Raw genomic sequence first — 56750 nt, 5'->3', positions numbered from 1 at the left:
AAAAGCCCCGGCAGGAAACGCTGTTCCAGCTCGCTGCGGCTGACGCGCCCGGCGTGGGTACTGACGTTGAGCGCCGCCACTACTTGCCCGGAGGCGTCGTACACCGGCACGGCGATCGAGCGCAGGCCCTGCTCCAGTTCCTGATCGACGATGCACCAGCCTTGTTGCCGCACTTCCTGCAGGCATTCGAGCAGCGCCTCGGGGGTGTGCAGGGTGCGGCTGGTCTTGGCTTGCAGGTCGGCGTGGTCGAGGTATTCACGCAGGGACGTGTCGTCCAGCGCCGCCAGCAGGATCCGCCCCATGGACGTGCAATAGGCCGGCAGGCGCCCACCGACCGACAGGTCGACGGAAATCAGGCGCTGGGTGGTCGCCGAACGGGCGATGTACAAAATGTCGTCACCTTCCAGGGTGGCCATGTTGCAGGCCTCATGCAACTGCTCGCTCATGCGGTCCAGGTACGGCTGGGCCGACACCGCCAGCGGAGTCGAGGACAGGTAGGCATGGCCGAGGGTCAGGACCTTGGGCAGCAGCGAGTAGGTGCGCCCGTCGGTGGTGGCGTAGCCGAGCTTGATCAGGGTGTGCAGGCAACGTCGCACGGCGGCGCGGGGAATTTCCGTGCGGTGGCTGATCTGGGCGATGGTCAGGTGCCGTTTGCGCTCCTGGAAGGCTTGCACCACCGCCAGGCCCCGGGCCAGGGACGTCATGAAGTCCGGATCGCCGGTCATGGCCTGGATCCGCTTGGCGGGCGACGCAACAATCGGCGGCGCCACCGAGGCGAAGGAGTTGCGCAGTTGATCGTTCATATCAGGTCCTTTTCCCACACGGATCGGCGACGGCTATTACAAGCGGGTCGGCACCATTCATACAAGCCACCGACAGCCGGGATTGGGCGATTATCGAACCGTCGCTCGATTATCGCAATTGCACGCTGATCATCAGGGCGACGACCCGCCCTTCCCTTACATGTTTTGAGCGCCGCTTGATCGTCGACTTAACGCACCCCATATAATCGACAAAGTTATTCGACTTAATGGCGCCAGAAAGACATCGCCTGTAACTGGATGCAAACAGTTGCAAGTAATTAAGGCAAACACACATCAAGATCCATTTTTAACTCTTTGCCGATAGTGTTCTGCCAATCGACCGCTATAATGCGGATCAGTGGCGAGCGGTTTGTCTGATTGTCCGACTCCGCCACCGGTAACCCGATGTTCAATTCCAATGTTCTATCGTGGTTACCCGCAGCAGCGCCTGACGCTCATTCGAAAATGCTCCGCCAGCGCGCTCGCTGAACAGGAAACTGATGCTACGTCAGCTGTTTACTCTGGTGCCGTGGCCGCCTGCAACATGGAAGTATCGAACGCCTTGCGTAAAACATTGTCTTCACCGGCACTGTTTTTTTGCCGAGCGCGGTCGATACATTGGATGCAGCGTGATTTACCAGAAACCAATCTCAACCCATACAGGTAGCACTGTGACGAAAGACGAACTGCGCGCCGAACTAGAGCGCCAGGAACAACGTTACAAGGAAGTTTACGGCGGGGAAGTCACCACTTACGCCGCTCAGCCCGAACCGGAACGCAAACCCTGGCGTAAACGCGCCACCGTTCAGGATCAGGCCTTTACCCAGGAACTGCAGAAGATGGAAAAGGAACTCAGGTCCGAAGAGCCATAAGCCTCTCGAACTGAATCCCTCCCGGGCCTGCGTCTGCAACCGCTAAAAGCGGGTTGCATTGATGTTGCCATTCGCGTCCGCTACGAGCGGGCGGCGGTCACCTCATCTATCTGATGAGAAAATGGCTCATGTCTGGCCCCCTTCTCAGATTTTTCATACAAGCTTTGACCTCGCCCGCAATGGCGCGCGGAACCCTTGCGCCTGGGCGCTTTGCTAGGAAATTCAGGCACTTGCGACCGTCGCCAGGCACCCTGCCGCCAAGGGGTTGCAACAAAATAAATCAATGAAGAATGTTACCGATGGGCAGCTAGTGCATCGATTACCTGTCTTTTCTGGCATAATCGCGCCCCCTTACGACCGGGTCATAAAACCTTCATGATCGATTTATTCACCGGACTGGATGCTTGGGTGCTTGTGAGCCTCTTGCTCGCCCTCACCTTTGTCCTCGCGTTCGAGTTCATCAACGGCTTTCATGACACCGCTAACGCGGTTGCCACCGTTATCTACACCAAAGCCATGCCGCCGCATCTGGCCGTGTTCTTTTCCGGTGTGTTCAACTTTCTCGGCGTGCTGCTGGGCGGGGTCGGCGTGGCGTATGCCATCGTCCACCTGTTGCCGGTAGAACTGCTGATCAATGTGAACACCGGGCACGGTCTGGCGATGGTGTTCTCGTTGCTGGCCGCGGCCATCGCCTGGAACCTGGGCACCTGGTACTTCGGTATCCCGGCCTCCAGCTCCCACACGCTGATCGGTTCGATCCTCGGGGTTGGCCTGGCCAACGCGCTGATCAACGAGATTCCGCTGGCCGACGGGGTGAACTGGCAGAAAGCGATTGATATCGGTGCCTCCCTGGTGTTCTCGCCCATGGCAGGCTTCCTGATCGCGGCCCTGATCCTGATCGGTCTCAAATGGTGGCGCCCGCTGTCGAAGATGCACAAGACGCCGGAACAGCGCCGCAAGATCGACGACAAGAAGCACCCGCCGTTCTGGAACCGCCTGGTCCTGGTGATTTCGGCCATGGCCGTGAGCTTCGTGCACGGCTCCAACGATGGCCAGAAGGGTATCGGCCTGATCATGCTGGTGCTGATCGGTATCGTCCCGGCGCAATTCGTCCTCGACCTGGGCAGCACCACTTACCAGATCGAACGTACCCGCGACGCCACCCTGCACTTGAGCCAGTTCTACAAGCGCAACGGCGACACCCTGGGTGAGTTCCTGGCCCTGGGCAAAAGCGTGGAAGGCGACCTGCCGGAGAAATTCCGCTGCAATCCGCAACAGACCGAGCCGACCATCAACGCCCTGCTCGACACCCTCAAGGGTGTAGCGGACTACCATTCGCTGCCATCGGAAAGCCGTATCGAGGTGCGCCGCTACCTGCTCTGCCTGGATGACACGGCGAAGAAAGTCAGCAAGCTGCCAGGCCTGGCCCCTCGCGAGAAGGCGGACCTGGACAAACTGCGCAAGGACCTGACCGCGACCACCGAATACGCACCGTTCTGGGTGATCCTGGCGGTGGCCCTGGCCCTGGGCCTGGGCACCATGGTCGGCTGGAAGCGCGTGGTACTGACCATCGGCGAGAAGATCGGCAAGCAAGGCATGACCTACTCCCAGGGCATGTCGGCGCAGATCACCACTGCCAGCCTGATCGGCATGGCCAACATCTTCAGCCTGCCGGTGTCCACCACCCATGTGCTGTCCTCGGGCGTGGCCGGCACCATGGTCGCCAACAAGGCCGGCCTGCAGAGCGGCACGGTACGCACCATCCTGCTGGCCTGGGTCCTGACCCTGCCAGCCACCGTGGCCCTGTCCGCCGGCCTGTTCTGGCTGGCGTCGAAGGCACTGGGCAGCTGATAGATGCGGCAATGAAAAAGGCGCGTTCCGAGAGGTTCGCGCCTTTTTTGTTTCTACCGTGCTACACCGCCCCCCCTGTAGGAGCGAGCTTGCTCGCGATTGCGATTAATCAGTGACATATAGGCTGACTGACACACTGCCATCGCGAGCAAGCTCGCTCCTACAGGGGCGGTGTTTGCCAATTTCCTGCGGGCAAAAAAAAGGGCAACCGAAGTTGCCCAAAATGCCTTGCGTGCTCATTACATCCAGAAAGAACTACGGTTTTTTCCGCTTGTGTGCGTCTTTCCAGATAAAAAATCCAAACCCTGCAAAAAACAGAACCATGAGGCTGACGGTCAGCACCCCGGCGAACACCACGTTGTCGAAAAACATGACTGGCCTCCTGCGCTTGCCTTGTTGCGATGGGTCTAAGTTAACCAATCAGGCAGGAGAGGAAATTGACCGGGATCAATATCGCCCGAGGTTGGGCGCAAAGGAGGGAGGAAACTGATCTACATCAATAAATACGGAGGGATTAACGCTTTTTTGGCTTGTTCTTCGGCTTCTTTTTAGGGGGCTTGCCCAGCGGCATCGCCTGCTCGAATGCCTGGCGCACTTCATTCAGGCGTTTGTCATTGAGATCATGCACGCGCTTGGCACGCTCGGCGTTCAGGTCGATCAACTTGTCGTCTTGGCTCATGGCGTTGGGGCATCGCGTGAAGAGGAATGATGCCAATCATGCGGTCTGGCGCGGTCGCTGACCAGCGATCTGTTAGGCGATCTCGATACCGAATGCGAATTGAACGGGCTAGACCTGGATATCGACCCACATGCCCTGGCGTGGTTCGTCGTCGATCAGCGGCTTGACCGGCACGGTGTTGTCGGCGTTGAGGTCGGTGCCGGGAATCGCCAGGTGATCTTCAGGGAACTCATCGGCTTCCTGGCGACGGCGATGCTGCTCCTGCTTGCGGCGTTGTTCCTCGCGCAGTTGATAAGCCGCTTCCTCGGGGTCGCGTTGTTGCAGGTCGATGGTGCTTTCGTTGGAGCTTTCCTGCACCGGCACAACGGGCGGGATATCCGGTCGCTGGCGGATGGGGTCGTGCTGTGACGTGACCGGCACGGCACTCAAGGGAAGCATGGGTGGCAGCATGATTTTATTGTCTCCTGTCATCAGGTTTTCGGCTGCGGGGATGGCGACTTGAGCCATCGGTCGCAAACTGTGACCCGTTTGGCAGTCACAAGTGCCCCGGCCTGAGCGCGCGTCGGGCATTGAACTAAGGTAAGACAGTGAGTTTTTCCGAGACTCCTTTGGCCCCCAAGCCCTCATTCCGTTAAGATAGCCCGCTTTTTCAAGGTGGGAGTCAGGCAGCATGGCGCAGCAGTATCAACCGGGGCAACGCTGGATCAGTGACAGCGAAGCCGAGCTGGGTTTAGGCACCGTTCTGGCACAGGACGGCCGCTTGTTGACCGTGCTCTACCCGGCCACTGGCGAGACTCGCCAGTACGCGCTAAGGAATGCGCCCCTCACCCGCGTGCGATTTTCGCCGGGCGACTCCATCACCCACTTCGAGGGCTGGAAACTGACCGTCCAGGAAGTCGACGACGTCGACGGCCTGCTGGTCTACCACGGCCTCAACGCGCAGAACGAAGCGGTCACCCTGCCGGAAACCCAGCTGTCGAACTTCATCCAGTTCCGCCTGGCCAGCGACCGCCTGTTCGCCGGGCAGATCGACCCGCTGGCCTGGTTTGCCCTGCGCTACAACACCCTGGAACACACCAGCCGTCAGTTGCAGTCCTCGCTCTGGGGCCTGGGTGGCGTGCGTGCACAACCGATCGCCCACCAGTTGCACATCGCCCGTGAAGTCGCCGACCGTATCGCGCCACGGGTTCTGCTGGCCGACGAAGTGGGCCTGGGCAAGACCATCGAAGCCGGCCTGGTGATCCATCGCCAACTGCTCTCGGGTCGTGCCAGCCGCGTGCTGATCCTGGTTCCGGAAAACCTGCAGCACCAGTGGCTGGTGGAAATGCGCCGCCGCTTCAACCTGCAGGTCGCGCTGTTCGACGAAGAGCGTTTCATCGAAAGCGATGCCACCAACCCGTTCGAAGACACCCAACTGGCGCTGGTGGCTCTGGAGTGGCTGGTGGACGACGAAAAGGCCCAGGACGCGCTGTTCGCCGCCGGCTGGGACCTGCTGGTGGTCGACGAAGCCCACCACCTGGTGTGGCACGAAGACCAGGTCAGCCCCGAATACTCGCTGGTCGAACAACTGGCCGAGGTCATTCCCGGCGTGCTGCTGCTGACCGCCACCCCGGAGCAACTGGGCCAGGACAGCCACTTCGCCCGCCTGCGCCTGCTCGACCCGAACCGTTTCCATGACCTGCACGCCTTCCGCGCCGAGAGCGACAACTATCGCCCGGTGGCCGAAGCCGTTCAGGAGCTGCTGGACAAAGGTCGCCTGTCGCCGCAAGCGCACCAGACCATCCACGGTTTCCTCGGCAACGAAGGTGAAGCCCTGCTGACCGCGGTCAACGATGGCGACACCGAAGCCAGCGCCCGTCTGGTACGCGAACTGCTGGACCGCCACGGCACCGGCCGCGTGCTGTTCCGCAACACCCGCGCCGCCGTGCAGGGTTTCCCGGAGCGCCAACTGCACCAGTACCCGCTGCCGTCCCCGGACGAATACCTCGAACTGCCGCTGGGCGATCACGCCGAGCTGTACCCGGAAGTCAGCTTCCAGGCCCAGCCCGACGCCAACGAAGAAGAGCGCTGGTGGAAATTCGACCCACGCGTCGAATGGCTGATCGACACCCTGAAGATGCTCAAGCGCACCAAGGTGCTGGTGATCTGCGCCCACGCCGAAACCGCGATGGACCTCGAAGACGCCCTGCGCGTACGCTCGGGCATTCCGGCCACGGTGTTCCACGAGGGCATGAACATCCTCGAGCGTGACCGCGCCGCCGCCTACTTCGCCGACGAAGAGTTCGGCGCGCAGGTGCTGATCTGCTCGGAAATCGGCAGTGAAGGCCGCAACTTCCAGTTCTCGCATCACCTGGTGCTGTTCGACCTGCCGTCGCACCCGGACCTGCTGGAACAGCGGATCGGCCGTCTGGACCGGATCGGCCAGAAACACACGATCCAGCTGCACGTGCCTTACCTGGAAACCAGCCCGCAAGAGCGCCTGTTCCAGTGGTACCACGAAGCCCTGAATGCGTTCCTCAACACCTGCCCGACCGGCAACGCCTTGCAGCACCAGTTCGGCCCGCGCCTGCTGCCGCTGCTGGAGAACGCCGACGACGGCGAGTGGCAAAGCCTGATCGACGAGGCCCGCAGCGAGCGCGAGCGCCTGGAAGCCGAGCTGCACACCGGCCGCGACCGCCTGCTGGAACTCAATTCCGGTGGTGCTGGCGAGGGTGAAGCGCTGGTGGAAGCGATTCTCGAGCAGGACGATCAATTCGCGCTGCCGATCTACATGGAAACCCTGTTCGATGCGTTCGGCATCGACAGCGAAGACCATTCGGAAAATGCGCTGATCCTCAAGCCCAGCGAAAAAATGCTCGACGCCAGCTTCCCGTTGGGCGACGACGAAGGCGTGACCATCACCTACGACCGCAACCAGGCGCTGTCGCGCGAAGACATGCAGTTCATCACCTGGGAGCACCCGATGGTGCAAGGCGGCATGGACTTGGTGCTGTCCGGCTCCATGGGCAACACCGCCGTGGCGCTGATCAAGAACAAGGCGCTCAAACCCGGCACCGTATTGCTCGAACTGCTCTACGTCAGCGAAGTGGTCGCCCCGCGCTCGCTGCAACTGGGCCGCTACCTGCCACCCGCCGCCCTGCGCTGCCTGCTCGATACCAACGGCAACGACCTGTCGGCACGGGTGTCGTTCGAAACCCTCAACGACCAACTCGAAAGCGTGCCACGCGCCAGCGCCAACAAATTCATCCAGGCCCAGCGCGACCAGCTGACGCCACGGATCAACGCCGGCGAAGAGAAAATCCTGCCACGCCACACCGACCGCGTGGCCGAAGCAAAACGCCGCCTGGCCGCCGACACCGACGAAGAACTGGCACGCCTGACCGCCTTGCAAGCGGTCAACCCGACCGTACGCGACAGCGAACTGGTGGCCCTGCGCAACCAACGCGAACAAGGCCTGGCCATGCTCGACAAAGCGGCGCTGCGACTCGAAGCAATCCGGGTACTGGTAGCGGGCTAACTCCCCTCCCCCACAAAAATGCCCGCAGCGATGCGGGCATTTTTGTTTGTGGGAGCAAGCCTTCTCGCGACAATCGACAACAATAACGCAGGCCGCCCGACACCCCGCGCTGCCCGAACCTCCATCGCGAGCAGGCTCGCTCCCACAAAGACCCACACCGTACCTGTAGGAGCGAGCACGCTCGCGATGGTCGTCAACGATAACGCAGGCCGCCTGATCCCCCTCGCCGCCCGAACCTCCATCGCGGGCAAGCCCGCTCCCACAAAGCCCTACACCGTACCTGTAGGAGCGAGCTTGCTCGCGATGGTCGTCAACGATGACGCTGGCCGCCTGACACCCCGCGGCGCCTGGGCTTAAATCGCGAGCAGGCTCGCTCCCACAGAAACAGAAACCGAACCTCGATCCCACAGTCGCCGCAGATTGCCCCGTCGGAAGGCCGAGTGGAGGTTCTGCGCAGTGGGCAACCCGGCATGGATGCCGGGTTAGCCGCCCTCGGCCAAGGATGGCCGATGGCGGCGGGCCCACGGAGCAGGACCGGAGCGAGGGAACCCGGAGCGTCAGCGAAGGGCCGTACGTCAGGGGCCAGGCGTTTTGGTGACTTTGCGCCGGGCCGCGTAGGCCCCAAAGTCACCCGCCGTAAGGGCGGAACCCAAAGCGGCCACACCCGCAGAAACGGATATGTACACCGTAAGGCCGCCATCGCGGGCAAGCCCGCTCCTACAGAGCCCACCCGCCGTAAGGGCGGAACCTTAAGCCGCCGCACCCGCAGAAACGGATATGTACACCGGAAGGCCGCCATCGCGGGCAAGCCCGCTCCTACAGACTCACCCGCCGTAAAGGCGGAACCTTAAACCGCCGCACCCGCAGAAATGGATATGTACACCGTAAGACCGCCATCGCGAGCAAGCTCGCTCCTACAGGAGGTTTATGCCGTGACACCTTCGATCTCGGGCTTGGCCACCCCTTCCAACCCCTCTTTCATCCGCTTGGCATCACGCACAAAACACCGCGACGCCAGGAACAGAAATACCATGGTCAGAAACAACGCCACCGGAATCAGATACATCGCATCATGCAACCCAACGGCCTTGAACGCTTCGGTCATCTGCTCCGCCCCCGCCGCCAGCATGGCACTGTGGGCAAAGTGATCGGACAGCCCGCCCACCACCACCGGCCCCAGACCACCACCGAGCAGATACAACCCGGCAAAGAACAGCGCCATGGCGGTCGCGCGCAGGCGCGGTTCGACCACGTCCTGGATGGCCGTGTACACGCAGGTGTAGAAGTTATACGCAAACAGCCAGCCCACACTGAACACCGCCACGAACACGCCAATCTCGATACGCCCGGCATACAATGCCCAGGCGGTGCACAGCGTCGAAATGATCAGGCTGAACGCAGCGAACAGCAGTCGCCCATTCGCCACCCGCTGATGAATCTTATCCGCCACCCAACCGCCCAGGGTCAGGCCGATCAACCCGGTCACGCCGACGATCACGCCGGTGGCCACGGCAGCCTCGTGCAGCGGCATCAGGAAATAACGCTGCAACATGGGCACCAGGAAGGAGTTGCACGCGTAGGTCGCGAAGTTGAAGCACAGGCCCGCCATGACCAGCCACAGGAACGTCGGCACCGCCAGTACCCGCCGAATCGGCCGGTCTACACGTTCCTGGGAGACCTGCACGCTCTCCGCCGCGCCGCGCTTGGGCTCCTTGATGTAGAACATGAACACCGCAAGGATCAGCCCCGGCACCGCGGCAATGAAAAACGGCGCCCGCCAGCTGTCGAACGCCTTGACCATCCAGCCGATGGTGAAGAACGCCAGCAACAACCCCAGCGGCAAGCCGAGCATGAAAATGCCCATGGCCCGCGCGCGACGGTGGGCGGGAAACAGGTCGCCGATCAGCGAGTTGGCGGCCGGTGCATAACTGGCTTCACCAATACCGATACCCATGCGCACCAGCAGAAAGGTCCAGAAACTGCCGACCATGCCGTTCACCGCCGTCAGCCCGCTCCACGCCGCCAGGCCCCAGCCCATCAGTTTGGCGCGCGAACCAGTGTCCGCCATCCGCCCCAGGGGCAGGCCGGCAATGGCATAGACGATGGTGAACGCGGTGCCGATGATCCCCAATTGGAAATCGCTGAGGCTCCATTCCATGCGGATCGGCTCGATGATGATGGCCGGGATGGTGCGGTCGAAGAAGTTGAACAGGTTCGCAAGGAACAGCAGGAACAGAATGCGCCAGGCATTCGCCGCTTGGGTCGAGTTCTGCATGGGTCCGTCTCTTTTATTGTTATTGGGGCGTCATTTCCCCCGGAATCTGCAATCTAGACAGGCCGGCCACAACTGTCTGTAATTATTCGTAAGGCTGATACCAGCCCATGGCAAGTCAACGCTCATCACTGGCCCCCGCACGCCGGCGAGGCTCAATGTTCACGGGGCCCATGGGCCAGCCCTGACCGCACGTCCAGCCGTTGAAAAATACCTGCGCGCCCCCCTTTCCAAGCCGCTGGCAAAGCCTAGAATAGCGAGCTGGCCCACCCCTGCGGCCTCCCCCACTCCTCCTTAGATAAATACCCATGTCCGAAGCCAGTCCGTGCCTGAATTGCGGTGCCTGCTGTTCACACTTTCGCGTGTCCTTTTTCTGGGGTGAATGCGCTTCATCCGGGGGAACGGTGCCCGATGAACTCGTCGAGCAAATCACTCCCAGTCGGGTCGCCATGCTGGGCACCAACTGCAAGAGCCCACGCTGCATCAGCCTGGAGGGGGACGTGGGCAGCGAAGTGAAATGTACGATTTACGAGCAGCGTTCGAGCCCCTGCCGGGAGTTCGAGGCCTCCTGGGTCGATGGCCAGGCCAACTCCGATTGCGACGCGGCCCGCGCGGCATTCGGCCTGCAACCCCTCGAGGCGCCAGCCCATCTGTTCGAGCAGCAAATCGCCTGAGTATCAGTACGAATCGCTATTAGGCTCATTCCAAAATCATTGACACTAATGTGCCACCACCCCTCGCCGGTTTTGCGCGCCTTCCTATACTCCCTTGAGTTCACCGGTGTTCTTGCACCGGCCAGGGAAACAACATGGGGCACGCTATGGAATGGCTTGGGTTGCACTTTGTCACTGAGCTGACGGCGGACAGCCAGGTCGTTCTCAATTGCACCCATGATCCCTTTCTGGTGCTGCTTGCCTATATCGTCGCCTGCGTGGGCGGCTTTGCCACGCTGGACATGGCCGAACGCATCGGCCATTCGGAAAAGCCAGCCTCGCAACGACTCTGGCGCTGGGTCGGCGCCGCTTGCCTGGCGGGCGGCATCTGGGCCATGCATTTCATCGGCATGCTGGCGTTCCAGGCGCCCCTTGAAATCGACTACGTCCTGCCGATCACGCTTGCCTCGCTGTTGATCGCCCTGTTCGCCTCGTGGCTGGCGATGCACACCCTGAGCCATCCTCACCTGAGCATTCGGCAATATGCCCAGGCCTCGGTCATCATCGGCCTGGGCATCGCCAGCATGCATTACGTGGGCATGTCGGCGATGCGCTCGAACGCTGTGGCCTATTACCAACCGCTGCTGTTCGGGCTGTCCGTGGTGATCGCCATCGGCGCCAGCTTCGCCGCACTGTTGCTGTCCAGCCGCCTGCGCGAGGGCACCGGCGCCGGTCATCAACTGATCAAACTCAGCGCCAGCCTGGTCCTGGGCGCGGGCATCATCAGCATGCACTTCACCGGCATGGCCGCTTTCACCCTGGTGCTCCCCAGCGGCAGCCCGATGACACTGGCCGCCGACAACAGCCACCAACAACTGGGCATCACTGTTGCCGTGATCACCCTGCTGATCATTGGCAGCAGCATCAGTGCCGCCCTGGCGGACAAGAAGTTGCAGCACAAGGAACGCGATCTGCAACGGGTCAACACCCTGCTCAGCCAACTGGACGAGGCGCGCCTGTCGCTGCAACACGCAGCGAACTACGACGCCCTGACCGGCCTGATCAACCGCCGGGGCTTCAACCAGATCTTCGCCGAAAAACTGCTGCAGAAATCCACCGAAGGCGGGATGCTCGCGGTGATGTTCCTCGACCTCGACCATTTCAAGCGCATCAACGACAGCCTTGGCCATGATGCCGGCGACGAACTGCTCACCGTCATGGCCCGGCAGATCAAGGGCTCGGTGCGCAGCCAGGAAGATGTAGTGGCGCGCTTTGGCGGCGACGAGTTCTGCCTGCTCATTAGCCTGCGTGACCGCGACGAAGCCAAGCTCATGGCCCAGCGCATGATGCTGAAAATGAAAGAGCCGATCGAGCTGGCCGGACGGCGCATGGTCATGACCACCAGCATCGGCATCAGCCTGTTCCCTGAAGACGGCACCACCTGCGAGGAGCTGCTGAAACACGCCGACCTGGCGCTGTACCAATCCAAGGGAGGCGGCCGCAACGGGCTGAATTTCTTCAATCCACACCTGAAAACCCGTGCCTCGCTGGATTTGCAGCTCGAGGAGGAGTTGCGCCATGCGCTGCGGGAAAACGCCGGGCTGATGCTGCATTACCAACCGATCTACGATCTGAAGAGCCGTCAGGTGACCAAACTGGAAGCGCTGATTCGCTGGCAACACCCGGTCCATGGCCTGCTGACACCGGATCGCTTCATCGCCATCGCCGAAGCCAACGGCCTGATCGCCGAACTGGACAACTGGGTCTTGCGCAAAGCCTGCGAAGACCTCGCGGAACTGTCGCGCCAGGGCAACGAAACGCTGCACATCGCCGTCAACTGCTCGCCACTCAATCTCGCCCGCGAAGACCTGGCTGACGAAATCGAACACGCCCTGAGGGTGGCCGGTGTCGCCCCGCATCGGCTGGAACTGGAGGTGACCGAAAACGCGCTGATGAACAATATTGCCGAGTCGCTGGTGTTGCTACGCCAGATTCGCGCCCTCGGCGTTTCTCTGTCGATCGACGACTTCGGCACCGGCTATTCGTCCCTGGCGTACCTGCGGCGCCTGCCACTGAATACGCTGAAGATAGATCGCTCGTTCATCCAGGACATTCCCAAGGCCAGCCAGGACATGGAAATCGTCCAGGCAATCATCGTCATGGCCCACACCCTGCACTTGCAGGTGGTCACCGAAGGCGTCGAAACCCCCGAGCAATATGCCTTCCTGGAACGCAACGGCTGCGATCTGGTGCAGGGTTATCTGCTCAGCCGCCCGGTGCCCCTGACGCAATTGGGCCCGGTACTGGAGGACATCAACCAGCGCCAGCACACCAGCGCTTTCAGTCCGCTGACGCTGGCTCACGGTACATTTGCACCAGCGTCGACGGATCCTCTTCCAAAAAGCCCTGGCTCCCATGCAGGCGCATCAGTTGTGCGGCCAATCCGCTGATTGGCGTGGCCGAGCCCTGTTCGCGGGAGAACTTCACAGCGGTGTCCAGGTCCTTGAGCAGCGTACGCACATGCCACTTGACCGGTTCGAAGCGGCTCTCGGCCATCTGCGGAGCCAGGATCTGCAAGGGCCTGGAGTCGGCAAAACCACCGGCCAGCGCCTCGGCGATCAGCCCGGCCTGCACCCCCGAGCGCTCGGCCAGCGCGATCACTTCGGCGATGACCAAAGCGTTGCAGGCGACAATCATCTGATTGCACGCCTTGGTCACCTGCCCGGCCCCCACCTCGCCCATGTGGGTGACACGCTGGCCAAGGCTCTGCAACACCGGCCGGACCCGCTCCAGATCCGCCGCCGCGCCGCCCACCATGATCGCCAGGCTGCCAGCCTCGGCGCCAACCACACCACCGGACACCGGCGCGTCCAGCCAGCTCATGCCGGCCTGACTGGCCAACTGCGCTGACATTTCCCGCGTGGCGGTAGGTTCCAGGCTGGAAAAATCCACCAGCAACTGGCCAGGTTTGCCACCCTCGGCAATGCCACCCTGGCCAAACACCACGTCACGCACCACCGTCGTATCCGCCAGGCACAGCATCAGCACATCGGCGTGTTCGCACAGCTCGGCGGCTGTGGCAACGTGTCGCGCGCCAGCTTCGACCAGCGGCGTACACTTCGCCGGGTTGCGGTTCCACACGGTCAGCGGGTACCCCGCGGCCAACAGGCGCCGACACATGGGCAGGCCCATCAGGCCAATCCCGGCAAAACCCAACGATGGTAGGGTTGACATCATTTAGCCTTCTTTTCGATTAAAGATCGCCGAATAGTGGCCGATCCATCATGACTAGGAAAGGATTTCCCCCGAGCGACGCTCAGGCCAATGCCCTGACGCTTGGGCCCATTACGCGCCGAACAAAGACGCGAGAACCCAACCGTGACGGTCCGGCGCAACCCGCCGTCCCGACCAGCCCAGGTACATGGCGCACAATGACTTCCAAAAATAACCCGGCCCCCGCGATTTCCGACCTGACGCTCAGCCCCGCGGCAAACAGCCCCGCACCGTCGAAGCCATTGACGCCGTCGCGCCCGCTGGCGACCCAGCAATACCTGTATTTCACCGAGACCAACACCGACCGCATCCTCGACAACCTCGACGGCCTGCGCGACCTGGTGTTCCCGCGCCCACCGCACCTGGAAGGCGACAGCGAACAGCACAGCTCCCAGGAATTCCCGTCGGTGTGCCTGATCGGTCTCGGCCGCTGCGGTTCGAACATTGCGCTGGATGTCGCAGAGCTGGTGTACAACGCCCGCAAGTTCTACCTCAACGAATTCAACAACGAAGATCGCCTGTCGCCGGACAAACGCTACGCCGAAAAAGGCTACAGCCCGGCCCAGTGGATTCGCTCCAGCCTGCGCCTGATTCCGAACAAGGCCACCAAGCCTGTGTTCCTGGTCGAGCCGCTGGTCATGCTCGGTGACCTCGACAAGGACATCGCCGGTCGCATCCGCTTCTCGCGCAAGGGCGAAAAGAGCGGTTTCCTGCGCGACTACAGCAAAATGAAAATCATGGACCTGTCGGAAGTCCACGCCGGTGGCGCCGGTAACGCGCCGATCCTCGGCCAGTACCTGGCCAAGATCATCCTGAACAAGGACACCCAGCGTTTCTCCAGCTCCGACTGGAAAATGATTCACTCGTACCTGATCGACAGCTGCGGCATCAAGGCCAACCAGTCGCGCCTGTACTTCTCGATCTTCAGTGCCGGTGGCGGTACCGGTTCCGGCATGGCGTCGGAATTCGGCCTGGCCCAGCAGCACTCGTACATGAACAAGACGTTCGACACCAAGCCGATGGACGAACACGACGGCAAGAGCGGTCATTCGTTCGTGTTCGAGCCGATCTTCACCAGCGGCATCTGCGTGCTGCCGAACATTTCCGATCACCGCAGCGAAATGTCCGAAGCCCTGCACATCAACGCCGGCCGCTTGCTGTGTAAGTACCTGTCGGAAGAGTGGGACTTCTCCTACAACTTCGCCAACGAAGACAGCAGCGAAGCCAGCGTCATGGGCCGCATTCGCCCCTGGAACGCCATGATGCTGATCTCCAACGACATCATGCGTTACGCCGAAGAAAACGATGACGGCAACATTCAGAACATCGACGTCAACGCGATGGAGAAGCATGCGAACCAGTACATCTCGCAGCAGATCTTCAACATTCTGACAGCGCAGGCGGTGACCACCGACTACGACCAGAACTATTTCCGTCGCGCCGGCATCGACATCGGCGAAACCATCCGCCTGGACGCCAACGACCTGTTCATGAGTCTGGCCGGCCCGGTGGCGATTGCCTACGCCGAGTCCGTGGTACCGGAAACGCCGCCGCCGAGCAGCGACAAGTTCAAGGTGTTCGAGAAAGAGCCGCAGCGCCTGAACATCGACGACCTGTTCTTCCGCTCCATCGACCTGCCGCACTTCAACAAGGTGACCCAGGCCATCGAAGGCATCAGCCTGCTGCCGATCGAATCCAAGCGCTATCGCGCTTCGCTGGAACAGTACAAGAACTCCGGCTATGACGCGGCCGCGCTGCACGACCTGCACTTCTTCAAGAACTGCTCGTCGGTGGTGTCGATCGTGTCCCTGCCCAAGGACTACAAGCTGTCCTACATGGACCTGAACCGGCTGAAGACCCACCTCAACAGCCTGTTCCCGAACACCACGCTCAAGCGCTACGCGCTGGTGATCGGTGCGTCGGCCAACCTGTCGTTGACCACGCTGATCGCCAAGAGCCCGTGCCTGTCGGACGACTTCCTGACGTTGATCGTCGCGTTCATCAAGCGCTGCTTCGCGAAGAACCCGTACCGCTTCGACGAAACGCTGGATAACTCGATCCTGGACTTCATCATCCAGGAGGAATTCAACGAAGGGATGATCGACGACCTGCTCAACGAGTTCGAAAACCCGGCGAAGATCCTCGACACCAACTGGTACGCGATCAAGCCGATGTACGAGAAGAAATACCGCGAGCTGATCAACGACAAGGAGAAGTTCGTCTCGATCAACGACATTCGCCTGTCACGTGATTGCGTGAAGAAGGCGATCAAGTACCTGCGCGAGATCTACCGTCACCGCATTGGCAAGACCAAGGTTATTTCGTTGAATAACCATACGGGGAAGACCGCTTACTAAGCCCCCATCGCGAGCAGGCTCGCTCCCACAGTTGATCGCATGTTTTCTGGAGGAATGCGATCAAAGGTGGGAGCGAGCCTGCTCGCGATTGCGGTCTTCAAATCGACGCAAATCAACATCCAGAAACAATTAAGCAGCCCGCAATCAGCCCCCTCAACTGTGCCCGTTACGTTTACGTCACCGTGAAGCTGTGGCCTTTCTCTACGGCAACATGCCATCACGCTACTCGGCTACACACTTTCCGCTGAAAACATCACGCACCATTGCGGTGCGCGAATTCATTTCGCCGCCCTTTCCTGGATCATGATCCACGGCGAAACCACCACCGCCCACAGCTCCGGATCGCGCTCGAAAAGATCCAGCGCCCGCGTTTCAGACAGTTTGGCGACCTCATCGGCGGCCAGCCAGGCAGCCACTTTCTCGCCGTCATCCGTGGCCACGGCCTCCGCCGCCGCGATCAAATCCAGGCTTGGGTCGACCCACAATAGGGCACCCTTGGCAAAGAAGGGCTCCAGCTCTTTCCATGAAATAGATGCGGTTTCACCAAGCAGCTTGGCATAGAGGGTGCTAGGTTCTTCAGTCATGGGTTCTGTCCGGAAAAGAAATCGACGCGAATGATAACGTCGGTGGTCTGGCAGAAAAACCCGGAAGCAAATGCGTCACCGATTGAAAACTGCAGGAACGCCAAGGAATGCTGATTGCTCAGCTGAAAGCCCCGCCGCAATTCTGTCTTTTTCTTTCATAAATGCGACACCCCCTGATTTTGCCCCCCGGCGCCAGCTTCCCAGGCTGACAATCGGCGCTCTACACTGTACCGGTACAGTTGCCGAGGGCATTTTCCGGAGGATGTCGTGGATATCCGACCCGGTTCTGCTGCTTCGGCGCCAGGACTATAAAAATTACAACAGTAAGAGTGGAGCACTATGACAAAGGCTACTAAGCAGATTTCCAAACTGTTTGCCGCTATGGTTCTGGCCGGGGTTGCCAGCCATTCGTTCGCAGCTGACACCATCAAGATCGGTATCGCCGGCCCTAAAACCGGTGCTGTAGCCCAATACGGCGACATGCAGTTCAGTGGCGCCAAAATGGCCATCGAACAAATCAACGCCAAGGGCGGCGTGGATGGCAAGCAACTGGTTGCCGTTGAATACGATGACGCCTGTGATCCAAAACAAGCTGTGGCGGTAGCGAACAAGGTCGTCAACGACGGCGTCAAGTTCGTGGTCGGTCACCTGTGCTCCAGCTCCACTCAACCGGCTTCGGACATCTACGAAGACGAAGGCGTGATCATGATCACCCCGGCTGCCACCAGCCCGGACATCACCAATCGTGGTTACAAAATGGTGTTCCGCACCATCGGCCTCGACAGCGCCCAGGGCCCTGCCGCCGGTAACTACATTGCCGATCACGTGAAACCGAAAGTCGTTGCCGTGCTGCACGACAAGCAACAATACGGTGAAGGCATCGCTTCCGCCGTGAAGAAAACCCTGGAAGGCAAAAATGTCAAGGTTGCCGTGTTCGAAGGCATCAACGCCGGCGACAAGGACTTCTCTTCGATCATCGCCAAGCTCAAGCAAGCCAACGTCGACTTCGTTTACTACGGCGGCTACCACCCGGAGCTGGGTCTGATCCTGCGCCAAGCCCAGGAAAAAGGCCTGAAAGCCAAGTTCATGGGTCCGGAAGGCGTGGGTAACGACTCCATTTCGCAGATCGCTCAGGGCGCTTCCGAAGGCCTGCTGGTGACCCTGCCGAAATCCTTCGACCAGGATCCAGCCAACGTCGCCCTGGCAGATGCCTTCAAAGCGAAGAAAGAAGATCCGAGCGGTCCGTTCGTGTTCCCATCGTACTCGGCTGTGAAAGTGATCGCTGATGCAATCACCACTGCCAAGAGCGAAGACCCTGCCAAAGTGGCTGCCGCCATCCACGCAGGTACTTTCAAGACCCCAACCGGCGACCTGAGCTTCGACGACAAGGGTGACCTGAAAGACTTCAAATTCGTGGTTTACGAGTGGCACTTCGGCAAACCAAAAACTGAAGCTTCGCCTCAGTAAGGCCTTGCCTGACTGACTGCCCCAAAGCCCACGGCGTGCCGTGGGCTTTGTTTTACGAATGTACATGGGCCGTGCTGGCGTGATCCGCCAGTCTCCCCACCTGAAAATCTCAAAACCGTCATCAGCGGTTCGCTGGCAAAACCCGGATTCGAAGTGGATGCAGATCCACGGGGCCCGGGCGGGAAAATGACTCCACCAGTGAAATGCGTATCAGGTTTTTAGGAGCGCTGTAATGCCTGACATTTATCACTTCTTCCAACAGCTGGTTAATGGCATGACCATTGGCAGCACGTATGCCCTGATCGCCATCGGCTATACGATGGTTTACGGCATCATTGGAATGATCAACTTCGCCCACGGCGAGGTGTACATGATCGGTTCCTACGTGGCGTTCATCGCCATCGCCGGGCTGGCCATGATGGGACTCGACAGTGTTCCGCTGTTGATGACCGCCGCTTTCCTCGCGACCATCGTCGTGACCAGTGCCTACGGCTACAGCATCGAACGGATCGCCTACCGCCCCTTGCGTGGCAGTAACCGTCTGATTCCGCTGATTTCTGCCATCGGTATGTCGATCTTCCTGCAGAACACGGTTCTGCTGGCGCAAGACTCCAAGGACAAATCCATCCCCAACCTGATTCCGGGCAACTTCGCCTTTGGGCCAGGTGGCGCACAAGAAGTGCTGATTTCCTACATGCAAATCGTGGTGTTCGTGGTGACGCTGATCGCCATGCTCGGCCTGACGCTGTTCATCTCCCGCTCTCGCCTGGGCCGCGCCTGCCGCGCCTGCGCCGAAGACATCAAGATGGCCAACCTGCTGGGCATCAACACCAACAACATCATCGCCCTGACCTTCGTCATCGGTGCTGCCCTGGCGGCCATCGCGGCCGTGCTGTTGAGCATGCAATACGGTGTGATCAACCCCAACGCCGGTTTCCTCGTGGGCCTCAAGGCCTTCACCGCCGCGGTACTGGGCGGTATCGGCAGCATCCCTGGCGCCATGCTCGGCGGGCTGGTACTGGGTGTCGCGGAAGCCTTCGGTGCCGATATCTTCGGCGACCAGTACAAGGACGTCGTGGCGTTCGGCCTGCTGGTCCTGGTGTTGTTGTTCCGGCCAACCGGCCTGCTGGGTCGTCCGGAGGTTGAGAAAGTATGACTAGGAATCTTAAACAGGCGTTGTTCAGCGCCCTGCTGGTGTGGGCCGTTGCCTACCCGGTCCTGGGCCTGAAACTGTCCATCGTCGGTATCAAACTCGAAGTTCACGGCACCAGTACCACCACGCTGGCCATCATCGCCATCTGCTCGGTCCTGATGTTCCTGCGCGTGTTGTTCGATCAACAGATCAGCTCGGCGTGGCGCTCCTCGTCCAGACCGCCGTTGATCTCGGCCAAGACCTCCAACTTCCTGACCCTGCCAGGCACCCAGCGCTGGATCATCATCGCGTTGATCGTCGGCGCCCTGATCTGGCCGTTCTTCGGCTCCCGTGGTGCGGTGGACATCGCCACCCTGGTGCTGATCTACGTGATGCTCGGCCTGGGCCTGAACATCGTGGTCGGCCTGGCCGGCCTGCTCGACCTGGGCTACGTCGGTTTCTACGCCGTCGGCGCCTACAGTTATGCGCTGCTGTCGCATTACCTGGGCCTGAGCTTCTGGGTCTGCCTGCCAATCGCCGGTCTGATGGCGGCCACTTTCGGCTTCCTGCTGGGCTTCCCGGTACTGCGTCTGCGCGGTGACTACCTGGCGATCGTGACCCTGGGCTTCGGTGAAATCATCCGCTTGTTCCTGCGTAACCTGACCGATATCACCGGCGGGCCAAACGGTATCAGCAACATCGAGAAACCGACGTTCTTCGGCCTGACGTTCGAGCGCAAGGCCGCCGAAGGCATGCAGACCTTCCACGAGTACTTCGGCCTGGAATACAACTCGATCAACAAGGTGATTTTCCTCTACCTGGTTGCGCTGTTGCTGGCCCTCGCGGCGCTGTTCATCATCAACCGCCTGCTGCGCATGCCGATCGGCCGTGCGTGGGAAGCGCTGCGTGAAGATGAAATCGCCTGCCGCGCGCTGGGTCTCAATCCTACGGTCATCAAGCTGTCGGCCTTCACCCTGGGTGCCAGCTTCGCCGGTTTCGCCGGTAGCTTCTTCGCCGCCCGTCAGGGCCTGGTGACGCCGGAGTCCTTCACCTTCATCGAGTCGGCGATCATCCTCGCCATCGTCGTGCTGGGTGGCATGGGCTCGCAACTGGGCGTGATCCTGGCTGCCGTGGTGATGATCCTGCTGCCGGAAATGATGCGTGAGTTCAGTGAGTACCGCATGTTGATGTTCGGCGCCCTGATGGTGCTGATGATGATCTGGCGACCTCAAGGTCTGCTGCCCATGCAACGTCCTCACATGGAGCTGCGCAAATGAGCCGCGAGATCCTGAAAGTTGAAAATCTGAGCATGCGCTTCGGCGGCTTGCTCGCGGTCAACGGCGTCGCCCTGACCGTGAAAGAAAAACAGGTGGTGGCCCTGATCGGCCCGAACGGCGCCGGCAAGACCACGGTGTTCAACTGCCTGACCGGTTTCTACAAGCCGAGCGGCGGCAGCATCCTGCTGGACGGCGAGCCGATCGAAGGCCTGCCTGGCCACAAGATTGCCCTCAAGGGCGTGGTGCGTACGTTCCAGAATGTGCGCCTGTTCAAGGACATGACGGCGGTCGAGAACCTGTTGATCGCGCAGCACCGTCACCTGAACACCAACTTCCTGTCCGGGCTGTTCAAGACACCGGGGTTCCGCAAGAGCGAGCGCGAGGCGATGGAGTTCGCCGCGTACTGGCTGGACAAGGTCAACCTCACCGAGTTCGCCAACCGTCCGGCCGGCACCCTGGCCTACGGTCAGCAGCGTCGCCTGGAAATCGCCCGCTGCATGATGACCCGCCCGCGGATCCTCATGCTCGACGAACCGGCTGCCGGCCTGAACCCCAAGGAAACCGAAGACCTGAAGGCGCTGATCAGCGTGTTGCGTGAGGAACACAACGTGACCGTGCTGCTGATCGAGCACGACATGAAACTGGTCATGAGCATTTCCGACCACATCGTCGTGATCAACCAGGGCACACCCCTGGCCAACGGCACGCCGGAACAGATCCGCGACAATCCTGAAGTGATCAAAGCCTACCTGGGGGAAGCGTAAATGCTGCAGTTCGAAAACGTTTCCACCTTCTACGGCAAGATCCAGGCCCTGCACAGCGTCAACGTCGAAGTCCGCCAGGGTGAGATCGTCACCCTGATCGGTGCCAACGGCGCGGGCAAGTCGACACTGCTGATGACCCTCTGCGGCTCGCCGCAGGCTCACAGCGGCAGCATCCGCTACCTGGGCGAGGAACTCGTCGGCCAGAGCTCGTCGCAGATCATGCGCAAGAGCATCGCGGTGGTGCCGGAAGGTCGTCGGGTGTTTGCCCGCCTGACCGTGGAAGAAAACCTCGCCATGGGCGGTTTCTTCACCGACAAGGGCGACTTCCAGGAGCAGATGGACAAGGTCCTGGAACTTTTCCCACGCCTGAAAGAACGCTTCACCCAGCGCGGCGGCACCATGTCCGGCGGTGAACAGCAAATGCTCGCCATCGGCCGTGCGCTGATGAGCAAGCCCAAGCTGTTGCTGCTCGACGAGCCATCGCTGGGCCTGGCGCCGATCATCATCCAGCAGATCTTCGACATCATCGAACAGCTGCGCAAGGATGGCGTGACGGTGTTCCTGGTTGAGCAGAACGCCAACCAGGCGCTGAAAATCGCCGACCGCGCCTATGTTCTGGAGAACGGCCGGGTGGTGATGCAAGGCACCGGTGAAGCACTCCTGACCGACCCGAAAGTGCGCGAGGCGTACCTGGGGGGTTGAGCGGTTGCGCTGAACAAAAAAACGGCCTTCGGGCCGTTTTTTTTGTCTGCTGCCTGACCATCTCTTGTGGGAAATCCCCCCCCTGTGGGAGCGAGCCTGCTCGCGATGCGCAGTGTCAGCCACCGCTATGCTGTGATTGAAAAGCATCGCGAGCAGGCTCGCTCCCACAAGGGTGAGTCACAAGTTCAGAGGCTACAACCGATCCAACGCCTCCCCACTCCGCTTGAACCAGCCAATCAGATAATCCGCCAACACCTGCGTGCGCTTGGGCAACCCACCCTGATACGGATGCACCAGGTACATCGGCATGCGCCGGGTCTGGAAGTCGCGCAACAACCAGCGCAATCGACCGTCAGCCAATTCCGCCTGCAACAGGTAAGACGGCAAGCGCGCAATACCCGCCCCCGCCAGCGCGGCCTTCTTCAACAGGCTGTAATGGTTGCTGGCGAACGGCCCGGAAACCCGCACCCGCAATAACTCATGCTGCTGATGGTAGAGCCACTCTTCACGCCCGCTGTAATGACTGTTGAGCAGGCAGTGGTGCGCCGCCAGGGCTTGCGGGGTCAGCGGTTCGCCGTGTTGTTCGAGGTAGGCCGGGCTGGCGCAGGTCAGTTCGTGCCAGGCCAGCAACGGGCGCGCCACCAGGCGTTCGTCATTGCCCACCTCGGAGCGTACCGCCAGGTCAAAGCCCTCGCGGGACAAGTCGCGGTAGTCGTTGCTCAGATCCAGCTCGATCTGCACCTGCGGATACTGGTGGGAAAACTCCATCAACAGGCCGTCGAAAAAGGTTTCCCCCAGGGACACCGGCACGGTCATGCGCACCGGGCCCGCCATGTCGTCCTTCAAGCGCGCCAGCGCCTGACGCGCCCTTTCCACTTGCACCACCAGCGCCTGGGCCTGTGGCAACAACGCCGCACCTGCAGCCGTCAGGCTCAGGCGTCGCGTGGTGCGTTGCAGCAGCACCACGGAGAACCGCGACTCCAGCAGGCTGATGCGCTTGGACAATTGCCCCTTGCTGCAACCGAGTTGCTGCGCCGCCAGGGTAAAACTGCCCGCTTCGATCAACACCGCAAACGCTGCCAGATCATCCATCTCGCTCATGGATTGTTTCCAATAGAAAACCAAAGGTTGCCCATTAGCGCGCTTATCCGCAGAAAAAACCACTCTAGACTGAAACCACTTTCAACCCACACGAGGATCACCCCATGAAAATTCTTCTGATCGGCGCAGGCGGCACCATCGGCTCGGCCATCGACAAAGAGCTGTCCGAGCGTCACGAAATCATCCGCATCGGCCGCAACAGCGGCGATTTGCAGGTGGATATCAGCGACAGCGCCTCGATTCGCAAGCTGTTCGAAAAAACCGGCAAGTTCGATGCGCTGGTCTGCGCCGCCGGTAACGTGACCTTCGCCCCGCTCGGCGAGATGACCGAGGACAGTTTTGCCCTGGGCCTCAAGGACAAACTCATGGGCCAGGTCAACCTGCTGCTGATCGGCCGCGAATTCGCCAATGACGGCGCCTCGTTCACCTTCACCACCGGCGTGCTCAGCCACGACCCGATCCGCAGCGGCGCCTCGGCGGCCCTGGTCAACGGCGCCCTCGACAGCTTCGTGCGTGCTGCGGCCATCGAGCTGCCACGCGGCCTGCGGGTGAACTCGGTGAGCCCGACCGTGCTGCTCGAAGCCATGGGCAAATACGCCCCGTACTTCCGCGGCTACAAACCGGCTCCGGCGGCCGATGTGGCACTTGCCTACGCCAAAAGCGTGGAAGGCCTTCAGACGGGTCAGACCTTTCATGTGGGCTGAGCCCTTGTGATGAACGGTCAGGCTGAGTAACGTGGCGGCACTTGTCTGGAGAGCCAAAGATGCGTGTTGCCCGTTCCTTAGTCCTTGTTGCCTTGCTGCCGTTGTTCGCCGCCTGCCAATTGCTGCAAAGCCCGCGCGAAAGTGCCTCACACGCGGGTCAGACCCGTCTGCAGGGTCAACTGACGGCGGTCGATGGCAAACTGGTGTTCCAGCCGTGCAACGAGCAACGCAACCTGGTGGTCAATGACATCGGCGGCACCAGCATTCTGCAGGAAGCCGCCAGCCTGGCCGATGCCCAGGGCAAGCTGTTCGCCGATGTCCGTGGGCAAGTGGTGGCCAACGGTGGCGAAAGTCGCCTGGATCTGACGCAGTTGTACCGCGTCGAGCGCTCCGGCACCGCGTGCGACGACCCGAACTTCAAATTGCTGATCCTGCGCGCCGCCGGCCACGGCCCGGAATGGAGCGTCAAGGTCAGCGGCAAAGGCATGGTCATCGACCGCGCCGGGCAAGCCCCCCTGGCCGTTCCCTACGTGGAAGAGCAATTGGGCGATGGCCGCTTCAATCTCAGCACCGAAGCCAATAACCAGCACATCGAACTGTGGGTGGCCCCGCAACGCTGCCTCGACACCAGCAACGGCAGCATCGCGCACATGAGCGCCGAACTGCGCATTGATGGGCAAGTGCAGCGCGGCTGCGGGTATTTCGGCGGCTCGCGCAACGACTGATCGTTTAAGCCTCACGGGAATCGTCCTTTGAGGCTTATAATCGCGGCCTTCAAACGCCCTGGCGCAGTTGTGCGCCCCGCGAACCGGATCCCGCCATGTTACGAATCACCGAACTCAAGCTGCCAATCGACCATCCCGATGAAGACCTGCGCCTGGCAATCGTCCAGCGCCTGGGCATCGCCAATGATGACCTGATCGACTTCACCTTGTTCAAGCGCAGCTACGATGCGCGCAAGAAGTCCACCGAACTGTGCTTCATCTACACCATCGACCTCACCGCCAAGGATGAGGCGGCGCTGCTGCACAAGTTCGCCGATGACCGTAACGTCAACGTGGCCCCGGATGTCAGCTACAAGATGGTCGGCCAGGCGCCGGCCGATCTGAAGGAACGCCCGGTGGTGGTCGGGTTCGGCCCCTGCGGGATTTTTGCAGGCCTGCTGCTTGCGCAAATGGGCTTCAAGCCGATCATCCTCGAGCGCGGCCCCGACGTGCGCCAGCGCACCAAGGACACCTGGGGCCTGTGGCGCAAAAGCGTGCTCAACCCCGAGTCCAACGTGCAGTTTGGTGAAGGCGGCGCCGGCACCTTTTCCGACGGCAAGCTCTACAGCCAGATCAAGGACCCGAAATTCATCGGGCGCAAAGTCCTGCACGAATTCGTCAAGGCCGGTGCCCCGGAAGAAATCCTCTACGTCAGCAAGCCGCACATCGGCACGTTCCGCCTGACCGGCGTGGTGGAAACCATGCGTGAGGAAATCCGTGCCCTGGGCGGCGAAGTGCGCTTCGGCCAGCGCGTGACCGACGTGCTGATCGAAGATGGCCAACTGGTTGGCGTCGAGCTGCACGGCGGCGAACAGATTCACTCCCGACACGTGATCCTGGCCCTCGGCCACAGCGCCCGCGACACCTTCCGCATGCTCCACGGTCGCGGCGTGTACATGGAAGCCAAGCCGTTCTCGGTGGGTTTCCGCATTGAGCACCCGCAATCGCTGATCGACCGTGCGCGCCTGGGCAAATACGCCGGCCACCCGAAACTCGGGGCCGCCGACTACAAACTGGTGCACCACGCCAAGAATGGCCGCTCGGTCTACAGCTTCTGCATGTGCCCGGGTGGCACCGTGGTCGCCGCGACCTCCGAGCCCAATCGCGTCGTGACCAACGGCATGAGCCAGTACTCGCGCAACGAGCGTAACGCCAACTCCGGGATCGTCGTCGGCATCACCCCGGAAGTCGACTACCCGGGCGGTCCGCTGGCCGGTATCGAATTGCAGGAGCGCCTGGAGTCCCACGCCTACGTGCTCGGCGGCAGCAACTACGAAGCGCCGGCGCAACTGGTGGGTGACTTCATCGCCGGCAAACCGTCCACCGCCCTGGGCAGCGTCGAGCCGTCCTACAAACCCGGCGTCGCGCTGGGCGACCTGGCGCTGGCCCTGCCGGAATTCGCCATCGAAGCCATCCGCGAAGCCTTGCCGGCGTTCGAAAAGCAGATCCGCGGTTACTCGCTGCATGACGCGGTACTGACCGGCATCGAAACCCGCACCTCGTCACCGCTGCGCATCACCCGCAACGAGTCGATGCAGAGCCTGAACGTCAAGGGCCTGTTCCCGGCGGGCGAAGGCGCCGGTTATGCCGGCGGGATCCTGTCGGCGGGTGTCGACGGCATTCGCATCGCCGAGGCGGTGGCGCGGGATATCCTCGGCCTGGAGGCCTGATACCCGCACTCTCCTGGCAATGCAAATTCCCTGTGGGAGCGAGCCTGCTCGCGATGGCGGTGAATCAGTTTACTGAGTGTTGACTGATTCGCCGCCATCGCGAGCAGGCTCGCTCCCACACCGGAGCATCCGCAGAGAATCCCCAAAGTGCCGGGTATTTCAGATATTCGCCCGCAACACACTCGCCGGCAGCGCTTCCCCGCGCTCCACCGTCGCCGCCACCGCCGCGATCAGCCCACTCAATTCGAACCCCTCGGCCTTGAGCCATTTGCGGTCGTAATAGGTCGTCGCATATCGCTCGCCGCTGTCACACAGCACCGCTACGATCGACCCCTGCTCCCCCGCCGCCGCCATCTGCTGCGCAGCCATCAGCGCGCCGATCAGGTTGGTGCCGCTCGAACCGCCGACATGCCGCCCCAGGCGCTCGGCCAGGTAATGCATGGCCGCCAGTGACAGGGCGTCCGGCACCTTGACCATCGCGTCGATGACCTTGGGCAAGAACGACGCCTCGACCCGTGGCCGGCCAATCCCCTCGATGCGCGAACCGTGGTCCAGACGCAGGCTGGCGTCCCCGGTCCGGTAGTAATCGAAGAACACCGAACGCTCGGCATCGGCGCACAGCACGCGGGTGCGATGCTGGCGGTAACGCACGTAACGGCCCAGGGTGGCGGTGGTGCCGCCGGTGCCCGGGCTGGAGATCAGCCAGCTCGGTTCGGGGTGCTGCTCGAAGCGCATCTGCTGGAAGATCGACTCGGCAATGTTGTTGTTTGCCCGCCAGTCGGTGGCGCGCTCGGCATAGGTGAACTGGTCGATGAAGTGCCCGTCGTGTTCACGGGCCAGGCGCTCGGACTCGGCGTAGATCTGGGTCGGGTCGTCCACCAGGTGGGTTTTGCCGCCGTAGAAGGCGATCTGCGCGATCTTCTCCCTGGACGTGCTGGCCGGCACCACCGCAATGAACGGCAAGCCGAGCAAGCGGGCGAAGTACGCCTCGGAAATCGCCGTCGAACCGCTGGACGCCTCGATCACCGGCGCGCCGGGTTTGAGCCAGCCATTACACAGCGCATACAGAAACAGCGAACGCGCCAGGCGATGCTTGAGGCTGCCGGTGGGATGACTCGACTCATCCTTGAAATACAGCTCGATGCCGGGAAACCCCGGAAGTGGCAAGGGGATGAGGTGGGTGTCGGCACTGCGCTGGAAGTCGGCTTCGATGATCCGGACCGCTTCCCGGGCCCACTGTCGGTTATCGCTCATGATGGCTTCTCGTTACGGCGGCCTCGTCGCAAGGCTCAGCCCGGCAGCTTAGGAAAAATCCGACATCACGCACAGATACAGCTGAGCCTCAATACCCTGGGCAACTGCTAGGCTCAGGTCCGTGCCGATTTTCTGCACCAGAATCGTATATAACAAAAAAGAATATAACTTTTGTTTTAACAACTAACGGTACGGGTTAGGGTGTGCCACCTTTTTGATTATTCGATGGAGAGCGACCTTGCCTCTGCGTAGCACTTTCACGCGTTTCTTTCAGTTGGAAGCTGCCAGCGGTCTGTTATTGATCGCTGCGGCCGTCCTCGCCCTGGTCATCAACAACTCGTCGCTGTCCTGGTTGTACAACGGCTTGCTGGACACCCCCGTGGCGGTCCAGGTCGGTGCCCTGAACATCGCCAAGCCCCTGCTGCTGTGGATCAACGACGGCCTGATGGCCCTGTTTTTCCTGCTGATCGGCCTTGAGGTCAAGCGCGAGGTGCTCGACGGCCAACTGGCGAAACCGTCGCAGATCGTCCTGCCCGGTGCTGCGGCCATTGGCGGCATGGTCGTGCCGGCGCTGATCTTCTGGTTCTTCAACCGCGACAACCCCGCCGCGCTCAGCGGCTGGGCGATTCCCACGGCCACCGACATCGCCTTCGCCCTTGGCGTCCTGGCCCTGCTGGGCAAGCGTGTACCGGTGTCGTTGAAACTGTTCCTGATGACCCTGGCAATCATTGATGACCTGGGTGCGATCATCATCATTGCGATCTTCTACTCCGGCGCCCTGTCGACCCTGTCCCTGGCGTTGGCCGCCGCCTGCATCATCGCCCTGATCACGATGAACCGCCTCGGCGTAGTCAAGCTGGGGCCCTACATGATCATCGGCCTGATCCTGTGGGTGTGCGTGCTCAAGAGCGGCGTCCACGCGACGCTGGCGGGCGTGACCCTGGCCTTCTGCATCCCGCTGCGCACGAAAAACGCCGAACCTTCACCCCTGCTGGCCCTGGAGCACGCCCTCCACCCGTGGGTGGCTTACGGTATCCTGCCGCTGTTCGCCTTCGCCAATGCGGGCCTGTCCCTCAGTGGCGTGACTGTCGAGAGCTTCACCCACTACGTACCGATGGGCATCGCCATCGGCCTGCTGCTGGGCAAGACCATCGGCGTGTTCGGCCTGACCTGGCTGGCGGTCAAGACCGGCATGGCCGCCCTGCCTCAGGGCGCCAACTGGGGGCAGGTGCTGGGGGTGGCGATCCTCTGCGGCATCGGTTTCACCATGAGCCTGTTCGTCGGCTCCCTGGCCTTCGTCCCCGGCGCCAGCGAATACGCCGGCATGGACCGCATGGGCATCCTCACCGGCTCGATCCTGGCGGCCCTGATCGGTTACGCAGTGACGGCGGCGGCGAGTCGCAGGAGCGCTGCGTTGCCGTCCTGATAATCAGCGACATCTCTCCCTTCCTTTAGGGACGCGTCCTACAGCCACGATCAATCCGCTTCGTTAACGTCGCACAACCCGCTTTTTCAGGGTTGGCGACGTAAGAACACAAGGATGATCAGTGGCTGGCAGCAAGGATATTCCCAAGCTAAAAAACCCACCGTCGGGCGACGGCCATCATGTGACCTATCGCCTGATGAATGCCACCGAGCTGGCCGAGCGTGAGGCCAGGCAAAAAGTCTACGACGCCATGCTCGCGCGCCAGCAAGCGTTCGAAGAACGCCGGGCGGTGGTGGCTAGTGAGGCGAAGGCGGTTCGCAACGGCTGCGTGTTCGCCAAGTCCTGCAAGCTGCCGGACGCCATCATCGACTACACGAACCCTTCGGGGATGGTGCCCACCGACAGCCTCAAGGATTACGGCGAAATCGCCTGGCTCGGCGCGTCCGAGGTCAACAACGCAGGCCTGGCAGAACTCAACCGCATCGGCGGTGCGGCGCTGGCGATCGGCCGACTGGCGCTGTGGACACCGGCTGCTGCAGCACCTACCGGCGCACTCAGCGTGGCCGGCTCAACCGCGCTGGTTGCGCTGGTGGCGGTGTTCTGGTCGCCCAGCCTGGGCGACAGTGCGCTCTACAGCGAAGAGCAACTGCGCAGCCTGAAACAGGCCCGCACCCGCATGCGCCTGCATGTCGAGCAGCAAGCCGACGGTACTCTCAAGGGCTATGGCTTCTACATCGGCACGAAGCGCGATTGGGAAATGGTCGATGTGGTGCAGCTGGCGTTGCGCGACAACCAGTACGTCGCGGACCTCGGAGACGGTATCGAGCTGATCTGGACCCCGGCGGTCGATGGTTCGGACATTCTCGGCATTCCCAAGCTGGAAGCGGCGCCGCAAGCACCGCACATCTGGGTGTACCCGCCGACGAAACAGGCCGATGCAATCATCGTCGATCCGGTCTACCCGCCGGATTACAAGGATTTCATTCTTGTGTTTCCGGTAGGGTCGGGGGTTCGGCCGGTTTATGTCGTGGTCGCCTCCAGCCACAAATACCATCAGGCACCAACAGGACTGATTGCTTTTCCCGATGCAATTGCGGCGAAACAAAAAACAAGAGTAAAAGGGAAAGGCACGAGAAAGCGCTGGAAAACTGCGGATGGACGAATTCTGGAATGGGACTATCAACATGGAGCGGTAGAGATGTACGACAAGCGAGGTCGGCATCTTGGTGAGTTTGACCCACTAACGGGAAACAGAACGAAACCGGCGGACTCCACAAGAAGGATTGAACCGTGAATCACATCATTTTCGCTTTTGACAAGGAAACCGAGGCACTAGGTTTCGAAGTGCACATCCCAGCGATGAAAATTGAAGAGTTGAGAAAAATTATGGGATGGAAGGACCCCGAAGACGAAATTTACGGCTACGATCTCGACGCTTTTCAGATTGAGAAACTGCAATTAATGCTCAACAACGACTTCTACGATCCAAAATATCTCTTCCAGGTCGTCGGGCATTCAGATTGACTTTTCCCCATGCAATGAAGGAATCGCAGGAAAGATTCACCTCCCCCCTCAGCGCAATATTCAAGACTAGCTGAGCGCAGGAAGGGACCAGCGCCATGATTTACTTGATTGAAGCGTTCGATAAAAAAACCGAATTCCTGGCATTCGAAGAAGAGCTGCCGCAAGGCTCTGATGAAAAGCTGAAGGAAATCATGGGATGGGTGACTGAGCAGCAGGGTTGGGAAGGATACAACCTGAATCCGCAGCAGCTTGGCGCCCTGCAGGAGTTGCTCGGAAAAACTATTTATGACCCTGCGTACACATTCCAATTGACCTGTAACGCATAGAACAGAAACAACCAGAAACAAAAAACCCCGACCCAGCTCTCGCTGATCGGGGTTTTTCTTTACCGCTGCTGCGCTTAGTGCGTCACACGGCTGGTGCCGTCGACGGTGGCGATGCGTACACGCTCGCCCACGCGGAAGACTTCGTTTTCCTGAACCTGCTGGACGTAGGCGCGCATGCTGCCGTCGTCTTCGCGTACGGTGATTTCGACGCCCTGGGTACGGGTCAGGCCTTCTTCAGCGGCCGAACCGACGAGGCCACCGGCCACGGCGCCGATGACGGCGGCAACGATGCTGCCGCGACCGCCGCCGATGGCGCTGCCGCCGACGCCGCCCACCGCTGCACCGGCGAGGCCGCCGATCGGGGTTTTGGTGCCTTCGATTTTCACCGGACGCAGGGCTTCGATGGTGCCCATGCGAACCGTCTGCACGCGACGCGCTTCGTCACGGGAGTAGGAGTCACCGGTCAGGCTCGATTGGCAGCCAGTGAGCAACATCGCCATCGTGGAAAAGGAAGCAATTAGCAGAACAGACTTACGCATAGCATCAACTCCAAAGGACAAGTATTCATTAAACTCCGCGGCTTGACGCCTGTCACGACACTGCCCGGATAAAATGTGTTTGATTCAGGCCTGGTACAGGCGTCTCCAATCACTTCGCTCTACGTCTCGGCATTTGGCCGAATATGCGCCGCTCAACCAGGGGTTGTCATGGATTACTTCATCATTGTCGTCACCACCGTCGCCGGTCTGTATTTCCACTGGTGGATATACGTGCGGATCAAACGCTGGATGGACCGTGACCTGGCCCTGTCTCTGGCGGGTGAAGACGAGCATAAGAAAGTCTTCATGCTCCAGCAACTGGCGAACGCCCAGGCACAGAAAATCAAGCGCCGGGACTTGCCCCAGTGGCTGGAAGCCGCCGCGGCAGGCTATCCCGGTCGGTAGACTGCCTAAGGTGCCAGACGTTCAAGAATCCAGTCGGCACCGTTTGCACGGTAGTTTAGACGATCATGCAGACGGCTCGAACGGCCCTGCCAGAACTCGATGCGCTCGGGCAGCAGGCGATAACCGCCCCAGTGGTCGGGGCAATGGGGCTGGGTGTCGCTGAAACGCTGCTCGGTGCTTTTGAGCAACGCTTCGAGTTCGCCACGATCAGCAATCACCCGGCTCTGCGGGGAAGCCCAGGCGCCGAGGCGGCTGCCCAGCGGCCGGACCTGGAAGTAGGCATCGGACTCTTCCGGCGTCACCTTGACCACCCGCCCCTCGATACGCACCTGACGCTCCAGCGCTGGCCAGAAGAACGTCATGGCCGCGAACGGGTTCGCGGCCAGGTGCTGGCCCTTGGCACTCTCGTAGTTGGTGAAAAACGTGAAGCCCTGGGCGTCCAGGCCCTTGAGCAGCAGGATGCGGCAATGCGGTCGACCGTCCTGGTCGACGGTGGCCAGGGTCATGGCGTTGGCTTCCACCGGGGCCTGTTCGGTTTTCACCGCGTCGGCGAACCATTGGTGGAACAGCGCGAACGGCTCGGCCGGGGCTTGCGCCTCGGTCAGGCCGTCCCGGGTGTAGTCGCGACGCATATCAGCCAGGCCCTGGGTCATGGCGCATTCCTTTTGATTAACGAATCACTTCTTGGTGGTGTCGGTGGCCGCGACTTTCTTGTCAGTCGTGGCCGCCTTGGCCGGTGCAGTCTTCTTCGCAGGCGCTTTAGCCGGTGCTTTCTTGGCCGGGGCCTTGGCAGCGGCTTTCTTCGCCGGGGCTTTTTTCGTAGCCGGCACGTCGGCTTTCTTCACGGCAGGCGCCGGAGTGACGGGTTTGGCCACTGGCTTGACGTCCTGGGTCGCGACCATTTTCACCGGGGCCGGGGCTGGCATGTTGTATTTGCTCAGCAGCGCAACCATGGTGTTTTGTGGCGTCACCAGCATTTCAACGCGGCGGTTCAGGGCACGGCCTTCAACACTGTCGTTGGCCGCACGCGGGGCGTCGCTGCCCATGCCGCGCAACATCAGGCGATCACGCTGCAGGCCGCTGAGGCGGAAGATCGCTGCCACGGCCTGGGCACGTTCCTGGCTGAGCTTCTGGTTGGCCGGGGCGGCACCCGAGGTGTCGCTGTGACCGAGCACCAGCACGGCGGTCTTCGGGTCGACTTCCAGCACCTTGGCCACGCGAGTGAACGGGCCCAGTGTCACCGGCAGCAGCATGGCCGGGCGGTCGGGGTTGAACGAGCCTTCGACCGGCGCGGTGATCACCAGCACATCGTCACGGCGTTCGAGTTGCAGGTTGCTGTCCTTGATCGCGGTGCGCAGACGCGGTTCGTAATCGTCGAGCCAGGCCTGGGTGACTTTCGGGTCAGGCATCGGCACGGCCTTGGCGGTGCTCTGCTCTTTACCACCAAACGGCCACCACCACTTGCCACTCGACTCGGCCTCGGCCTTCGCCACTTCGACCGGCTTGGCTTCAGGTTTGACCTCGGGTTTCTTGTCCAGAGCTTCTTCGGAACCAAACGGCCAATACCACGGGTTGGAACTTTCAGGCTTGGCCGCCGGGGCCGCTGCTACGGGTTTTACCGGAGCTGGCGCAGGCGTTGGTTCTTTTGCCGCGACTTTGTCGGAGGAGCCGAACGACCACCAGCTGCCGCCGTCGGAGTCATTTTTTGGAGTCTGTGCACAACCGGTGACTGCGACACACAGGGCCATTGCGAGGGTGGTTTTATTGAATGACATTGGATATCCACAAAAAGTGATCATGAAATCGGATCGGGAGGACCCGCATAAATTGTCGATTGGAAAACATAAAGGCCTTCGGGTTCCGGCCCTGGAACCCTTGAGCGCGTTTTACAGACAAGTGGCCAGTACCCGGGCGAGCTTCTGCGCGCGCGGATCCATCAGGACGTAAGGCCCCAGTGTGTTGGTGACGAAGCCGAAGGCGACATCGTGCTCCGGGTCGGCAAAGCCGATGGAGCCACCCGCGCCTGGATGGCCGAACGCCCGCGGGCCGAGGCCGTAGGTCGCGTTGGGCACATCGGGTTGATCGAGCATGCAACCCAGGCCGAAGCGGGTCCGGGTCAGCAGGGTCTTGTCTTCGCCGACGCTGTGTTCGCGGGTCAGCTCCTCGAGCATTTCGCTTTCCAGCAGGCTGCCATCGAGCAGGCCGGCGTAGAAACCGGCCAGGCTGCGGGCGTTGCCGTGGCCATTGGCCGCGGGCTGCTGCATGCGCCGCCATTCAGGTTTGTTGGTGCTGGTCAGGACCGACGGCGGGTTGGTGAACGCCCGGGTGGTCAGGGCCGTCGGCTCGCGCATGGTCACTTGCAGCAGGCGCTGGGCCGCGGCGTCACCGACATTGCCCTTGCCCCGGGCGATGTGTGCCACGCGATAGAACTCTTCATCGGCCAGGCCGACATGGAAGTCCAGCCCCAGCGGCTTGGCGACGCGGGCCACGATCGACTCCCCCGGCCCACGGTTGTCGGCGCGACGCAGCAACTCGCCGACCAGCCAGCCGTAGGTGATGGCGGCGTAACCGTGGGCGGTCCCCGGTGTCCACCAGGGGGTTTCGGCGGCCAGGGCATCGACCATGGTTTGCCAGTCGTAGAGCGCCTCGGGGGCCAGCAATTCACGCAGCGCCGGCAGGCCGGCCTGATGGCAGAGCAGTTGGCGCAGGGTCACCGACTCCTTGCCGGCGGCGGCGAATTCGGGCCAGTAGCGGGCCACCGGGGCATCAAGTTGCAGCTTGCCTTCGGCGACCAGTTGCAGTGCGGTGACGGCGGTAAAGGTCTTGGTGCAGGAAAACAGGTTGGCGATGGTATCGCTGTGCCAGGCTTCAAGACCGTCCTTGTCGGCGGTGCCGGACCATAGATCGACGACCGTTTCACCACCGACCTGGATGCACAACGCCGCGCCACGCTCCTGGGGATCGTCGAACAACGCGGCAAACGCCTCGCGCACCGCTTCGAACCGAAGTTCGTAATGACCCTGAATCTGCACCCGTGATTTTCCTCGGACAAATCTTGAACAAAGTGGTCGGCATTGTTCCAGCCATTGAGGGTTTTGGGAACAGGGTTGGGCTGGGCGGTCGGTTTGGGGTGGGATTGATTGCGGATTTGAGAATGCCATCGCGAGCAAGCTCGCTCCTACAGGTACGACGCCGTCCCCTGTAGGAGCGAGCTTGCTCGCGATGAACGATAACGCGGTTTCAGGCCTTAATGCCCATTCCCCGAATGCCCACCCGCATGCCCTGCTCCCTGGCCGGCCTCGCCCTGGCGGCCACCCGAGGCATCATGGCTGGCCTTGTCCGCTTCGACCCGGGCCTTCTGCGCCTCCTTGCCCAACTGATCGACCGCCGCCAGGTTGGCCTTGCGCACACTGTCGACAAAGCCCTGGAACGGCACATCGGTAACACCCACCAGGCCGAAATGCCCGTTCTCGCCGTCCAGCAGGCGCCCGGTCACCGGTTGATCGAGGTACTGGAACCAGTGCACGCCGACAATCGACGGCTCGCTCAGCGCCTGTTTGAGGAAGTTGGCGTAGGCCGGCCCGCGATCCTCTTCCTTGGCCAGTTGCGTCACGCCACCCCAGAACGGCCCGCGATCCGCCGAGCCGAAGTTGAATTCGGTAATCAGTACTGGCTTGTCGAGGCTGCGCAGGCTGGCGAAGTCATAGCCGTCCTGAGGCTTCAAGGTGTACATGTTGAAGCTCAGCACATCGCAATACTGCGCGCAGGACGCCACGGCTTCCGGGGTGCTGACGGCAAAACGGCCACCGAGCAGCAACTGGTTCGGCGCATGCCACTTGAGCGAGTCGGAGATGGTCTTGAAGTAGGTGTCGGCAAACACCTTCTGGAAATACTTGAAGTCGTTCTCGATTTCCGGGTGCTCGGCGCTCGGCAGCGGCGGTTCGAAACCGGGGTCCTCCATCAACTCCCACGCCGGCAGGTCAATGCCCCAGGCTTTGGACAGGCCCGCCTGGTTGCGGTACTTGTCGCGCAGTTGCTTGAGGAATGCCCGCTTGGCCGGCACGTCGGTGGTCAGTTTCAAGGTGCCATACGCCAGCGCATAGCGGGATTTCGGATCGTCGCCAGGCCCTGCCCAGGCCAGTTCGTTGTCGGCGAAGTAGCCGATCAGCCACGGATCGTCGCGATGATCCCGGGCGGCGATGGCCACGGCGCGCTCGGTGGCCATGGCAAACCGCGGATCGAACGGGTCGGGCATGCCGCCCCACCAGTCAGCGCCGGTGCTGATGCTGGCGTAGTCACCGACGATGGACAGCGGCAAGGTGTAGGGCACGCGGTCGGCGTCGCCGAGCACCGGGGCGCTCCAGTTGCCGATCGTGTTGAAACCCCAGGCTTGCAGGCGATCCAGGGCATGACTGGCCCAGCGTTGTTGGTCGATCACTGCGGTGCAGGGTTTCTGCTCGACCGCTTTGACCACGCTCGCATCTTCTGCAGCGGTCTTGGCGGCTTCGGCCACACCGGATTCAGTAGCGGACGGCACTACCGGCGGCTCGGCGGATTTTTCGCTGGCGGCCTGCACCGCATCGGCCTTGGCCGCCTCCGCGACACCGGCCTTGTTCTCGCTGAGCGGTGCGCAAGGGTTGCCGTACAGGCGTTGCAGGTTGGCGCCATAGAAGTCGTACCAGCGGCCGGCGTTGTAGCCACGCCCCTGGTCGGCGCCGTTGCCACCCCGGTTGTCGCCCTCGCCGTAGTGGCTGGCCAGGGGTTCGTCGGCCTTGGGCAGCGATTCGAACATCCACTCGCGGCCGGCCACGTAAGTCTGGTTGACATCCGGGGCGACGGTATTGACCCCCAGCGAGTAGAACGGATGCCCTTCAGGCGTCACCAGATACCAGCGACCGTCACGCTTTTCGCTGCGGAAGAAACCGCTGGCCTTGAAGGTCGGGCCCTGGGTCCAGCCGCCGAACTTGTCCAGCGCGGCCTTCTGGCGCTCGGCCAGCCAGTTTTTGCTTTGCTGCTGGTCCTTGGCGATGGCGCCCTTGAGTTGCTCGTCGTTGCTGACCTTTTCCGGCCATTTAGCCCGGGTCGATTGCCCGTAGGCATCCACCAGCCCACCGTAGGCTGCCTGGGTCACGGCCTCGCCATCCTGCACGCCAAAGCGCTCCAGCAGGATGCTCTGCGCCGCTTTCGGCTGATCCATCGACAGGCTCACCGACACCACCTGGCTGCGGTCCAGTTCCCCGGCGCTGCTGGCCAGCAATACGCGCTGGCCGTCCACGGTCATCGGCATGGGCGGGCCGGCCTTCATGCCCTGGCTCAGCGGCGTGCTCGGTTGCAGCGGCACCAGCAGCGTCTGCGCCGGGCCGGCTGGCAGGTCAACGCGGCTGACCAGGGTCTTGCCGTCGTTGCTCTGGATTTTCACGTAGAGGGTCACGGCCCAGTTCATCGCGCTCTGGATCCGCAGGCTCATCATCCCCGATTGCGACCAGTCCCAGGCACCGGTTTGCGGAGTCAGGCGCAGGGTCGGTTGCGCCACCGGATTGAACGTCACCCGGCGCAGCACTTCACCTTCCGGCGTCTGCTCGGCATTCGACTGCGGCAGGCTCGCGTCCTGCGTCGCCACCTGGACGACGTCGGCGGGGCGGACAAAGTTGAACAGCGTCTGCTGGCCGGCAGGTGCCGCCCAGACAGGGGCGGTGAAGAGCACGGCAAAAACAGCGGGCAACGAACGGCGGATCATAAGAACGGAGTTCTCCCTAACGACCAGCAAAGGCCTGTGGAAAAGCGATGGCAGAGAGATAGACAACACGGTGGGCAGATTTGCCCACCGGGTCTTCAGGAAATTTCACGACGGAAGGGCGGCAACGCATTGAGGATGGCTTTGCCGTAACGCTGGGTCACCAGGCGCCGGTCGAGCAAGGTGATGGTGCCGCGATCCTCTTCGGTACGCAGCAGGCGCCCGCAGGCCTGGACCAGCTTCAGCGAGGCGTCGGGCACGGAGATTTCCATGAACGGGTTGCCGCCCCGCGCCTCGATCCACTCGGACAACGCCGCCTCGACCGGATCGTCGGGCACCGAGAACGGAATCTTGGCGATGATCACGTGCTCGCAGTAGGCACCGGGCAAGTCGACCCCTTCGGCGAAACTCGCCAGGCCGAACAGCACGCTGGAGTCGCCACCGTCGACCCGTGCCTTGTGCTTGTTCAGGGTTTCCTGTTTCGACAGGTTGCCCTGGATGAACACCTGCTTGCGCCAGTCGCGGTCGAGGCCGTCGAACACGTCCTGCATCTGTTTGCGCGAGGAAAACAGCACCAGCGTGCCGCGCGAACCTTCAACCAGTTCCGGCAGATCGCGGATGATCGCCGCCGTGTGCGCCGCCGCGTCGCGCGGATCGGCGTTGAGGTTCGGCACCCGCAGCACACCGGCATCGGCGTGGTGGAAGGGGCTTGGGACCACGGCGGTCACGGCTTTTTTCGGCAGGCCGGCACGCATGCGGAAACGGTCGAAGGTGCCCAGTGCGGTCAGGGTCGCCGAGGTCACCAAGGCGCCATAGGCGACGTTCCACAGGTTGCGCCGCAGCATCTCCGCCGCGAGGATCGGGCTGGCGTTGACCTCGATGTCGAACAGCGAACCGCTTTCGGCCAGGGTCAGCCAACGGGCCATCGGCGGGTTGTCTTCCGGGTCTTCGACGGTGAAAGCGGTCCACAGCTCCCAGTTGCCCGACGAGCGCGACAACAGGCTGCCGAACAACGGATACCACTCTTCGGCCTGGTTGCTGGCGATGCCGATGTTGACCTCGCCGTCCATACCTTCCTTGAGCAGGTCGGTGAGCCTGGTGAACAGGTCGGTCAGGCGGGCGAAGCCCTTTTTCAGTTCCAGGCCCATTTCGCGCATATGTTCGGGGATCACCCCGCCGACGAAACGATGGCGTGGGCGCTCACGGCCCTCGACGTCTTCGCCGGGCTTGAAATCGGCGATCTGCTCGCAGGCGGTGAACATGAACTGCTGCTGGGTCTTGATCTCCCGCGCCAGCTCCGGCACTTGCTCGATCAGCTTGCCCAGATCACCCGGCAACGGGTGCTGGGCCAGCAGTTTGGTTAGGTTCTTGGCGGTGGTTTCCAGCCAGTCGGCGGTGGAACGCAGGCGCGTGTAATGGGCGAAGTGGCCGATGGCCTTGTCCGGCAGGTGGTGGCCTTCGTCGAACACATACACGGTGTCGCGCGGGTCCGGCAGGACGGCACCGCCGCCCAATGCCAGGTCGGCCAGGACCATGTCGTGGTTGGTGACGATCACGTCGACCTTGCCCATGCCTTCACGGGCCTTGTAGAAGGCGCACTGGCCGAAGTTGGGGCAGTGACGGTTGGTGCACTGGCTGTGATCGGTGGTCAGGCGCGCCCAGTCGGCGTCTTCCAGCGCGTTGGGCCAGCTGTCGCGGTCGCCGTCCCATTTATTGCCGGCGAGTTTTTCGATCATGCTGGTGAACAGCTTCTGGCTGGCCTCATCCACCTCGATCTTGAAGCCTTCTTCTTCGAACAGCTGCGCCGTGGCGGTTTGCGCGTGGCCTTCCTGCAACAGCATGTCGAGCTTGGACAGGCACATGTAGCGCCCACGCCCCTTGGCCAGGGCAAAGCTGAAATTCAGCCCGCTGTTGCGCATCAGGTCCGGCAGGTCCTTGTAGACGATCTGCTCCTGCAGGGCCACCGTTGCCGTGGCGATCACCAGGCGCTTGCCCGCCGCCTTGGCAGTCGGGATCGCCGCCAGGCTGTAGGCCACGGTCTTGCCGGTACCGGTGCCGGCTTCCACCGCGACAATCGCCGGTTCGCCACTGCGCCGGCCTTCGTCGTCGGTGTCGATATCACCCAGGACCTTGGCGACTTCGGCGATCATCAGGCGTTGGCCGTAACGCGGCTTGAGGCTCTTGGCTTCGAGAAAACGCGAGTAGGCGCCCTGGATCGTGGTTTTGAGTTCAGTGCTGATCATGAATTGTCGGGCGCAAAAAACGCTGGATAAATTTTCAGTGGTTTCAATCGGTCGCTATCATACCCCGCTAATCAATCCCGCGCAGAACGGAGTACCCGAATGACACCTTTTAGCCTGGTTTACACCCTGCATGTCCTGTCCGCCCTGGTCTGGGTCGGCGGCATGTTCTTCGCCTGGATGGTCCTGCGCCCCGCTGCCGTAAAGGCCCTGGAAGGCCCTGCCCGGCTGAAGCTGTGGGTAGAAGTGTTTCAAGGTTTTTTCCGCTGGGTCTGGATCGCGGTCGTACTGCTGCCGATCAGCGGCGTGGGCATGATCCATCTGCAATACAGCGGTTTCGAAGCGGCGCCGCGTTATGTCCAGATCATGATGGGCCTGTACCTGGTGATGACCGCGCTGTTCATCCGCATCCAGGCACTGATGCTGCCGGAGCTGCGCACTGCGGTCACCGCCGAGGACTGGCCGGCCGGGGCTGCGGTGCTGGGGAGGATTCGCCGGTTGGTGGGGATCAATTTGATGGTCGGATTGGCGCTGGTGGCAATTGCCGCGGCCAGACTGACGTTCTAACCCCTCCCCTTGCCCGCGATGGTGGCCGGGGCACCGTGGGGTGTCAGGTATCCCGCGTTATCGTTGACGACCATCGCGAGCAAGCTCGCTCCTACAGGGAATCGCGTCGATTTTGGTTTTCTGTAGGAGCGGACTTGTCCGCGATGGTGGCCGGGGCACCTTGGGGTGTCAGGTATCCAGCGTCATCGTTGACGACCATCGCGAGCAGGCTCGCTCCCACAGTGGGTCGCGTCGCATTTGGGATTTTGATTTTCTGTAGGAGCGGACTTGTCCGCGATGGTGGCCGGGGCACCGTGGGGTGTCAGGTATCCAGCGTCATCGTTGACGACCATCGCGAGCAAGCCCGCTCCCACAGGGAATTGTGTTGATCTCGTGGGAGCGAGCCTGCTCGCGATGAATGCCAGAACACTTCGGGGTGTCAGGTATCCACCGTCATCGTTGACGACCATCGCGAGCAGGCTCGCTCCCACAGGTAATTGCGTTGATCTTGTGGGAGCGAGCCTGCTCGCGATGAATGCCAGAACACCTCGGGGTGTCAGGTATCCCGCGTTATCGTTGACGACCATCGCGAGCAAGCCCGCTCCCACAGGTGGAGCAACAGATTTTGATCTAGCTTTTGATTTTGCTTTTGATCCACCCGCCCCTTCGGCAGGCTGAGTGGAGGCATTCATCCGGGGAATAGGCGCGCAGCGCCGTGCGGCGCAGCCGCACACATCGAGAGGAGGTGCAGCGAAGCAAACCGGAGGCGATGTCCCCGGATGGATGCCGGAGCGAAGGAACCCCGAGCATCAGCGAGGGGCCGTACGCTGGGGCGAGCGTTTTTTGCTTACTTTTTTAGGCGCTTGTAAAAAAGTGAGTCGCCGTAAGGGCGAAACCAGAAGCGGCCATGACCGCAACAATGGATATGTCCACAGTCGAATAACGCCATCGCGGGCAAGCCCGCTCCTACAGATTTACCCCTCCCAGACAGGTACAGCGCCCCCCGCGAATTACAACCGCTGCACCGTCACCGCCCCAGCGGCCCCAGCAGCCCCAGGTTGGCCATCAACCCCAGGCTTACCGCTCTTGCCACCATCAGCCTTGTAAATCAGGCAACCCTTGGCCTTGCCCCCGGCTCCCGGCTTGCCACCAGGACCCGCCAGGCCACCGGCCCCCCCCTCGACCCGAACCTTGATCTGCTCCGCCGGATAATCCTGCGGCAAGGCCAGACGCACCAACGCCCCCGGTGCCCCCGGCTGCCCATCGCTGCCGTTGCTGCCATCGGAACCGCGACCGGCCTGCCCCCACGTGCAGCCCGGCGCCTGACCATTGGCCCCATCGAGCCCGACAAACCCCGGCGCCCCGGTACCGCCACGGGCATCGACCGACAACAGCGGTGCCGTCAGCGCCTTGATCTGCAAATTAAGATTACGCCCCGCACGGGCCGCCTTCTGGTAGGTCCCCGGCGCACCGCGCGCCGTGATCTGGCTGCCCTCGGACAGCTCGGCACGATTGACCTTCAACTCCAGGGCATTTTCGCTGGGCACAATAGCGATTCGCGCCTCACGCCCCAGGTGCAACTCACCGACACTGACCTCGGTGACATTCGAAGGAATCAGCAACGTGCCGTAATCCGCCACTTCCAGGCGCTCGAGCTGCAAGGTGCTGGTGGCGTTGGGCAAGCGCATCAGCGAGTTGGTTTCGACGCTGACCACCTGGGCACAGGCGAACGGACTGATAAATGCAGCGAGCAGACAGAGTTTACGCATGGGAAGCCTTAGATTCGGCAGGAGCCGGAATGGTTTGCAGGTGGAAAACACCGAAAAGGAGAATCTTCAGACGATCACCCCAGGGATGGGGACGCCCGCGCAGGCTACGGAAACAGAAGACCGCCTCGAGAAGATGCAGGGCCGCCAGCAGGCCACCGGCCAGATTGACCAGCAAGTGCAGCGGATAGACGAATGGGATGATCGAATTGACCAGCACCACGGCCCAGAACACCAGGGTCAACAGCTTCCCCAGCCCCCAAAACACCTTCATAAGCGCCCCCGTTGAGAATTATTCTTTTACGCACAGTAACGGCTTCCACGCGGGATTAGCCAGAGGGCGAGGCAAAAATCTTCATGAAGATTGCGCAATGGCCGCCGAATCGTCTGCAGGAACGATCCGACGGCTCTGGCACAGGGCTCAGCGATTGAGGTGCAATTCCACGCGGCGATTTTTCGCCCGGCCCTCGTCCGTTTCGTTGTCGGCTACCGGTTCACTCTCGCCGCGACCTTCGCTGGTGATTTTCTCCGGGGCGATGTGCATGCCCAGCAGGTAGGCCGCCACACTGCTGGCTCGACGTTCCGACAGCGCCTGGTTATAGGCGTCCGAACCCTTGCTGTCGGTATGGCCGATGATTTTGATGGTTTTCACGTCCGGGCTTTGCAGCCTGGGCATGACTTGATCGAGCTGATCCTGGGCCGCCGGCGTCAGGTCGGATTTGTCGAAGGCGAACAGGACGGCGCCGGCATCACTCAAAGTGATGATTTCGACAGGGGCAGGCTCAACCGGTTTTTCGCTGACCGGATATTGCGGCAACGGGCAACCGCGATGATCGACAGGGGTATTGGCCGGCGTGTCGGGGCAACGATCGCGCCGATCGAACACGCCATCACTGTCTTCGTCGCCGTCCTGGGCATAGCAGATCAGGCCACCGGTCAGGATTCCAAGCGCCGCGCCACCGGCCGCCCATCCGCCACTTTCAATGGCGCCCAGGCCGCCACCGACCAGCCCGCCGATGACGCTGCAGATCGGCCAGGTTCGTTGGTTGAGGGGGGCAGTGCCATCACTGTGAGTAGCGCAACCGGTCAACAGGCTGCCCAGCAGCACAACCGGCAAGACGGTCCGAATGAGTACGCTCATATGGAAAGCTCCTGTGTTACCGGCCGATGCCGGCTACACAGGAGTAAAGACCCGCATCCGCGACTGCACAAGCCGCGGATGCGAGGGGTTTAGCGGTTGATCTTGATTTCGGTGCGACGGTTCTGCGCGCGACCTTCGGCAGTTTTGTTGTCGGCTACCGGCTGGCTTTCACCGGCACCGGTCACAGACACGAAGCTGCTGTTTGGTACGCCCTGCTCAACCAGGTAGTTGACCACCGAGTGAGCACGACGATCCGACAGTTTCTGGTTGTAGGCATCGCTGCCGACGCTGTCGGTGTGACCGGTTACGGTCAATTGCGCTTTTTCGTTTTCCTGTTTCAGGCGAGTCGCGACTTTATCCAGGACCTGTTTGTCGGTTGGGGTGAGCGTGGCTTTGTCGAACTGGAAGTGAACATCACGGATGACGATGGTTTCTTCCTTGACCACAACCACTTCTTCAACCACTGGCGCAGGCACAGGTGGTGGGCAGCCATCGGCATCGACTTTCACGCCACGCGGCGTGCCTGGGCACTTGTCGCGACTGTCCGGCACACCATCGCCGTCCTCGTCGCCATCACCGTGCACCCAGCAATAGGCCGCGGCGGTACCGCCGACCAACAGTGCGCCATAACCTGCCCAGGCCGAGCTCTCGGTCGCGCCGAGCCCCGCACCCACGACACCGCCGACCGCCGCACAGGTCGGCCAGTCGGTTTTCTGCAAACCTGCGCAACCAGTCAACACACTGGTTAGCAGAACCAAAGGTAGTGCTGTCCGAACTATGCTCATCTAGTTTTCTCCTGAAGGATCGGCTTGGAACCGATTCAGGGAGTAAAGACCCGAGTTTTAATCTCCGCCAGCAATAGGCCATTGCAGTTTCGTCCAGTATTCACGGCAGATCCTCACCTGTGGCGTCTGGCCGCTCTATATCTGGGCCTGCGGGCGCGCTAGTCTTGGCGTTCTGATTGAGGATCTTTGATGACTGCAGCTATTTCTTCGCGCACGCCGCAGCAGGCGCTGGCCGCTTTGCTCGATCGTTACGCGCCGCCGCGCCTGTTGCTGATCGGTGCCAGCGAGTTCCCCGCACTCGAGGCGTTCAAATCGGCACACCCGGACACCTGCGTCGCCCACGCCGCGCCCGGCCCGTTGCCCGCCGAGCTGGCGGCGCGTCGTTTCGACCTCGCGCTGGTGGTCGATTGCCTCGAACATTTGCCCAAGCGCGAAGGTCTGAACCTGCTGGGTGGCATTCGCAACCTCAACGCCAGCCGCCTCGCGGTGCTGGCGGACGTGCCGGCCAGCGGCTGGCAGGAAACCGATTTTTTCTCCCTGGCCCTGCAAGCCAGCGAACGTTTCCAGCGTGACGAACAGGTGCTGACCCTGTTCACCTACGATCTGCTTGACTACAAACAAGTCCCCGACTGGCTCAACTCACGCTTCTGGGCCAATCCGGAAAACTTCGGGAAATACTGGTGGTAACGCAATGAGTACATCCATCTGCCCCTGCGGTAGCGGCACCCTGCTCGACGCCTGCTGCGGCCACTTCCACGCCGGCCACCCGGCCCCGTGCGCCGAAGCCCTGATGCGTTCGCGCTACAGCGCCTATGTCCTGGGCCTGGTCGATTACCTGGTGGCGACCACCCTGCCCGCGCAACAGGCCGGGCTGGACCGGCAATCCATCAGCGACTGGAGCGCGCAAAGCACCTGGCTGGGCCTTGAAGTGGAAAGCTCCGAGGTCTTTGGCGGCCAACCGGAACACGCCTTCGTGACCTTCACCGCGCGCTGGCATGACGGCAGCGGCGAGCACAGCCACCGCGAGCGTTCCTCGTTCGTGCAAAACGCCGGTCGCTGGTATTTCATCGACCCCACCGTGGCACTCAAGGCCGGTCGCAACGATGCCTGCCCGTGCGCCAGCGGGCAGAAGTTCAAGAAATGCTGCGCGGGGTATTTCGCCAGTTGAGATGATCCGCGACGGGCTAGACTGGGGGTCAAGGGAGAAATGCCACCATGATCAGTCGTCGGTTCGCCCAGTTCCTCTTCGCTCTGCCCCTGATACTGGGGCTCGGCGGCTGTGCGTCGTGGTTCAGCGACGACACGCCGGACCCAGCCGTGCACCTGGTCAAGGTCGAAGTGGTCCAGGCCAAGTTGATGCAGCAACGCTTCGAGCTGTACTTCCGGGTGGACAACCCCGCCGACAGCGACCTGACCGTACGAGGCCTCGAATACCGGATTCACCTGGGCAACATCCTGCTGGCCGAAGGTGAGCATGAACACTGGTTTACCGTAGAGCCCAAGCGCAGCGGTTTTTTCAAGGTACCGATCCGCACCAACCTGTGGCCCAAGGTGCGCGAGCTGGTGAAACTGCTGGAGAAATCCGACCAACCCATTCCCTATCGGCTGGAAGGTGAGCTGGAAACCGGTTTATTCATCGCACACTACGTGCACCTGGCGCGCAATGGCGTGATAATCCCCGCCGATTTAATTCCGGAGCACACCCGATGACCCAGCAACCCCACGTCCACGGCCCTGATTGCAACCACGATCATGACCATCACCATGATCACGACCATGGCCACGTCCACGGCCCGCATTGCAACCACGGCCCCCAGGAGCCGGTGCGCAACGCCCTGAAAGATGTCGGCCGCAACGACCCTTGCCCGTGCGGCAATGGCAAGAAATTCAAGAAGTGCCACGGGGCTTGATCCTTCGGGCTGAGAATTGCTTCGCCGGTTAGACCGCTATCGCGGGCAAGTCCGCTCCCACAGTGATTGGTGGTGTACATAAAGTCTGTATCAACACCGTACCCTGTGGGAGCGAGCCTGCTCGCGATGGGGCCCTGACAGCCACCACCCCATTCAGACTCCTGCCAAAATCTGCGCCGCCCCCACCACCGTCGCATACTCCCCCTGCAAATTCCCCAACGACATCGCATGCACTTCCTCGGCACTGCGCATCTGGCCGAAGTAATCCGCCTTGTCGAAGGTAAAGCACGCATCCTCGGCCACCCACGCGTCGAACCCCAGGTTCCCGGCCGTTCGCGCCGTGGATTCCACCGAGTTGTTCGTCGCCACGCCGACGATGACCAATTGCTCGATCCCCGCCTCGCGTAAACGAGCCTCCAGCCCGGTGGCACAAAACGCATCCGGCACCTGCTTCTGGATCAGTTGCTCACCGGCCCGTGGCGCAAAGCGCGGCTGAAACTCCACCCCGGACTGCTGCGGCCAGAACACCGAGTCGGGCGAGCGCGACAGGTGCTGCACATGAAACAACGGCCGCCCGCTGCGCCGCCAGGCGCCGAGCAGTTCGAGCATGCGTTCTTCCGCCTGTGGATTGTTACGCCGCCCCAGCCTCGGCTCCAGGATGCCTTTCTGCTGATCAATGATGATCAGTGCCGCGTTGCTCTTGAGCTGCATGCCATTTTTCCCGCGCAAGACCAGTGAATTTCCCGCACTTGAGCATCAACCCCTGCCACAGGCAAGCATTCGTCCGACAAATCCATAAATAACCCGCTGCCCCGCTTGCGCGGGCACCGCGTGCTCACTAACGTAGCGCCTTTACTGACGCCACCCCCGCAGGAGCCTCGCCATGGCCTCGCCAGCCCTCACACAATTTCTTCCCCGGTTCGGCGTTGCCGCAGCAGTGGCCGGTGTTCTGGGCCTGAGCGGCTGTCAGACCTTCAATGCCCAGGACAGCCTGGTACCGACCGTCGGCGTGCAGCCAATCAAGGGGTTGGCGCAGAACGTTTCGGTGCGACGCAATGCCATGGGCATGCCGCTGATCGAAAGCAGCAGCTTCCACGACGCGCTGTTCACCCTGGGTTACGTGCACGCCAGCGATCGCATCACCCAGATGGTCACCCTGCGCCTGCTGGCCCAGGGCCGTCTGGCCGAGATGTCCGGTGCCGAGATGCTTGATGTCGACCGCTACATGCGCGCCGTCAACCTGAAGAAAAGCGCGGACGAGCTGTACAAGACGTCCTCGCCTCGGCTCAAGCGCTTCTTTGAGGTCTACGCCCGCGGGGTCAACGCCTACCTGTTCCGCTACCGCGACAAGTTGCCGGCCGATCTCGCCGCCACCGGCTACAAGCCCGAATACTGGAAACCTGAAGATTCGGCGCTGATGTTCTGCCTGCTGAACTTCAGCCAGTCGGCGAACCTGCCCGAGGAAATCGCCTCGCTGGTCCTCGCCCAGACCGTCACCACCGACAAATTGCCGTGGCTGACGCCGTCCGCCGCCGATGAAAAACTGCCGGAAGCCGAGGCGGAAAAACTCCAGGGGATCAAGCTCAACGGCACGATCCCGGGTCTCGCCGATGTCGGCAAAGCTACCGCGCAACTGTCCGAACTGAATGTGCTGAGCGCCGCGTCTTCGAACAACTGGGCCATCGCGCCGCAACGCAGCCGCAGCGGCAAGAGCCTGCTGGCCAGCGACAGCCACGGGCCGCTGGGCGTGCCGTCGATGTTCAGCTACGTGCAGATCCGCGCGCCGAAGTATCAGGCGTCCGGCGTCACCCTCGCCGGTCTGCCAATGGTCTTGGGCGGTTTCAACGGCAAGGTGGCCTGGAGTACCGCGTCGGTCATGGGCGACAACCAGGACCTGTTCCTGGAAAAGATCCGCCGCCAAGGCAACGGCCTGACCTATGAAGCCAGCGGCAAATGGCAGCCGGTGATCGTGCGCAACGAAACCTATTTCGTCAAAGGCCAGCGGCCGATTCGCGAGGCGGTGTACGAAACCCGCCACGGGCCGCTGCTCAACAGTGCCCAGGGCACCGCGCTGGGCAACGGCTTCGGCCTGGCCTTGCAGACGCCGAGCTTTGCCGATGACAAATCCCTGGACGCGTTTTTCGACCTGTCCCGGGCGCAGAACGTCGAGCGTGCGTCGGACGCCAGCCGGGAGATCCGCGCGATCACCCTCAACCTGATTTTCGCCGACGCCAGCAACATTGGCTGGCAGGTCACCGGTCGTTACCCGAACCGTCGCGAAGGCGAAGGCCTGCTGCCCTCGCCCGGCTGGGACGGTCGCTACGATTGGGACGGTTACGCCGACCCGATGCTGCACCCCTACGATCAGGACCCGGCCCAGGGCTGGCTCGGCACCGCCAACCAGCGCGTGATCCCCCACGGCTATGGCATGCAGTTGTCCAATTCGTGGGCCGCTCCCGAGCGTGGCGAGCGCCTGGCCGAACTGGCCGGCGCCGGCAAGCATGACGGTCGCAGCGTGATCGCCATGCAGTACGACCAGACCACCACCTTCGCGGCCAAACTCAAACAGATGTTCAGCGCGCCGGGCATGGCCCAGCCACTGAAACAGGCCATCGAGGCCTTGCCTGAAGCCGATCGCGGCAAGGCCCGCGAAGCGCTGAGCCGGCTGATGGCGTTCGACGGCAAGCTCGCGCCGACCTCCGCCGATGCGGCGATCTACGCCTTGTTCCTGCAGGAAAGCGCCAAGCAGATTTTCCTCGACGAACTGGGCCCGCAAAGCAGCCCGACGTGGAAAGCCTTTATCGCCAATGGCAAGTTGTCCTACGCCGCGCAAGCCGATCACCTGCTCGGCCGCGAAGACAGCCCGTTCTGGGATGACGCACGCACCCCGCAGAAAGAAGACAAGCCGGCGATTCTTGCCCGCAGCCTGGCGGCGGCAATCACCGCCGGTGACAGCCTGCTGGGTGGCGATCACCGGGCCTGGCAGTGGGGCAAGCTGCACCGCTACGAATGGAAAAACACCGAGGGCCGGACCGTGCGCGGACCACTGGCCGCCGGCGGCGATCAAACCACGCTGAACATGGCCGCGTTCGCCTGGGGCGAGGACTTCAACACCACGCTGGCGCCGGCCATGCGCTTTATCGTCGATTTCGGCCAGGCCGAACCGCTGATGGGCCAGAACGGCACCGGCCAGTCCGGCAACCCGGCCAGCCCGCATTACCTCGATAGCGTGGATCCGTGGCTCAAGGGGCAGTACATGAGCCTGCCGATGCAGTCGCAGAACTACGACAAGGTATACGGGACCAAGCGGTTGACGTTGACGCCTGGGAAATAAGCCTCAACAGCTCCGCTCCCCCCTGTGGGAGCGGGCTTGCTCGCGAAGGCGGTGTGTCATTCAGCAATTTCATCGACTGACACACTGCTTTCGCGAGCAAGCCCGCTCCCACAGTTGGGGACATTTCCTTCAGTTGGATCTCCTCCAACTCCAAAATCCTGATAGAACTTCCCGCCCCGCGCCCACCTCTTAGCTAACAAGTCTTCCATTGTGATCACGCCATGGACCTTGTCATCGCACGTCCTGAAGGTTTGTACTGCCCGGCCGGGGATTTCTACATCGACCCGTGGCGGCCGGTCGAGCGTTCGGTCATCACCCATGCCCACGGCGACCACGCCCGCAGCGGCAATCAGCACTACCTGGCCGCGGCACCCGGCGAGGGCATCCTGCGTGCGCGCCTGGGCCAGGACATCAACCTGCAAACCCTGGCCTATGGCGAACGCTTGCAGCATCACGGCGTTACCCTGAGTTTTCATCCCGCCGGCCATGTACTCGGTTCGGCCCAGGTGCGCCTGGAATACGGCGGCGAAGTGTGGGTGGCCTCGGGGGATTACAAGATCGAACCCGATGGCACCTGCGCCCCGTTCGAACCCGTGCGCTGCCACACCTTCATCACCGAATCGACCTTCGGCCTGCCGATCTATCGCTGGCAGCCCCAGGCCGAGGTCTTCGCCGAGATCAATCAGTGGTGGCAAGCCAATGCCGCCGAGGACAAGGCCAGCGTGCTGTTCTGCTATTCGTTCGGCAAGGCACAGCGAATTCTGCACGGCATCGACGCCAGCCTCGGTCCCATCCTGGTGCACGGTGCCGTCGAACCACTGAACCGGGTCTATCGCGAAGGCGGAATCCATATCCCGTCCACTCTGTACGCCGGCGAGGTGCAAAAGTCCGACCCGCGCATGCGCAAGGCCCTGGTGTTGGCGCCCCCTTCGGCGGGTGGCAGTACCTGGATGCGCCGCTTCGGCGACTACAGTGATGCTTTTGCCAGCGGCTGGATGCGCCTGCGCGGCACGCGACGCCGGCGCGGCGTGGATCGCGGTTTCGTGTTATCCGACCACGCCGACTGGCCCGGCCTGCTATGGGCCATCGAGCAGACCGGCGCCGAGCGGGTCATGGTGACCCATGGCTCGATTGGTGTGCTCGTGCGTCATTTGCGCGAACAGGGTCTCGACGCCCAGGGGTTCAACACCGAATACGGCGACGATGAAGAAGAACAGACAGAGGTACCGTCATGAAGGCCTTTGCCGAGTTGTATGCAGACCTTGATGCCACCACCTCGAGCAACGCGAAGCTGGCAGCGATGCAACGCTACTTCGCCCAGGCCGCGCCGGAGGATGCGGCTTGGGCGGTGTACTTTCTGTCCGGCGGGAGGCCTCGGCAACTGGTGCCGGTGCGCATCCTGCGTGAGCTGGCCGTGGCGTATTCCGGTCTGTCGCCGTGGCTGTTCGAAGAGAGTTACCAGGCAGTCGGCGATCTGGCGGAAACCATCTCGCTGGTCCTGCCCGAAACGTCCCACAGCTCCACCGACGGACTGGCGGTATGGATCGAAGACAAGCTGCTGCCACTTCGCGGCGAAACCCCGGAGATACTCGCCGACCGCCTGCCCGCGCTGTGGTCGCAACTGGATCGCCCGAGCCTGATGCTGTGCATCAAACTCATCACCGGCAGTTTCCGCGTCGGCGTGTCCAAGTTGCTGGTGACCCGTGCACTGGCGGCGATGGCTGAACTGGACAGCAAACGCGTGGCCCAGCGGCTGGTGGGCTACACCGACCTGTCCAACCGTCCGAGCGCGGCCAGTTACCTGAAGCTGATCGCCGCCGAATCCAGCGATGAACATGCCCAGCGCGGCGGCCAGCCTTATCCGTTTTTTCTCGCCCATGCGCTGTCGCAACCGGTGGAACAGTTCGAAAGCCTGCTGGGACCGGCCAGCCAGTGGCAGGTGGAATGGAAGTGGGATGGCATCCGCGCCCAGGTGGTCAAGCGCGAAGGCAGGCTGTGGGTGTGGTCGCGCGGTGAAGAGCTGGTGACCGAGCGTTTTCCCGAGTTCGACAGCCTGATTCACGGCCTGCCCGACGGGACGGTGATCGACGGCGAGATCGTCGCCTGGAAGACGGCGCAGCCGAGCACCGAAGACGCATTCGATCCAAGGGCGTCGACAGCACCTGCCGTGCAGCCGTTCGCCCTGCTGCAACAGCGCATCGGTCGCAAGACCCTGGGCAAGAAAATCCTCGAGGATGTGCCGGTGGTGATCCTCGCCTACGACTTGCTGGAGTGGCAGGGCGAAGACTGGCGCAACCAGCCGCAAGCCAAACGCCGCGCGCAACTGGAGCAAGTCATCGCCCGCTGCAACAACCCGGTGCTGCTGCCCTCCCCCGTACTCACAGGCGAAGACTGGTTCGACCTCGCCCGCCAGCGCGAAGCGTCCCGCAGCCTTGGCGTCGAGGGCATGATGCTCAAGGCTCGCGATGCCTTGTATGGCGTGGGCCGCACCAAAGACATGGGCACCTGGTGGAAATGGAAAGTCGACCCGTTCAGCGTCGACGCGGTGCTGATCTATGCCCAGCGCGGGCATGGACGCCGGGCCAGCCTCTACAGCGACTACACCTTCGCCGTGTGGGACGCTCCGCCCGGCGCCAGCGAACGTAACCTGGTGCCTTTTGCCAAGGCCTATTCGGGCCTGACCGACGCGGAAATGCGCCAGGTCGACAGCATCGTGCGCAAGACCACCGTCGAGAAGTTCGGCCCGGTCAGCAGCGTGAAACCCAGCCTGGTGTTCGAACTGGGTTTCGAAGGCATCGCCCTGTCCAAGCGCCACAAGAGCGGCATCGCCGTACGCTTCCCGCGCATGCTGCGCTGGCGGCAGGACAAGACCGTCGACGAGGCCGATAACCTGGGGACGTTGCAGGATTTGTTGGCCTGAATGGCCCTGCACTAATGCATTCAAAAACCTGTGGGATTACACAACCTGTGGGAGCGAGCCTGCTCGCGATGGGTCGTCAGACAGACCGCGTCATCGTTGACGATCATCGCGAGCAGGCTCGCTCCCACAGTGAGTGAATTGCACAGGTCCAGCGTTCCCGAAATCCCAAAACAGTGCACCCTATTCACGATGCCCATTTTCGTGCACTAATCGCTTCCGGTAATTTCTTGAAACCCGTTTAAACGCTTGTTCGGCACTCTGGTTCGGAAATTGCTACTTTCATTACGTCTTACGCTTACCAGTAACAATAATTCTGCGCCACAAGCGCTCATATTGGTTCTTAGGGATTGAATAATGAAAAAAGCATTGCTGACCCTGTCTGCACTGGCGTTGTGCGTTACTGCTGGCTCCGCGCTGGCCAAGGAATACAAGGAATTGCGTTTCGGTGTTGACCCTTCCTACGCGCCATTCGAGTCGAAAGCGGCCGACGGCAACCTGGTGGGCTTCGATATCGACCTGGGGAACGCGATCTGCGCCGAGCTGAAGGTCAAGTGCAAGTGGGTCGAAAGCGATTTCGACGGCATGATTCCCGGCCTCAAGGCCAACAAATTCGACGGCGTGATCTCGTCGATGACCGTCACCCCGGCCCGCGAAAAAGTCATCGACTTCTCCAGCGAACTGTTCTCCGGCCCGACCGCCCTGGTGTTCAAAAAGGGTGCAAACATCACCGCGGACGTCGCTTCGCTCAAGGGTAAAACCGTCGGCTACGAGCAAGGCACCATCCAGGAAGCCTATGCCAAAGCCGTGCTGGACAAGGCTGGCGTGAAAACCCAGGCCTATCAGAACCAGGACCAGGTGTACGCCGACCTGACTTCCGGCCGCCTCGACGCCGGGATCCAGGACATGCTGCAAGCCGAACTGGGCTTCCTGAAGTCCCCGCAAGGTGCTGACTACGCAGTCAGCGAGCCGGTGGACAGCGAACTGCTGCCTTCCAAAACCGCTGTCGGCATTAAGAAAGGTAACACCGAGCTGAAGGCGCTTTTGGATAAAGGTATCAAAGCGTTACACGATGATGGCACCTACGCCACCATTCAGAAGAAACACTTTGGCGATCTGAACCTGTACAGCGGCAAATAATGCCTGGGCGCCCATCTCGCGATGGGCGCTTTTTTCTTCCGATCAGGTTGCTGATTTATGTTCGAAAACCTCTTACAAAGTCTGGGGCTCTCTGCCTTCAGCCTCAAGGGCTTCGGTCCTTTGCTGATGGAAGGCACCTGGATGACCATCAAATTGTCAGCGGCCTCGCTGCTGGTGGCCGTGTTGCTCGGCCTGCTCGGCGCCAGTGCCAAGCTGTCAAAAGTCAAACTGCTGCGCTTGCCTGCCCAGTGCTACACCACGCTGATTCGTGGCGTTCCGGACCTGGTCCTGATGCTGCTGATCTTCTACAGCCTGCAAACCTGGCTGACCTCCTTCACCGATTACATGGAATGGGAATACATCGAAATCAACCCATTCAGCGCCGGGGTCCTGACCCTGGGCTTCATCTATGGCGCGTATTTCACCGAGACCTTTCGTGGCGCGATCCTCGCCGTCCCACGGGGCCAGGTCGAAGCGGCCATCGCCTACGGGCTCAAACGCGGCCAGCGTTTCTGGATCGTGGTGTTCCCGCAGATGATGCGCTACGCCCTGCCGGGCATCGGCAATAACTGGATGGTGATGCTCAAGGCCACCGCGCTGGTGTCGATCATCGGCCTGGCCGACCTGGTCAAGGCCGCGCAGGATGCCGGCAAGAGCAGCTACCAACTGTTCTACTTCCTGGTCCTGGCCGCCCTGATTTACCTGGTGATCACCAGTGTTTCGAACTTCATTCTGCGTTGGCTGGAACGTCGCTACGCCGCCGGCACACGGGAGGCCGTACGATGATCGAACTCCTGCAGGAATACTGGCGACCCTTCCTTTATAGCGACGGCCAGAACATCACCGGCCTGGCCATGACCCTGTGGCTGCTCAGCGCGTCGATTTTCTTCGGCTTCATCGTCTCGATTCCGCTGTCCATCGCCCGGGTATCCAGCCACTTCTACATCCGCTGGCCGGTGCAGTTCTACACCTACCTGTTCCGCGGCACGCCGCTCTACATTCAGTTGCTGATCTGCTACACCGGCATCTACAGCCTGGCCGCCGTGCGCGAGCAACCCTTGCTCGACAGCTTCTTTCGCGATGCGATGAACTGCACCATCCTCGCCTTTGCCCTGAACACCTGCGCCTACACCACGGAGATCTTCGCCGGGGCGATCCGCAGCATGAACCACGGCGAAGTCGAAGCGGCCAAGGCATATGGGCTGACCGGTTGGAAGTTGTACGCCTACGTGATCATGCCGTCGGCGCTGCGCCGTTCGTTGCCGTATTACAGCAACGAAGTGATCCTGATGCTGCACTCGACCACCGTGGCCTTCACCGCGACCATCCCGGACATTCTCAAGGTCGCGCGGGACGCCAACTCGGCGACCTTCCTGACCTTCCAGTCGTTCGGCATCGCCGCGCTGATCTACCTGGCTATCACCTTTACGCTGGTCGGCCTGTTCCGCCTCGCCGAACGCCGATGGCTGGCCTTTCTCGGGCCGACCCACTAGGAACCACACATGCGCCACCAGATCCATGACCTGCTGGCCCCGCTGCCGGGGACTGCACGCCAGATTCACAGCTTCCACTTCGGCCCGCAGGCGGCCAACGGCAAGATCTACATCCAGGCGTCGCTGCACGCCGATGAAATGCCCGGCATGCTCGTGGCCTGGCACCTCAAGCAACGCCTGGCGGAACTCGAAGCCGCCGGACGCCTGCGCAGTGAAATCGTGCTGGTGCCGGTGGCCAACCCGGTGGGCCTCGAACAGATCCTGATGGACGTCCCATTGGGCCGCTACGAACTGGAAAGCGGGCAGAACTTCAACCGCTGGTTCGTCGACCTGAGTGAAGAAGTCGGCAATGAAATCGAGAGCCAACTCAGCCACGATCCGCAGCACAACCTCGAACTGATCCGCAGCAGCCTGCGCAATGCCCTGGCACGCCAGACCGCCGGCACCCAGTTGCAATCGCAACGTCTGGCCCTGCAACGGCTGGCCTGCGACGCCGACATGGTGCTGGACCTGCATTGCGACTTCGAAGCGGTCGCGCACCTGTACACCACGCCAGAAGCCTGGCCGCAGGTCGAACCGCTGGCGCGCTACATCGGTTCCGAAGCCAGCCTGCTGGCCACCGACTCTGGCGGCCAGTCGTTCGACGAGTGTTTTACCTTGCTGTGGTGGCAATTGAAGGAGCGCTTCGGCGAGCACTTCGATATTCCACTGGGCAGCTTCAGCGTGACCGTCGAACTGCGCGGCCAGGGCGACGTCAATCACCCGCTGGCCAGCCTGGACTGCCAGGCGCTGCTCGATTACCTGATTCATTTCGGTGCCATCGCCGGCGAACCGCTGCCCCTGCCGGAGCTGCCGTATCCCGCCACGCCTTTGGCGGCCGTGGAACCGGTGGCGACGCCGGTGGGCGGTCTGCTGGTGTTCACCGCAATGCCGGGGGAGTACCTGGAAGCCGGGCAACTGATCGCCGAGATCATCGACCCGATCACCGATCGCGTGACTCCCGTTCATTGCTCCATCGCCGGGCTGATGTACGCCCGCTCGCTGCGGCGCATGGCCACTGCCGGCATGGTGATCGCCCATGTCGCCGGCACCGAAGCCTATCGCAGCGGTTACCTACTTTCGCCTTGAGGATGCCTGCTCCATGTACAAACTGACCATTGAAGGCCTGCATAAAAGCTATGGCGATCATGAGGTGCTCAAAGGTGTTTCGCTCAAGGCCAACACCGGCGACGTCATCAGCCTGATCGGCGCCAGCGGCTCGGGCAAGAGTACCTTCCTGCGCTGCATCAACTTTCTCGAACAGCCCAACGACGGCGCCATGACCCTGGACGGTCAGAACATCCGCATGGTCAAGGACAGCCACGGCATGCACGTGGCCGACGCCGATGAACTGCAACGGATTCGCACGCGCCTGGCCATGGTGTTCCAGCACTTCAACCTGTGGAGCCATATGACCGTGCTGGAAAACATCACCATGGCCCCGCGCCGGGTGCTGGGATGCAGCAAGCAGGAGGCCGAGGAACGTGCCCGCCGCTACCTCGACAAGGTCGGCTTGGCCGCACGGGTGGCGGACCAATACCCGGCGTTCCTGTCCGGCGGCCAGCAGCAACGGGTAGCCATTGCCCGCGCCCTGGCCATGGAACCGGAAGTGATGCTGTTCGACGAACCGACCTCGGCCCTCGACCCGGAACTGGTCGGCGAAGTGTTGCGGGTGATCCAGGGCCTGGCCGAAGAAGGCCGCACCATGATCATGGTCACCCACGAAATGAGCTTCGCCCGCAAAGTCTCCAACCAGGTGCTGTTCCTGCACCAGGGGCTGGTCGAGGAA

At 61.8% G+C, this 56750-nt stretch carries 52 protein-coding genes (2 of these 52 cut by a window edge); 32 read left to right on the top strand and 20 right to left on the bottom strand.

Going from position 1 to position 56750, the window contains the following annotated elements; translation table 11 throughout:
- Positions 1 to 803: the 5' portion of a pca regulon transcriptional regulator PcaR gene (gene pcaR, locus ABVN20_RS20110; protein ID WP_368557436.1), read on the bottom strand. Its footprint begins 40 nt before the window's first position; 803 of the gene's 843 nt are visible here — the first part of the coding sequence; it begins with the start codon at positions 801 to 803; its stop codon lies beyond the left edge, outside the window.
- Positions 804 to 1474: 671 nt separating this feature from the next.
- On the opposite strand from pcaR, the gene ABVN20_RS20105 reads away from it, so the two are divergent.
- Both ABVN20_RS20105 and ABVN20_RS20100 read left to right on the top strand, forming a co-directional pair.
- A complete protein-coding gene (locus tag ABVN20_RS20105) occupies positions 1475 to 1675 on the top strand; it encodes a hypothetical protein (RefSeq protein WP_368557435.1) in 201 nt (66 codons plus the stop codon).
- A gap of 375 nt (positions 1676 to 2050) precedes the next feature.
- Complete coding sequence (locus ABVN20_RS20100; protein WP_368557434.1) at positions 2051 to 3526, top strand: inorganic phosphate transporter; 1476 nt, start codon at positions 2051 to 2053, stop codon at positions 3524 to 3526.
- 255 nt (positions 3527 to 3781) lie between these two features.
- Here ABVN20_RS20100 and ccoM read toward each other — a convergent pair whose 3' ends face one another.
- The 3 genes from ccoM to ABVN20_RS20085 all read right to left on the bottom strand — a co-directional run bounded on the left by ccoM (position 3782) and on the right by ABVN20_RS20085 (position 4655).
- Positions 3782 to 3898, bottom strand: coding sequence for a cytochrome c oxidase subunit CcoM (gene ccoM / locus ABVN20_RS20095; RefSeq protein WP_275959760.1), 117 nt, complete (start codon positions 3896 to 3898; stop codon positions 3782 to 3784).
- Positions 3899 to 4040: 142 nt separating this feature from the next.
- A complete protein-coding gene (locus ABVN20_RS20090) occupies positions 4041 to 4205 on the bottom strand; it encodes a hypothetical protein (RefSeq protein ID WP_368557433.1) in 165 nt (54 codons plus the stop codon).
- 108 nt (positions 4206 to 4313) lie between these two features.
- Positions 4314 to 4655: an aspartate-semialdehyde dehydrogenase gene (locus tag ABVN20_RS20085; RefSeq protein WP_368557432.1), complete on the bottom strand. Its 342-nt coding sequence runs from the start codon at positions 4653 to 4655 to the stop codon at positions 4314 to 4316.
- 220 nt (positions 4656 to 4875) lie between these two features.
- On the opposite strand from ABVN20_RS20085, the gene rapA reads away from it, so the two are divergent.
- Positions 4876 to 7722 carry an RNA polymerase-associated protein RapA gene (gene rapA, locus ABVN20_RS20080; RefSeq protein ID WP_368557431.1) on the top strand — a complete coding sequence of 949 codons (2847 nt, stop codon included), beginning with the start codon at positions 4876 to 4878 and terminating at the stop codon, positions 7720 to 7722.
- Between the two features lie 925 nt (positions 7723 to 8647).
- Here rapA and ABVN20_RS20075 read toward each other — a convergent pair.
- Positions 8648 to 9997: a spinster family MFS transporter gene (locus ABVN20_RS20075; protein ID WP_368557430.1), complete on the bottom strand. Its 1350-nt coding sequence runs from the start codon at positions 9995 to 9997 to the stop codon at positions 8648 to 8650.
- Positions 9998 to 10302: 305 nt separating this feature from the next.
- Here ABVN20_RS20075 and ABVN20_RS20070 point away from each other — a divergent pair, with 305 nt between their 5' ends.
- Both ABVN20_RS20070 and ABVN20_RS20065 read left to right on the top strand, forming a co-directional pair.
- Positions 10303 to 10668, top strand: coding sequence for a YkgJ family cysteine cluster protein (locus tag ABVN20_RS20070; RefSeq protein WP_368557429.1), 366 nt, complete (start codon positions 10303 to 10305; stop codon positions 10666 to 10668).
- 146 nt (positions 10669 to 10814) lie between these two features.
- On the top strand, positions 10815 to 13097 hold the full coding sequence (locus ABVN20_RS20065) for a putative bifunctional diguanylate cyclase/phosphodiesterase (protein WP_368557734.1): 2283 nt from the start codon (positions 10815 to 10817) through the stop codon (positions 13095 to 13097).
- Here ABVN20_RS20065 and ABVN20_RS20060 read toward each other — a convergent pair.
- Positions 12988 to 13884, bottom strand: coding sequence for an NAD(P)-dependent oxidoreductase (locus tag ABVN20_RS20060; RefSeq protein ID WP_368557428.1), 897 nt, complete (start codon positions 13882 to 13884; stop codon positions 12988 to 12990). The genes ABVN20_RS20065 and ABVN20_RS20060 overlap by 110 nt on opposite strands.
- Before the next feature lie 194 nt (positions 13885 to 14078).
- Here ABVN20_RS20060 and ABVN20_RS20055 point away from each other — a divergent pair, with 194 nt between their 5' ends.
- Positions 14079 to 16277 (top strand): hypothetical protein, encoded by a 2199-nt coding sequence (locus ABVN20_RS20055; RefSeq protein WP_368557427.1) that lies wholly within the window; start codon positions 14079 to 14081, stop codon positions 16275 to 16277.
- A gap of 278 nt (positions 16278 to 16555) precedes the next feature.
- Here ABVN20_RS20055 and ABVN20_RS20050 read toward each other — a convergent pair whose 3' ends face one another.
- Positions 16556 to 16861 (bottom strand): DUF2288 domain-containing protein, encoded by a 306-nt coding sequence (locus ABVN20_RS20050; protein WP_368557426.1) that lies wholly within the window; start codon positions 16859 to 16861, stop codon positions 16556 to 16558.
- A gap of 339 nt (positions 16862 to 17200) precedes the next feature.
- Between ABVN20_RS20050 and ABVN20_RS20045 the strand changes: the two genes are divergently transcribed.
- From ABVN20_RS20045 to ABVN20_RS20025, 5 genes are all read left to right on the top strand, one after another.
- Positions 17201 to 18328 (top strand): branched-chain amino acid ABC transporter substrate-binding protein, encoded by a 1128-nt coding sequence (locus ABVN20_RS20045; RefSeq protein ID WP_368557425.1) that lies wholly within the window; start codon positions 17201 to 17203, stop codon positions 18326 to 18328.
- Between the two features lie 232 nt (positions 18329 to 18560).
- Positions 18561 to 19484: a high-affinity branched-chain amino acid ABC transporter permease LivH gene (gene livH, locus ABVN20_RS20040; protein ID WP_368557424.1), complete on the top strand. Its 924-nt coding sequence runs from the start codon at positions 18561 to 18563 to the stop codon at positions 19482 to 19484.
- Positions 19481 to 20737 carry a high-affinity branched-chain amino acid ABC transporter permease LivM gene (locus ABVN20_RS20035; protein WP_368557423.1) on the top strand — a complete coding sequence of 419 codons (1257 nt, stop codon included), beginning with the start codon at positions 19481 to 19483 and terminating at the stop codon, positions 20735 to 20737. The genes livH and ABVN20_RS20035 overlap by 4 nt, the downstream gene beginning before the upstream one ends.
- Positions 20734 to 21501: a high-affinity branched-chain amino acid ABC transporter ATP-binding protein LivG gene (livG, locus tag ABVN20_RS20030; protein WP_368557422.1), complete on the top strand. Its 768-nt coding sequence runs from the start codon at positions 20734 to 20736 to the stop codon at positions 21499 to 21501. Before ABVN20_RS20035 ends, livG begins: the two co-directional genes overlap by 4 nt.
- The gene (locus ABVN20_RS20025) at positions 21502 to 22203 is read left to right on the top strand and encodes an ABC transporter ATP-binding protein (protein ID WP_368557421.1); all 702 of its coding nucleotides are present in this window, start codon (positions 21502 to 21504) and stop codon (positions 22201 to 22203) included.
- Between the two features lie 192 nt (positions 22204 to 22395).
- Here the strand turns inward: ABVN20_RS20025 and ABVN20_RS20020 are convergent, their stop codons facing one another.
- Positions 22396 to 23304, bottom strand: coding sequence for a LysR family transcriptional regulator (locus ABVN20_RS20020; RefSeq protein WP_368557420.1), 909 nt, complete (start codon positions 23302 to 23304; stop codon positions 22396 to 22398).
- Positions 23305 to 23408: 104 nt separating this feature from the next.
- Between ABVN20_RS20020 and ABVN20_RS20015 the strand changes: the two genes are divergently transcribed.
- The 3 genes from ABVN20_RS20015 (at position 23409) to ABVN20_RS20005 (ending at position 26442) form a co-directional block, all read left to right on the top strand.
- On the top strand, positions 23409 to 24008 hold the full coding sequence (locus tag ABVN20_RS20015; RefSeq protein WP_368557419.1) for a short chain dehydrogenase: 600 nt from the start codon (positions 23409 to 23411) through the stop codon (positions 24006 to 24008).
- 59 nt (positions 24009 to 24067) lie between these two features.
- Positions 24068 to 24733: a COG3650 family protein gene (locus ABVN20_RS20010; RefSeq protein ID WP_368557418.1), complete on the top strand. Its 666-nt coding sequence runs from the start codon at positions 24068 to 24070 to the stop codon at positions 24731 to 24733.
- Positions 24734 to 24828: 95 nt separating this feature from the next.
- A complete protein-coding gene (locus tag ABVN20_RS20005; protein WP_368557417.1) occupies positions 24829 to 26442 on the top strand; it encodes an NAD(P)/FAD-dependent oxidoreductase in 1614 nt (537 codons plus the stop codon).
- Positions 26443 to 26601: 159 nt separating this feature from the next.
- Here the strand turns inward: ABVN20_RS20005 and ABVN20_RS20000 are convergent, their stop codons facing one another.
- The gene (locus ABVN20_RS20000) at positions 26602 to 27699 is read right to left on the bottom strand and encodes a PLP-dependent cysteine synthase family protein (RefSeq protein ID WP_368557733.1); all 1098 of its coding nucleotides are present in this window, start codon (positions 27697 to 27699) and stop codon (positions 26602 to 26604) included.
- Positions 27700 to 27934: 235 nt separating this feature from the next.
- Between ABVN20_RS20000 and nhaA the strand changes: the two genes are divergently transcribed.
- The 4 genes from nhaA (at position 27935) to ABVN20_RS19980 (ending at position 30972) form a co-directional block, all read left to right on the top strand.
- Complete coding sequence (gene nhaA / locus ABVN20_RS19995) at positions 27935 to 29122, top strand: Na+/H+ antiporter NhaA (protein WP_368557416.1); 1188 nt, start codon at positions 27935 to 27937, stop codon at positions 29120 to 29122.
- A gap of 121 nt (positions 29123 to 29243) precedes the next feature.
- Complete coding sequence (locus tag ABVN20_RS19990) at positions 29244 to 30416, top strand: S-type pyocin domain-containing protein (RefSeq protein WP_368557415.1); 1173 nt, start codon at positions 29244 to 29246, stop codon at positions 30414 to 30416.
- Positions 30413 to 30646: a hypothetical protein gene (locus tag ABVN20_RS19985; protein WP_368557414.1), complete on the top strand. Its 234-nt coding sequence runs from the start codon at positions 30413 to 30415 to the stop codon at positions 30644 to 30646. The genes ABVN20_RS19990 and ABVN20_RS19985 overlap by 4 nt, the downstream gene beginning before the upstream one ends.
- Positions 30647 to 30741: 95 nt before the next feature.
- Positions 30742 to 30972, top strand: coding sequence for a hypothetical protein (locus tag ABVN20_RS19980; protein ID WP_368557413.1), 231 nt, complete (start codon positions 30742 to 30744; stop codon positions 30970 to 30972).
- A 74-nt stretch (positions 30973 to 31046) separates the two neighbouring features.
- Here the strand turns inward: ABVN20_RS19980 and ABVN20_RS19975 are convergent, their stop codons facing one another.
- Positions 31047 to 31511, bottom strand: coding sequence for a glycine zipper 2TM domain-containing protein (locus ABVN20_RS19975; protein ID WP_368557412.1), 465 nt, complete (start codon positions 31509 to 31511; stop codon positions 31047 to 31049).
- A 168-nt stretch (positions 31512 to 31679) separates the two neighbouring features.
- On the opposite strand from ABVN20_RS19975, the gene ABVN20_RS19970 reads away from it, so the two are divergent.
- Positions 31680 to 31916 carry a hypothetical protein gene (locus tag ABVN20_RS19970; RefSeq protein WP_368557411.1) on the top strand — a complete coding sequence of 79 codons (237 nt, stop codon included), beginning with the start codon at positions 31680 to 31682 and terminating at the stop codon, positions 31914 to 31916.
- Positions 31917 to 31921: 5 nt separating this feature from the next.
- Here the strand turns inward: ABVN20_RS19970 and pdxH are convergent, their stop codons facing one another.
- The 5 genes from pdxH to dinG all read right to left on the bottom strand — a co-directional run bounded on the left by pdxH (position 31922) and on the right by dinG (position 39893).
- Positions 31922 to 32569: a pyridoxamine 5'-phosphate oxidase gene (pdxH, locus tag ABVN20_RS19965; protein WP_368557410.1), complete on the bottom strand. Its 648-nt coding sequence runs from the start codon at positions 32567 to 32569 to the stop codon at positions 31922 to 31924.
- Between the two features lie 24 nt (positions 32570 to 32593).
- A complete protein-coding gene (locus ABVN20_RS19960) occupies positions 32594 to 33691 on the bottom strand; it encodes an OmpA family protein (protein ID WP_368557409.1) in 1098 nt (365 codons plus the stop codon).
- 111 nt (positions 33692 to 33802) lie between these two features.
- Positions 33803 to 34948 carry a serine hydrolase domain-containing protein gene (locus ABVN20_RS19955; protein ID WP_368557408.1) on the bottom strand — a complete coding sequence of 382 codons (1146 nt, stop codon included), beginning with the start codon at positions 34946 to 34948 and terminating at the stop codon, positions 33803 to 33805.
- 215 nt (positions 34949 to 35163) lie between these two features.
- Complete coding sequence (locus ABVN20_RS19950; RefSeq protein WP_368557407.1) at positions 35164 to 37653, bottom strand: beta-agarase; 2490 nt, start codon at positions 37651 to 37653, stop codon at positions 35164 to 35166.
- Between the two features lie 95 nt (positions 37654 to 37748).
- Positions 37749 to 39893 carry an ATP-dependent DNA helicase DinG gene (gene dinG / locus ABVN20_RS19945; protein ID WP_368557406.1) on the bottom strand — a complete coding sequence of 715 codons (2145 nt, stop codon included), beginning with the start codon at positions 39891 to 39893 and terminating at the stop codon, positions 37749 to 37751.
- 99 nt (positions 39894 to 39992) lie between these two features.
- Between dinG and ABVN20_RS19940 the strand changes: the two genes are divergently transcribed.
- On the top strand, positions 39993 to 40457 hold the full coding sequence (locus ABVN20_RS19940) for a DUF2269 family protein (RefSeq protein WP_368557405.1): 465 nt from the start codon (positions 39993 to 39995) through the stop codon (positions 40455 to 40457).
- 989 nt (positions 40458 to 41446) lie between these two features.
- On the opposite strand, the gene ABVN20_RS19935 is transcribed toward ABVN20_RS19940, so the two are convergent.
- The 4 genes from ABVN20_RS19935 to ABVN20_RS19920 all read right to left on the bottom strand — a co-directional run bounded on the left by ABVN20_RS19935 (position 41447) and on the right by ABVN20_RS19920 (position 44128).
- Positions 41447 to 42205: a collagen-like protein gene (locus ABVN20_RS19935; RefSeq protein ID WP_368557404.1), complete on the bottom strand. Its 759-nt coding sequence runs from the start codon at positions 42203 to 42205 to the stop codon at positions 41447 to 41449.
- Entirely contained in the window at positions 42198 to 42476 is a 279-nt protein-coding gene (locus tag ABVN20_RS19930; RefSeq protein ID WP_368557403.1) for a DUF1145 domain-containing protein, read from the bottom strand. Before ABVN20_RS19930 ends, ABVN20_RS19935 begins: the two co-directional genes overlap by 8 nt.
- A 147-nt stretch (positions 42477 to 42623) precedes the next feature.
- Positions 42624 to 43343 carry an OmpA family protein gene (locus tag ABVN20_RS19925; RefSeq protein ID WP_368557402.1) on the bottom strand — a complete coding sequence of 240 codons (720 nt, stop codon included), beginning with the start codon at positions 43341 to 43343 and terminating at the stop codon, positions 42624 to 42626.
- Positions 43344 to 43432: 89 nt separating this feature from the next.
- Positions 43433 to 44128: an OmpA family protein gene (locus tag ABVN20_RS19920; protein ID WP_368557401.1), complete on the bottom strand. Its 696-nt coding sequence runs from the start codon at positions 44126 to 44128 to the stop codon at positions 43433 to 43435.
- 189 nt (positions 44129 to 44317) lie between these two features.
- Between ABVN20_RS19920 and ABVN20_RS19915 the strand changes: the two genes are divergently transcribed.
- The 4 genes from ABVN20_RS19915 to ABVN20_RS19900 are packed head-to-tail and all read left to right on the top strand — an operon-like array spanning position 44318 to position 46038.
- Positions 44318 to 44815, top strand: a complete 498-nt coding sequence (locus ABVN20_RS19915) for a DUF6231 family protein (RefSeq protein WP_368557400.1) — start codon at positions 44318 to 44320, stop codon at positions 44813 to 44815.
- 4 nt (positions 44816 to 44819) lie between these two features.
- Positions 44820 to 45296, top strand: coding sequence for a YchJ family protein (locus ABVN20_RS19910; RefSeq protein ID WP_368557399.1), 477 nt, complete (start codon positions 44820 to 44822; stop codon positions 45294 to 45296).
- A gap of 47 nt (positions 45297 to 45343) precedes the next feature.
- Positions 45344 to 45838 carry an LEA type 2 family protein gene (locus tag ABVN20_RS19905; protein ID WP_368557398.1) on the top strand — a complete coding sequence of 165 codons (495 nt, stop codon included), beginning with the start codon at positions 45344 to 45346 and terminating at the stop codon, positions 45836 to 45838.
- On the top strand, positions 45835 to 46038 hold the full coding sequence (locus ABVN20_RS19900; protein WP_368557397.1) for an SEC-C metal-binding domain-containing protein: 204 nt from the start codon (positions 45835 to 45837) through the stop codon (positions 46036 to 46038). Before ABVN20_RS19905 ends, ABVN20_RS19900 begins: the two co-directional genes overlap by 4 nt.
- A 153-nt stretch (positions 46039 to 46191) precedes the next feature.
- On the opposite strand, the gene ABVN20_RS19895 is transcribed toward ABVN20_RS19900, so the two are convergent.
- Positions 46192 to 46749, bottom strand: coding sequence for a cysteine hydrolase family protein (locus tag ABVN20_RS19895; protein WP_368557396.1), 558 nt, complete (start codon positions 46747 to 46749; stop codon positions 46192 to 46194).
- A 172-nt stretch (positions 46750 to 46921) separates the two neighbouring features.
- On the opposite strand from ABVN20_RS19895, the gene ABVN20_RS19890 reads away from it, so the two are divergent.
- The 8 genes from ABVN20_RS19890 to ABVN20_RS19855 form a co-directional block, all read left to right on the top strand.
- Positions 46922 to 49372, top strand: coding sequence for a penicillin acylase family protein (locus ABVN20_RS19890; RefSeq protein ID WP_368557395.1), 2451 nt, complete (start codon positions 46922 to 46924; stop codon positions 49370 to 49372).
- Positions 49373 to 49593: 221 nt separating this feature from the next.
- A complete protein-coding gene (locus tag ABVN20_RS19885) occupies positions 49594 to 50607 on the top strand; it encodes a ligase-associated DNA damage response exonuclease (RefSeq protein WP_368557394.1) in 1014 nt (337 codons plus the stop codon).
- Positions 50604 to 52292: an ATP-dependent DNA ligase gene (locus tag ABVN20_RS19880; RefSeq protein WP_368557393.1), complete on the top strand. Its 1689-nt coding sequence runs from the start codon at positions 50604 to 50606 to the stop codon at positions 52290 to 52292. Before ABVN20_RS19885 ends, ABVN20_RS19880 begins: the two co-directional genes overlap by 4 nt.
- A gap of 354 nt (positions 52293 to 52646) precedes the next feature.
- Entirely contained in the window at positions 52647 to 53429 is a 783-nt protein-coding gene (locus tag ABVN20_RS19875) for a transporter substrate-binding domain-containing protein (protein ID WP_368557392.1), read from the top strand.
- A gap of 57 nt (positions 53430 to 53486) precedes the next feature.
- A complete protein-coding gene (locus ABVN20_RS19870) occupies positions 53487 to 54215 on the top strand; it encodes an ABC transporter permease (protein WP_368557391.1) in 729 nt (242 codons plus the stop codon).
- Positions 54212 to 54922, top strand: a complete 711-nt coding sequence (locus tag ABVN20_RS19865; RefSeq protein ID WP_368557390.1) for an ABC transporter permease — start codon at positions 54212 to 54214, stop codon at positions 54920 to 54922. Before ABVN20_RS19870 ends, ABVN20_RS19865 begins: the two co-directional genes overlap by 4 nt.
- A gap of 9 nt (positions 54923 to 54931) precedes the next feature.
- Positions 54932 to 56050, top strand: coding sequence for a succinylglutamate desuccinylase/aspartoacylase family protein (locus tag ABVN20_RS19860; RefSeq protein ID WP_368557389.1), 1119 nt, complete (start codon positions 54932 to 54934; stop codon positions 56048 to 56050).
- 13 nt (positions 56051 to 56063) lie between these two features.
- Positions 56064 to 56750: the 5' portion of an ABC transporter ATP-binding protein gene (locus ABVN20_RS19855; protein ID WP_368557388.1), read on the top strand. Its footprint extends 78 nt past the window's final position; the window shows 687 of its 765 coding nt (coding positions 1-687); it begins with the start codon at positions 56064 to 56066; its stop codon lies off the right edge, out of view.

This window comes from Pseudomonas sp. MYb118, assembly GCF_040947875.1.
Taxonomy (GTDB): Bacteria; Pseudomonadota; Gammaproteobacteria; order Pseudomonadales; family Pseudomonadaceae; genus Aquipseudomonas.
Note: the sequence above shows the minus strand (reverse complement) of the source record. Positions and strands in the feature narration are given on the sequence as shown.

Excerpts from the sequence above, each read along its gene's own strand:
- ABVN20_RS20020 (WP_368557420.1), bottom strand. The coding sequence starts at position 23,304 with ATGAGCGAGATGGATGATCTGGCAGCGTTTGCGGTGTTGATCGAAGCG.
- rapA (WP_368557431.1), top strand. The coding sequence starts at position 4,876 with ATGGCGCAGCAGTATCAACCGGGGCAACGCTGGATCAGTGACAGCGAA.
- ABVN20_RS20035 (WP_368557423.1), top strand. The coding sequence starts at position 19,481 with ATGACTAGGAATCTTAAACAGGCGTTGTTCAGCGCCCTGCTGGTGTGG.
- ABVN20_RS20075 (WP_368557430.1), bottom strand. The coding sequence starts at position 9,997 with ATGCAGAACTCGACCCAAGCGGCGAATGCCTGGCGCATTCTGTTCCTG.
- ABVN20_RS19915 (WP_368557400.1), top strand. The coding sequence starts at position 44,318 with ATGACTGCAGCTATTTCTTCGCGCACGCCGCAGCAGGCGCTGGCCGCT.
- ABVN20_RS20045 (WP_368557425.1), top strand. The coding sequence starts at position 17,201 with ATGACAAAGGCTACTAAGCAGATTTCCAAACTGTTTGCCGCTATGGTT.
- ABVN20_RS19925 (WP_368557402.1), bottom strand. The coding sequence starts at position 43,343 with ATGAGCGTACTCATTCGGACCGTCTTGCCGGTTGTGCTGCTGGGCAGC.
- ABVN20_RS20060 (WP_368557428.1), bottom strand. The coding sequence starts at position 13,884 with ATGATGTCAACCCTACCATCGTTGGGTTTTGCCGGGATTGGCCTGATG.
- ABVN20_RS19900 (WP_368557397.1), top strand. The coding sequence starts at position 45,835 with ATGACCCAGCAACCCCACGTCCACGGCCCTGATTGCAACCACGATCAT.
- ABVN20_RS20010 (WP_368557418.1), top strand. The coding sequence starts at position 24,068 with ATGCGTGTTGCCCGTTCCTTAGTCCTTGTTGCCTTGCTGCCGTTGTTC.
- ABVN20_RS19950 (WP_368557407.1), bottom strand. The coding sequence starts at position 37,653 with ATGATCCGCCGTTCGTTGCCCGCTGTTTTTGCCGTGCTCTTCACCGCC.
- ABVN20_RS20050 (WP_368557426.1), bottom strand. The coding sequence starts at position 16,861 with ATGACTGAAGAACCTAGCACCCTCTATGCCAAGCTGCTTGGTGAAACC.
- ABVN20_RS19935 (WP_368557404.1), bottom strand. The coding sequence starts at position 42,205 with ATGCGTAAACTCTGTCTGCTCGCTGCATTTATCAGTCCGTTCGCCTGT.
- ABVN20_RS19960 (WP_368557409.1), bottom strand. The coding sequence starts at position 33,691 with ATGTCATTCAATAAAACCACCCTCGCAATGGCCCTGTGTGTCGCAGTC.
- ABVN20_RS19895 (WP_368557396.1), bottom strand. The coding sequence starts at position 46,749 with ATGCAGCTCAAGAGCAACGCGGCACTGATCATCATTGATCAGCAGAAA.
- ABVN20_RS19865 (WP_368557390.1), top strand. The coding sequence starts at position 54,212 with ATGATCGAACTCCTGCAGGAATACTGGCGACCCTTCCTTTATAGCGAC.
- livH (WP_368557424.1), top strand. The coding sequence starts at position 18,561 with ATGCCTGACATTTATCACTTCTTCCAACAGCTGGTTAATGGCATGACC.
- ABVN20_RS20055 (WP_368557427.1), top strand. The coding sequence starts at position 14,079 with ATGACTTCCAAAAATAACCCGGCCCCCGCGATTTCCGACCTGACGCTC.
- ABVN20_RS19940 (WP_368557405.1), top strand. The coding sequence starts at position 39,993 with ATGACACCTTTTAGCCTGGTTTACACCCTGCATGTCCTGTCCGCCCTG.
- ABVN20_RS20065 (WP_368557734.1), top strand. The coding sequence starts at position 10,815 with ATGGAATGGCTTGGGTTGCACTTTGTCACTGAGCTGACGGCGGACAGC.
- ccoM (WP_275959760.1), bottom strand. The coding sequence starts at position 3,898 with ATGTTTTTCGACAACGTGGTGTTCGCCGGGGTGCTGACCGTCAGCCTC.
- dinG (WP_368557406.1), bottom strand. The coding sequence starts at position 39,893 with ATGATCAGCACTGAACTCAAAACCACGATCCAGGGCGCCTACTCGCGT.
- ABVN20_RS19975 (WP_368557412.1), bottom strand. The coding sequence starts at position 31,511 with ATGCGTAAGTCTGTTCTGCTAATTGCTTCCTTTTCCACGATGGCGATG.
- ABVN20_RS20015 (WP_368557419.1), top strand. The coding sequence starts at position 23,409 with ATGAAAATTCTTCTGATCGGCGCAGGCGGCACCATCGGCTCGGCCATC.
- ABVN20_RS20090 (WP_368557433.1), bottom strand. The coding sequence starts at position 4,205 with ATGAGCCAAGACGACAAGTTGATCGACCTGAACGCCGAGCGTGCCAAG.
- ABVN20_RS20085 (WP_368557432.1), bottom strand. The coding sequence starts at position 4,655 with ATGCTGCCACCCATGCTTCCCTTGAGTGCCGTGCCGGTCACGTCACAG.
- ABVN20_RS19890 (WP_368557395.1), top strand. The coding sequence starts at position 46,922 with ATGGCCTCGCCAGCCCTCACACAATTTCTTCCCCGGTTCGGCGTTGCC.
- ABVN20_RS20100 (WP_368557434.1), top strand. The coding sequence starts at position 2,051 with ATGATCGATTTATTCACCGGACTGGATGCTTGGGTGCTTGTGAGCCTC.
- ABVN20_RS19905 (WP_368557398.1), top strand. The coding sequence starts at position 45,344 with ATGATCAGTCGTCGGTTCGCCCAGTTCCTCTTCGCTCTGCCCCTGATA.
- ABVN20_RS20070 (WP_368557429.1), top strand. The coding sequence starts at position 10,303 with ATGTCCGAAGCCAGTCCGTGCCTGAATTGCGGTGCCTGCTGTTCACAC.
- ABVN20_RS19880 (WP_368557393.1), top strand. The coding sequence starts at position 50,604 with ATGAAGGCCTTTGCCGAGTTGTATGCAGACCTTGATGCCACCACCTCG.
- livG (WP_368557422.1), top strand. The coding sequence starts at position 20,734 with ATGAGCCGCGAGATCCTGAAAGTTGAAAATCTGAGCATGCGCTTCGGC.
- ABVN20_RS19885 (WP_368557394.1), top strand. The coding sequence starts at position 49,594 with ATGGACCTTGTCATCGCACGTCCTGAAGGTTTGTACTGCCCGGCCGGG.
- ABVN20_RS19980 (WP_368557413.1), top strand. The coding sequence starts at position 30,742 with ATGATTTACTTGATTGAAGCGTTCGATAAAAAAACCGAATTCCTGGCA.
- ABVN20_RS20005 (WP_368557417.1), top strand. The coding sequence starts at position 24,829 with ATGTTACGAATCACCGAACTCAAGCTGCCAATCGACCATCCCGATGAA.
- ABVN20_RS19970 (WP_368557411.1), top strand. The coding sequence starts at position 31,680 with ATGGATTACTTCATCATTGTCGTCACCACCGTCGCCGGTCTGTATTTC.
- ABVN20_RS19930 (WP_368557403.1), bottom strand. The coding sequence starts at position 42,476 with ATGAAGGTGTTTTGGGGGCTGGGGAAGCTGTTGACCCTGGTGTTCTGG.
- ABVN20_RS20025 (WP_368557421.1), top strand. The coding sequence starts at position 21,502 with ATGCTGCAGTTCGAAAACGTTTCCACCTTCTACGGCAAGATCCAGGCC.
- ABVN20_RS19860 (WP_368557389.1), top strand. The coding sequence starts at position 54,932 with ATGCGCCACCAGATCCATGACCTGCTGGCCCCGCTGCCGGGGACTGCA.
- ABVN20_RS19870 (WP_368557391.1), top strand. The coding sequence starts at position 53,487 with ATGTTCGAAAACCTCTTACAAAGTCTGGGGCTCTCTGCCTTCAGCCTC.
- ABVN20_RS19920 (WP_368557401.1), bottom strand. The coding sequence starts at position 44,128 with ATGAGCATAGTTCGGACAGCACTACCTTTGGTTCTGCTAACCAGTGTG.
- ABVN20_RS19910 (WP_368557399.1), top strand. The coding sequence starts at position 44,820 with ATGAGTACATCCATCTGCCCCTGCGGTAGCGGCACCCTGCTCGACGCC.
- pdxH (WP_368557410.1), bottom strand. The coding sequence starts at position 32,569 with ATGACCCAGGGCCTGGCTGATATGCGTCGCGACTACACCCGGGACGGC.
- ABVN20_RS19875 (WP_368557392.1), top strand. The coding sequence starts at position 52,647 with ATGAAAAAAGCATTGCTGACCCTGTCTGCACTGGCGTTGTGCGTTACT.